Here is a 54,538-nt window from a genome sequence, read left to right as displayed (position 1 = left end):
GTCTATGAAGCCGACCCGCTGCTCGTCCGTCGCGGCCGCGACGCCGTCGACGACTAATCCAGTCACCGTCCACCGTCACCGAGGCGGGGGATCGCTGGTCCGGTCGAGTGACTCCGGACAGAGATTCGGCCGGGTGGAAGGGGAAAGACCACCCGGCCGGAACCGTGGAGCGGGACTCGAACCCGCTGTGCAGTGACGCGCTGCTCTGCCGCCCGAACCGGAGCGTCGCCCGGAGCCGGACCGCCGGCGCGGAGTGAAGAAGAATCAGACTTCTGCTGCGGCGTCCTTCCGTGCCTTGCGCAGCGCCCGGCGCTTCCTGTGACCGGTGAAGCTGAGCAGGAAGAGGATGATTGCCAGGAGCACGAACAGCCCGCCGCCGGCGATGCCCGCATCGACCCAGAACTGGGGTGGGAAGAGGCGGATGAGCGAATCATCGGCGTAGAACTCCCACGTCCCATCGGCGAAGAACACCTTGTGGAACCCGCGGAAGAAGCTGTCCCAGCCGAGCACGGCGACGACGGCTACGGCGGCCATGAAGATGATGCTGAAGATCGACCCCAGACGCACTCCCGCGTGGATGCCCGATCCGTTCTTGCGGCACATGTAGATGCCGAAGAGCACGGATCCGATGATGCCGACAAGGGCCACGAGGTAGAGCAGCGAGATCAGACCCTTGACGTCAGCCATATGGCTGAGCTCGTCGGAGATGAAGATCGGCTCTCCGTTGGGCATGACGATATCGGCGAGGTAGCGCCGGGAATCGAAGTTGTGCAGGTAGTCGATAACGTAAGTCCCGTAGTGCTCACGGTCGGCGGCACTGAAGCCGAACTGGTCGGCCGGGAACCCGGGCCGGAAGTACTCAAATTTGAGAAAGATCCCGGAGGCGACGAAGCGCACCGCCAGAGCCAGCAGGACGAACGGGGTGGCGAGCATGATCCAGATCGTGCCGATGACATCGAGCACGGACCGGCGTCTTTCCGGCACCTCGGGATCACGGGCATCGGTCGACGTCGCAGCCTTCGACACCGCTGCCCAATCGGCTTCGCTCATCACTGCGGTGCGCGCATTCTGAGGCGCCTCACGGGTGGCCCCGGTATCGGCCGTCGATGCAGCGGCGGCCGAATCCGTGCCGGCGGACTTCTGCGCGGCGTTCTGTTCGGCGGTGCGCGTGCTCGCGGTCGCGGGCGGGGAGTGCGGACTCGTCGAATGGGCGGGAGCCACCCTCACCGGACCCGTCGAGGGCTTCGCATCCGCGGAATGCTCAGGGGCATCCTCGGCGATGGGATCCGTGATCGGATCGAACGCCTCGGTGTCGGTCGAGGGATCATTCGCCGCCTCCAGAGGGGCCTGCGACTGCTTCTCGGCAGCACTGGCAGACCCTGAACTCATCCGCCTGCTCAGGAGGTCTTCGGTCTCGTTCTTCTCGTCTCTGGACACATCCCCATTGTCAGTGACCACCGGGTCCAAGCGGGGGAGGACACGCCACGGCGGTCGATTTCGCGGAGTCAGCCGAGCAGGGCGGCGATGATGACGAGCGCTGGAACGGACAGGACCGTGGTTATGAAGACGGCATCGCGCATGAGGGCCTCGGACTGTCGGTACTGCATCGAGTAGATGTAGACGTTCTGTGCGGTCGGCAGGGCGGAGGTGACGACGATGGCGAAGAGGTCGATCCCGGTGTAGCCGAGCAGGGGGCCGCCGGTGGCCCAGGCGATGACCGGCTGGGCGATGAGTTTGGCACCGGTGATGTAGCTCAGCTGTGCGCGGCTGCCCTTGACGGGCACTCCCCATCCGTCCTTGAGCGAGATGCCGAACGCCAGCAGGGCGCCCGGCACGGCCGTGGCGCCGATCATGTCGATGGGTTCGAAAACGAATCGCGGCAGCTCGAAGCCCGTCGCCGAGGCGGCCACACCGGCTGCGGCTCCGAGGACGATGGGGTTCTTGAGCACTTGGAGGATCGCGGAGTACCAGTGCGAATCATGCTGTTTCTTGCCCGCTCCGTCGAGCACGGCCATGCCGATGGGGGCGAGGATGAGCAGCTGGAAGAGCAGAACCGGGGCGACGTAGCCGACGTCATGGAGGACATAGGCGGCGATCGGGATGCCGAGGTTGCCGATGTTGACGTAGCTGGTCGCCCACGCGGAGAACATCGCCTCACCGGTGCTGCGTTTTCTGATCCACTTAGTGAGGACGAAGAGGGCGGCGCCGACGATGAGTGCCGAGCCGCCGGTGGCGAAGAGGGCTGTGTTGAAGATCAGCCCGAGGTCGGTTTCGGCGACGGTGACATAGAGCAGGGTCGGGGTGCCGGCGTAGAAGACGAGCTTCGCGATGACCTGCTGGCCGTGGGGACCGAGAACGCCGGAGCGGCCGAGGACGAACCCGACCAGAATGACTCCGGCGATGACGGCGAAACCTTCGAATACGGCCAGCATGGGCGCCTCGGATCCTCGCTTCCTGCGTCTGGGGCGGTGGTGTCAGTCCGCCTCGGCGATATCGGAGACGACATAGGCCGCTGCGGCGCTGACCGCGCTGACGGCGAACACGGCCGGCCATGCGCCGACCTTCTTCGCCAGGGGATGGGAGGCGCCGAACCCGCCGAGGTAGGCCAAGGACAGTCCGGTGGCGGCCGGCCAGCCCTTCTTCACATACCAGGAGCGGGCGGCGTAGGCGCCCGCTGCGGCGAGGACGATTCCGCCGAGGGGGCGGATCCCGGTCTCGCGGGCGGTGAGGAAGCCGCCGATGAGGCCGACGGCAACGAGTGGGGCGGTGGAGACTTCGCGTGCATCCTTCATACGGACAAGTTTAAGCGTGCAGGTCAGCGGACCGGACGGTGGTCTCATAACGAGGAACTCCGATGCGGCGTCTTGGTGATCACATCAGCGAGATCTTGATGACCGAGGCGGTGCTGATGACCGCGATGAGGCACACCGAAGCGGTGAGGAAGGCCACGGCCCAGGGGGTCGGGCGACTGCGCTCGGCCTGGATCGAGTCCGAGCCGAGCCGGTAGCGCCTGACCTGCATGGACAGCGCCGCGATGGCCAGGCCGATGCACACGACGAAGAGCGCGACCGACCAGCCTCCGAAGACATGGATGAAGCGCATGAAGATGAGGCTGACGACGGTCATGGTCAGGCTCGTGCGCAGCCATGACTGCGTGGTGCGTTCGGGCTGCAGCCCTGGATCGGGGTGCGGCAGCGGCCGGGGCCGTCGCGGTCGCGGAGTGTGAGGACTCATCGCAGCAGGCCGGCAAACACCAGGACGAGCAGACCCGCACCCAACGCCGAGGCGAGGCTGACGATGGGAATGATGAGCGGCAGCGGCAGGGAGGTCTTGCGCCGCATCGCCGATTCGATGCGGTGCCAGCGGAACGCGGCACCGGCAGCGAGGATGAACCCGATGACCATGAGCACGATCGACAGGGTCGCCCGCAGACCGGTCGAGAAGATCTCCGAGGTGAAGGCCTCGACGGCGATGCCGCCGCCGATGAAGGCCAGGGCGGTGCGGATCCAGGACAGGAAGGTCCGTTCGTTGGCCAGGGTGAAGCGCGGATCGGGGTCGACGCCATCGGGGAAGACCCGACGGGCGATGCGGCTGCGGGAGTCCTGCGAAGAATTGTTCTCACTCACCCCTCGAGGATAGCGGTAGACGGTGTGGGACTGGTGACATGCAATCACCGTTGTCACCTATCATGACGGAGGAAATACGGAGACCGCTGCGTCGCCGATGTGCGGGAGATCCCGATGAGCGACCCCTGACCACATCGTGAGTCTGTGCGCGGCCGAAGACGAAAGCGAAAGACACCATGAGTGAGCAGTCGAACGGTTCCGGCCCCGGCGACGCGGGTGATGCGGAGACCGTATCGGGAATCGAAGAGGCATCGGGCCCGGCCAAATGGAAGGTCATCGGTCCCGGCCTCGTCGTCGCGGCCACGGGTGTCGGAGCCGCCGATATGGTGGCGACCCTGGTGGCTGGCAGCCAGTTCGGCTACGGACTGCTGTGGGCGGTGATCGTCGGCGTCATCCTCAAGATCGTCCTCGTCGAAGGCGCCGGCAGGTTCAGCCTCGCGACCGGTAAGACGATCTTCGAAGGCTGGCGATCGCTCGGCCGCTGGACCACGTGGTATTTCGGTCCGTACATCATCATCTGGGGTTTCGTCTACGGAGCCACCGCGATGAGCTCGGCGGCACTGCCGCTGGCCGCGCTCTTCCCCGGGATCAACCTGACAGTATGGTCGGTGCTCATGGGCCTGTCCGGCTTCGCCATGGTGTGGTTCGGCCGTTACGCCGTGTTCGAGAAGATCACCGCCGTCCTCGTCGGAATCATGTTCATCACCGTCGTGGGGCTGGCGATCATCGCCGCCCCGAACATTCCCGACATGCTCATCGGTCTGATCCCGGTCATCCCCGAGGGCGGCGTGATCTACACGCTTGCGCTCGCCGGAGGCGTCGGCGGCACCATCACGCTGGCCGCCTACGGCTACTGGCTGCGCGAGAAGGGCTGGCACACCCCCAAGTGGATGAAGGTGATGCGCATCGACAATTCGATGGCTTACGTGATGACCGGCATCTTCGTCATCGCCATGCTCGTCGTCGGTGCCGAGGTCGTCCGTGCCGCGGGAGTCTCGATCTCCGCCGAGGACAAGGGGCTGCTCGACCTCGCCGACGTCCTCAAGGCCCGCTACGGCGAGGTCGTGGGCATCGCATTCCTCGTCGGTTTCTGGGCCGCGTCCTTCTCCTCGATCATCGGCGTCTGGAACGGTGTGTCCCTGATGTTCGCCGATTTCTGGGGGCATATGCGCAAGAAGCCGGGCGGGCACCCCGACACCCTGACCGGCGGCAAGTACTTCAAGTTCTATGTGCTGTGGCTGACGTTCCCGCCGATGCTGCTGTTCATCCTCGGCAAGCCGATCGGGCTGATCCTCGCCTACGGCGTCCTCGGTTCGCTGTTCATGCCGTTCCTGGCCATCACCCTCCTCGGGTTGCTCAACGGCAAGAAGATCCCGAAGGAATGGGCGAACAAGTTGCACACGAACGTCGCCCTGGCGATCACAGCACTGCTGTTCATCATCCTCGGCATCCAACAGCTCTACTCGGCGCTGGCACCGCTGTGGGGCGGCGGAAGCTGACCTGGGCTCTGCCCGGTCGTCTGCCTCTGCAGCGGGGTTGCCGCTAAGCTGGGAGACGCAATGGCAGAAGAGAACCCGACCCCGTCGACCACTCCAGCGAACACGAATCCAGGACGGCTGCCTCGGCGCGGGAAGAACGGACGTGGGCGCGCGTCTCAGCGACGCAGAACCACGGCAGCGCACCATCAGCAGCGCCGGGCCCGGCTCAAGGACGCCCGCGCTGCCCATCCGGTCACCGTCACCTACCCCGAGGATCTGCCGGTCACCGCGGCGAAGGATGAGATCGCCGAGGCGATCCGGGACAACCAGGTCGTCATCATCGCCGGTGAGACGGGATCGGGAAAGACCACCCAGCTGCCGAAGATCTGCCTCGACCTCGGCCTCGGGATCGACGGACTCATCGGCCACACCCAGCCTAGGCGCATCGCCGCCCGGACCGTGGCCGAGCGCATCGCCGACGAACTCGACGAAGAACTCGGCAGCACCATCGGCTATCAGGTGCGGTTCACTGCGCAGGTCGCCGACTCCACCCGGGTGAAGGTGATGACCGACGGCATCCTGCTCTCCGAGCTCTCGCGGGACAAACTGCTGCGCGACTACGAAGTCATCATCATCGACGAAGCCCACGAACGCAGCCTCAACATCGACTTCCTCCTCGGCTGTCTCAAGGAAGTCCTCGACCGACGTCCCGATCTCAAGGTCATCATCACCTCGGCGACGATCGACCCGGAATCGTTCTCCGCTCACTTCGACGACGCTCCGATCATCTCCGTCGAAGGCCGCACCTATCCGGTCGAGGTCCGGTACCGGCCGCTCGGGGACGATCCTGCCGATGACGATGTCGACGGACCCGGCGAGTCCGGGAACTACGAGACAGGAGTCGAGGAGCAGACGGATGGAATCATCGCCGCCGTCGACGAACTCGCCGCCGAGGACCCCGGTGACATCCTCGTCTTCCTCTCCGGCGAACGCGAGATCCGGGACACCGCCGATGCCCTGACCGACCACCTGCGCAGACGCCCGCGGATGAGCAGCTGGGAGGTCGTGCCGCTTTTCGCCCGACTCTCCGCCGGCGAGCAGCAGAAGGTCTTCCAACCGCATTCGCGACCTCGCATCGTCCTGGCCACGAACGTCGCCGAGACCTCGCTGACGGTGCCCGGAATCAAATACGTCGTCGACGTCGGCACCGCCCGCATCTCCCGCTACTCCAACCGCACCCGAGTGCAGCGACTGCCGATCGAACGGATCTCCCAAGCCAGTGCGAACCAGCGCAAGGGCCGCTCGGGGCGCACCAGCGACGGCATCTGCATCCGGCTGTACTCACAGGATGACTTCGAGTCGCGTCCCGCATTCACCGATCCCGAGATCCTGCGCACGAACCTCGCCAGCGTCATCCTGCAGATGGCCTCATTGGGATTCGCCTCGAGTGATCAGGAGATCCTCGACTTCCCGTTCCTCACCCCGCCGGAGGCCAGAGCGGTCCGCGACGGACGCACGATGCTCACCGAACTCGGGGCGCTGACCAGCGACTCTGCCGGGAAGATCCACGTCACCGAGATCGGTCGGAAACTCACCGTGCTGCCGATCGACCCCCGCCTGGCCAGGATGGTCATCGCCGGCGCGGAAGCCGGCTGCGGGGGAGAGGTCACCGTCATCGTCGCCGCACTGTCGATCCAGGACCCCCGGGAACGACCGGCCGAATTCCGCGCCGCAGCCGATGAGAGGCACGCCCGGTTCACTCACCGGGGCAGTGATTTCCTGTCCTACCTCAACCTGTGGAACTACCTGCAGAGCCTGCAGGCGGACATGGGATCCTCGAAGTTCCGTCGGCGCTGCAAGGACGAGTTCCTCAACTTCGTACGCATCCGCGAATGGCAGGATCTCGTCGGCCAGCTGCGTTCCCTGCTCGGCTCCGCAGGGATCAGGATCGAGAAATCCGTCTGGCGGCCGGGCGACGACGCGACGTCCGAGGGGACAGACCTCGACGGTGACGGCGGCAAGGCGAATCCTGCTGAGTCCGCTGACGGTTCCGACCATGGTCGCGGCGGTCGTGGTCGCAGGGGCCAAATTGCTCGTGGCGGTCAGGGCGCTCGTGGCGGTCGGGGCGAAGGAAGCGCCCAGGGCGGACGAGGTGCGAACGGCAAGATCGGATTCGCCGAACTCAGCGCCGCCAAACGCAGTGCGAAGAAGCAGGGAGCGACCGGTCCGGCCGGGGACACAGGGAAGCAGGTGGCAGCCGCCAAACTCGACCCGCATGCCGCCGCCATCCACCGATCGCTGCTCACCGGTCTGCTGACGATGATCGGCTCACGGTCGGAGCGGCACAAGGACTATCAGGGAGCTCGCGGCACCCGGTTCGCGATCTTCCCGGGATCCGGACTCTTCAAGGTCAATCCGGACTTCGTCATGGCTGCCGAACTCGTCGAGACCTCCCGACTGTGGGCCCGCACCGTCGCCGCGATCGATCCGGACTGGGTCGTCGAAGCCGCCGGTGACCTGGTCACCCGCCAATATTCGGATCCGCACTGGTCGACGAAGGCCGGCGCGTCGATGGTCTACGAGAAGATCTCCCTCTACGGGGTCACACTTGTCAGCGACCGCCGCGTCGGCTACGGCACCATCGACGCCGAGGCCGCCCGGGACGCGTTCATCCGCAAAGGTCTCATCGAAGGCGACTGGCACGAACGCTTCGGCTTCCTCGAACACAACGCGGCCGTCATCGACGAGGCCGAGGAACTGGCGTCGCGGACACGGAACCGTCGCGTGCTCGACCAAGACGATGCCCTCTACGAATTCTTCGACGAACGGATTCCGGAGGGGATGACCTCGGCGGCGGATTTCCGGGGATGGTGGAAGAAGCAGAAACGGCGGGACGCGCACCTGCTCGACCTCACCACCTCGGTGCTGCTCAGCGACGACAGTGAGGAGCTGACCGCCTCGGTGGCCTCGGATTTCCCGATGGAATGGGAACTGGCCGATGGCACGCGGGCGAAGCTGCGCTACTCCTTCGACCCCGGCAGCACTGAGGACGGGGTGACCGTGGAGATCCCCGCCGAGGCGGTGCCCGCGGTCGACGCGGACGAATTCAGCTGGCAGGTGCCCGGGCTGCGCGAAGAACTCGTCGCCGCCTATATCCGGTCATTGCCGAAGAGCAAACGCCGCTACTTCGTCCCCGCTCCCGACGTCGCCCGCGAGATTCTGCCGGCGCTCACCCCGTACCAGGGAAGCCTGCCGGACGTGCTCGCCGCGCATCTGAGCGAACGCGCCGGCGGGGGAGGGCTGAACGATCTCGTGCCGATCACGGTCACCGCCGACGATTTCGACCGATCGCGGATTCCCGCCCATCTGCGGCTGACCTTCCGGGTCGTCGATGGGAAGAAGACCGTCGGTCTCGGCGAGGACCTGGCTGCTCTGAGGACGAAGGCCACGCCGCAGGTGCGCAAGGCCCGCCAGAAGCGGAGCGCGTTCACCCCGAAGACGGGCCTGACGGACTGGTCGTTCGGTGAACTGGCCGATCCCGATCAGGCCGCGGCCGGTGTCGTTCCGGGGCTCGCGGACCGTGCGACATCGGTCGACCTCGTGGCCTTCGACACAGCAGCGCAGGCACGCTTGGCCACGCGAGAAGCGATCATCACTCTGCTGGGCCAGCACACGTCTGATGCGCTGAAGTACCTGCAGGACGGGCTGACCACTCAGGAGAAGCTCATCCTCGCCGGTCATCAGAAGACCGCCGACGAGCTGCTAGGCGGGCTGATTCGTGTCGGGATCCGCGGTCTCGTCGTCGACCGGTTGGGGCCGGCCGAAACGTCATGGGTGGCCACCGCCGATGAGTTCGCGCGGCTGCGCAAGGACGTCGACGCCGAGTTGCCGCTGACCTGTTCATCGCTGCTGCCGCACCTGATGAAGGCGCTGAAGGCGGCGACCGAGCTCGACAAACTCGTGTCGAATGCATCCTCGTTGGCGATCCTGTCGAACCTCGCCGATGTGCAGGCGTGGAGAGCCTCCCGGACGAGCGCAGCCGCCATTGCGGCGTTGACTCCGCAGATGCTGCGAGAGCTTCCCCGCTGGGTGCAGGCTGAAGTGGTGCGCATCGGCGGAATGCAGGACTCGCCGATCCGTGACAAGCAGCTCATGGATCGAGTCACCGGCTGCAGCAGCGATGTGGTCAAGAAGATCGGCAATCGATTCCCGGCACTGGCGAAGGCCGAGTGGTCGCAGCTGATCGTGTCTCTGCCCACCGAATGGGTCGAGGTCGTCGTGATGCTCGAAGAGCTGCGCGTCTCGCTGTTCGCGAACTCGCTGGGCACGGCACATCCGGTGTCGGAGAAGCGCATCGCGAAGGCCCTCGCCCAGCTCTGACCCGAGCATCCCTCACCGGTAGCGGCACAACGCCCCGTTGCAGCGGGATGTTTTGGCGCGAAGAGTGACTGATGCGTGAGTACCTGTAGGACAAGTCGCGGGCGGGAGGTTCTGCCGCGACGGGTGGGGAATGCGAACTGTGGTCAGGGATGCAGGGTGGCAGCTGCCGCCGGGGCCCGCGAACGTCAGACGTCGGCGAAGAATCCGCTGAAGAGCCACCATAACGGCAGAGCTCCGGCGGCAAGAAGGGTGGCGACACTCCACCAGATGCGCCACTTCCACGTGCGACGGCGGGTGCCGATGAAGAGGAACGCGAGATAGAAGATGAGGCAGAAGGCCCCCGACAGGCTGAGCAGCACCATCCCGGCCGCCTCGCTGCCGGAGGTGCCGAGATCGAAGAGGTACTTCGTCGTCTGCGCTATCTGCCAGGAGAACCAGATCGCCGCGCACAGCAGCGGGGCACCCAGGACTCCCGCGACGATGAGCGGCAGGGCCTTGAGCCACCGTTCCTTCGGCTCCGAACGGCCGGCGTATTCGACGAATTCCTCAGACATCGCACCCCAGCATATGGGCCGATTCCGACAGGACGCTGGACGCAACGCGGACCGGCAGACCCGGCCTCGGCCACTGTGACTGAGCGGACACGCCGGATGAGCGCGAAGAACGATAGGATATTGCGGTGACTTCTGGCCAGTATTCCGACAAGGACATCCGACACGAGGCATCCCGCCGCCGCACGTTCGCTGTCATCTCGCACCCCGACGCGGGCAAATCGACGACCACCGAGGCGCTCGCCCTCCACGCCCGTGCCATCGGCCAGGCAGGCGCCACCCATGGCAAGGCCGGTCGCCGTGCCACCGTCTCCGACTGGATGCAGATGGAGCAGGACCGCGGAATCTCGATCTCCTCCGCTGCTCTGCAGTTCGAGTACCGCGACGCCGTGTTCAACCTCGTCGACACCCCGGGCCACGCCGACTTCTCCGAGGACACCTACCGTGTGCTCTCGGCCGTCGACTGCGCCGTCATGCTCATCGATGCCGCCAAGGGCCTGGAAGCACAGACGATGAAGCTCTTCGAAGTCTGTGCTCACCGCAATATCCCGATCATCACCGTCGTCAACAAATGGGACCGCCCCGGACTCGAAGCGCTCGAGCTCATGGACGAGGTCCAGCAGCGCACCGGCCTCCTGCCCACCCCGATCACCTGGCCCGTCGGCCAGTCCGGAGACTTCCGCGGAGTCCTCGACCGCGCCAGCGGCGAGTACACGAAGTACACCCGCACCGACGGAGGCGCCACGATCGCCGGTGAGGACACGTACACCCATGAGGCGGCTGCCGACCTCGAAGGCGATGCCTGGACGACCGCTGTCGATGAGTCCGATCTGCTGGAGATGGAGGACCAGAACCACGACCAGGAGACCTTTCTGGCGGGCAAGTCGACCCCGGTGATGTTCGCCTCGGCCGTGCTCAACTTCGGCATCCACAAACTCCTCGACCTCCTCGTCGACCTCGCCCCACCGGCAGAGGCACGCCTGGACACGAACGACGAACCGCGTCCCGTCGACGAACCGTTCTCCGGTTTCGTCTTCAAGGTCCAAGCCGGAATGGACTCGAACCACCGCGACCGGCTCGCCTACATTCGCGTCTGCTCGGGAGTCTTCGAACGCGGAACCGTGCTCACCCACGCCAGCACCGGCAAACCCTTCGCCACGAAGTACGCTCAGCAGGTCTTCGGCCGCGACCGCGACGTCGTCGACGAAGCGTTCCCCGGCGATGTCGTCGGATTGGTCAACGCCTCCGCACTGCGCGTCGGTGATTCCCTCTACCTCGACAAGAAGGTCGAGTTCCCCGGAATCCCGACGTTCTCTCCCGAACACTTCATGGTCATCCGCGCCAAGGACTCCTCGAAGTACAAGCAGTTCCGCCGCGGCATCGAACAGCTCGACCACGAAGGTGTCATCCAGGTGCTGCGTTCCGATCTGCGCGGTGACCAGGCCCCCGTGCTCGGGGCGGTCGGCCCCATGCAGTTCGAAGTGGCCGAAGACCGGATGACCAACGAATTCAACGCTCCCTGCACCCTGGAGCGTCTGAACTTCTCCCTCGCCCGACGCACCACAGCCGAATGCGTGCCGACCCTGGCCCGGGAGCGCTCGGTCGAGGTCCTCCACCGTTCCGACGGAGAGCTGCTGGCGCTGTTCTCCGACCGGTGGCGGCTGCAGGGCGTGCAGAAGAACCACCCCGACCTGGTCCTCGAACCTCTGGTCGTCAGCTGAGACGAACGCTGCCGTGTTCGGATGCCGGTGTTCGGCATTTTGACGCGGACATTATTATGGTGAGTCGGGGCCGAAGCGAAGCCTCGCAGGGCCAACCGCCCGTGTGGGGCCCTCCCGCCGCTCGGTGAAACCCGTACAGACAAAGGAGAATTGTGGGAACGAAATCGATTCGAGTCGCGATTGCCGGACTGGGCAACTGCGCCTCGTCCCTGATCCAAGGCGTGGAGTACTACCGGAACGCGTCGCCCGGGACGAAGGTTCCCGGCCTCATGCACGTGGAATTCGGGGATTATCACGTCGGTGACATCGATTTCGTTGCCGCCTTCGACGTCGACGGCAAGAAGGTCGGCGTCGACATCGCCGAGGCCATCACCGCCAGCGAGAACAACACCATCAAACTCGCCGACGTGGAGCCGACCGGCATCGAGGTCCTGCGCGGACCCACCCTCGACGGTCTCGGTGAGTACTACCGCGACACGATCGTCGAATCCGACCGGGAGGCCGTCGACGTGGTCAAGGCTCTCAAGGACGCGGAGGCGGATGTCCTCGTGTGCTATCTGCCCGTCGGTTCCCAGCAGGCCGTCGAGTTCTACGCTCAGGCCGCCATCGACGCGAAGGTCGCCTTCGTCAACGCCCTGCCCGTGTTCATCGCCGGCACCAAGGAATGGGACGAGAAGTTCCGTGCCGCCGGTGTCCCGATCGTCGGTGACGACATCAAGTCCCAGATCGGTGCGACCATCACCCACCGTGTGATGGCGAAGCTGTTCGAAGACCGCGGCGTCGTGCTCGACCGGACCTACCAGCTCAACGTCGGCGGCAACATGGACTTCAAGAACATGCTCGAGCGTCAGCGTCTTGAGTCGAAGAAGATCTCGAAGACCCAGGCCGTGACCTCGAACACGTCGGCTCAGCTGTCCGACCGCGACGTCCACATCGGACCCAGCGACTACGTCGAATGGCTCGACGACCGCAAGTGGGCGTTCGTCCGCCTCGAGGGCCGCAACTTCGGCGATGCACCCGTGTCCCTGGAATACAAGCTCGAGGTGTGGGATTCGCCGAACTCTGCCGGCGTCATCATCGACGCCGTGCGTGCGGCGAAGATCGGCCTCGACCGCGGAATCGGCGGAGCCCTCATCTCCGCCTCGTCATACTTCATGAAGTCCCCGCCTGAGCAGAAGGACGACGACGCCGCCCACGAGGCCGTCGAAGCCTTCATCCGCGGCGACATCGAACGCTGACCTCGCCGAGGCGGCCCACCCTCAGCCCGAGTGCTCAGCCGCCGTCCGGCTGACAGAGCGCCGACCGCAGACATCTGCGGTCGGCGCCCTGTCATATTCATCAACGTCGGTGAGTAGGAGGCCAAACAGCCGCCTCGGCGGGGACGGGTGCGTCAGTCAGCCTCCGACCATCCGGAATATGAGATTCCCGCGACACAATGCTGATTGTCCAGGAGACTTGCACCTTGAGGTGATCGCACTCACATGAGCGACACCGGGCTCAACGCATTCGCCAGCGCCGCACCGACCGAGGAGAACTGATGTCGAGCACCACACCTGCGACCGCAGAGAAGAGGGATGACGGTTCCGAGCTGAGCTGGCTCATGCGCGTTCTCGTCATCATCGAGAAGGCCGGCAACAAACTGCCGCACCCGTTCTGGCTGTTCCTGTCGCTGGCGGTCATCGTCATGATCCTCTCGGCGATCTTCTCGTCCACCGGTCTCACCGCCGTCAACCCGGCCACGGACGAGAAGGTGACGGTGACGAACCTCTTCGCCACCGAATCGCTGCGAGAGATCGTCGCGGGAGCAACGAACAACTTCGTCACCTTCCCACCGCTGGGACTCGTGCTCATCGTGCTCATCGGCGTGGCCGTGGCCGAACAGTCCGGACTCATCCCGGCGATGCTGCGCGGCACCATCGCCGGAGCCTCGCCGCGGTGGATCACGTTCATCGTCGCCCTGGCCGGAACCGCCGCGTCGATCGCCTCCGATGCTTCCTACATGATCATGATTCCCCTCGGCGGTCTCGCATTCAAAGCTGTCGGCCGCAATCCGCTGCTCGGCTGCCTCGTCGCCTATGCCGCGACCTCGGGAGGCTATTCGGCAGCGCCGATGGTCAATTCGCTCGACACGATCCTCGGCGGTCTCTCGACTTCGGCCGCGCAGATCATCGACGCGGACTACACCGTCAGCCCGGTCGCGAACTTCTACTTCAACTTCGTCTCCATGTTCGTCGTCGCCATCGCCGTGACCCTGGTGACCGAGCTGGTCCTGTCCAAACGCGCCGACCAGATCGAACTCGACGAGGAGACCGATGACGATCCGGACAGCTTCGACGTCAAGATGGCGCTCGACGCCACGGAGAAGCGCGGAATCGTCATCGCCGTCATCTCCATCGTCGTCTGCGCCGCAGTGCTGTTCGGCCTCGCCTGGCCCGCCGGATCGTTCCTCCGCGATGAAGCCGGAGGCTTCGGCCCGGAATCGGGCCTGATGGCCGGAATCGCCGCGATCATCGGCTTCGGCTTCTTCATCGTCGGCATCGTCTACGGCTACGCCACCGGGTCGATCAAGCGCACCGCCGACATCCCCGAGATGATGGGAAAGGGTCTGCTGCCCTTCGTTCCGGTCATCGTCCTGTTCTTCGCGGCCAGCCAGTTCCTGGCCCTGTTCAAGATGTCCAACCTCGGTGAGATCCTCGCGATCAAAGGGGCGGAGGTCTTCGGGGCGCTCAACACCGGATCGTTCGTCATCCTGCTCGGCGGTTGGCTGCTCGTGGCGCTGGGTGCCCTGTTCCTCACCTCCGGATCGGGACTGTGGACGCTCATGGCTCCGGTGCTCGTACCGATGTTCATGCTCCTGTCCATCGCCCCGGAGACCACTCAGGCGCTCTACCGCATCGGCGACTCGACGACGAACATCATCTCCCCGATGAGCCCGTACTTCGTCGTCGTCCTCGGCTTCGTCCAGCGGTACAAGAAGGATGCGGGCATCGGCACGGTGCTCTCCTTCACGATCCCGCTGTCGTTTTCCATGTTCGTCCTCTGGGGACTGCTGTTCTTCATCTGGTGGGCCACCGGCATCCCCTGGGGCCCGGGTTCGGCCACCCACTACCAGATGGGCTGAACCGGGAATTCTCCAGCCGATGCGGGCGTTGTCCACGACATGATCACGTTCATGCAACGTCGGGTGCCGCAGGCCGGAATCCTCAGTTCCCGTCCAGACCGTCCGGTTAGACTGTGATCGTGAACGACCGATGTGCAGCTTCTCGGCTGTGCACATTCTGCTCAGATCGAAAGGATCTCGACCGTGAGTAACCCTATGATGAAACGGGCGATCAACCAAGGCGCCCAGGCCGGCCGCAATCAGCCGGTCATGTCCGATCAGGAACTCAACAACCTGTTCAATCAGCCGGCCGCGCAGAACCGCAACGCCGGACCCCAGGTCGCCGACCGAGCGATGACCTACGACGATGTGATGATGAAGACCGGAGTGCTCTTCGCCATCCTTCTCGCCGGAGCCGCCGTCGGCTGGTTCGTGCCGATGCTCGCCTTCCCGGCGATGCTCATCGCGCTCGTGCTCGGCCTCGTCAACGCCTTCAAGAAGGAGCCGAGCAAGGCCCTCATCATCGGCTATGCCGCATTCGAAGGCGTATTCCTCGGCGGCATCTCCGCGATCTTCGAGTCCATGTACTCCGGAATCGTCATGCAGGCCGTGCTCGCCACGCTCTGCGTCTTCGGCGTGATGCTCGCCCTGTTCAAGTTCAAGGGTGTGCGCTACGGCTCGAAGATGATGAAGTTCATGATGATCGCCGTCGGTGGTTACGCGGTCTTCTCGCTCATCAACTTCGGCATCGCCATGTTCACCGGCACCGGCGGCGCCCGCAGCGTCGAGATCTTCGGAATGCCGCTCGGAATCGTCATCGGCATCGTCGCCACCGTGCTCGCCGCGATGACCCTGATCATGGACTTCCAGATGATCGAAGAGGGCGTCAAGCACAAGATCCCGGAGAAGTACTCCTGGATGTGCGCCTTCTCGCTCATGGTCACCCTCGTGTGGCTCTACATCGAGATTCTGCGCCTCATCTCCTACTTCAGAGACTGAGAGCAGCGCTGACCGCAGCTGCCAGGTCAGCTGCCGTCGATGGTTGCACGAAGGGCGGATCCCCGAATCGGGGTCCGCCCTTTGTCATCCCCGCCGAGACGGACCTTCCCGCCGAGGCGGCCCTTCCCCGACGCACGGCCGCGAGACGGTTCGTGTCGAGCCCCCGTTGCCTGGGATCACTTTTCTGCCTATCGTCTGAGATATCGCCGACAAGCGTCGGCGGATCGGCTTCATCGTTGAAGTGCCGACCAGAGATCTCATGGCAGAGAGGACGATTCGATGACGAATCCGATGCGCGGCGTCTTCGCCGTTCCGACGACTCCCTACACCGAAGACGGAGATCAGAACCTCGACGCCCTGGGCGGACGCATCGAGGAGGTGCTCGTCGCAGGCGTGAGCGGACTCCTCGGCCTCGGCGCCACAGGGGAGGCGCTGGCGCTGAGTGCCGCCGAGCGCCAAGCACAGATCAAGTCCATCGTCTCCGCCGTCGACGGGCGGGCGCATGTGGCCATCGGGTGTATGGCCTACTCTCCGGCGGAGATGTCGGCCCAGATCTCCGATGCCGTCGGCTGGGGCGCCGACGCCGTCATGGTCACCCCTCCCTTCTACGGCGGACTCGAACCTGACGCCGTCATCGCCGCCCTGCGACCCGTCCTCACCACGTCGGAACTGCCGGTCATGGTCTACAACAATCCCCACTCCACCGGAACCGACCTGCTCCCGAACCACCTCGCCGCGCTCCAGGACACCGGCCGGCTCTGGAGCGTCAAGGAGACCTCCGGCGAGGCCACTCGGATCCGGGAGCTGCGCAGCCGCCTCGGCGAGGACACCGAGATCTTCGTCGGCGCCGACGGCATCGCACTCGAGGGCTTCGCACAGGGCGCCAGCGGCTGGGTGGCGGCCTCGGCCTGGCTGCTGCCCGAACACTGCCAGAGACTGTGGGAGCTGGCCGACAGGGGTGAATGGGCCGGCGCCGTCGAGCTGTGGAGGAGCCTCGGGCACGCCCTCGGACTCATCGAAGGCGACTCCGCCTTCATCTCACTCATCAAACAGGCGCTGGGTCGAAGAGGCCGCGAACAGGGACCGGTGCGTCCGCCGCTGCCGACCGCCGACCCCGAAGCACTGGCGGCGCTGCTCGATGCGATCGCCGGACTGGAGAGGACGCACACAACATGAGCACATCATCAGCGCAGAACACCCTCATCGACCGCGGTCGCACCGCACTGCGGGCCATCATCGACGGCGACCTCGGACAGTGGATCGGCGGCCGCGCCGTCACCGGTGCCGGAGACGAGATCGGTCTCATCTCACCGAGTCAGGGAACGGTCATCGGCAACCTCTCCGCGGCCAGCGTTGAGCAGCTCGATGACACCGTCGTCGCAGCACGCGCCGCCTTCGACGAGGCCGACTGGGCCGAGGACGCGACGCTGCGGGCCCGAGTGCTGCGCCGCCTCGCCGAACTCGTCGAGGCCGACGTCGAAGAGATCGCCTATCTCGACGGCATCGAAGCCGGAAAGGTCGCCCTCGGCAGCCTCGAGGAAGACGTTCCCGACGTCGCCGCGAACCTCCGCCTGAGCGCCGACCTCATCTCCCGCGATGACGGTCGCTACCTGCGCAGTCCCGACGGCTGGGGGTGGGTGACGAAGGTGCCCAGCGGCGTGGTCGGAGCGATCCTGCCGTGGAACTATCCGGTGGCGATGCTCGGGTGGAAGATCGCCCCGGCCCTGGCCGCCGGCAATGCGATGGTCGTCAAGACTTCCGAGGACTCGACGCTCAGCGCCCTCCACCTTGCCAGGCTCGCCGCCGAGGCAGGTGTGCCCGACGGCATCCTCAATGTGCTCACGGGCACCGGCCCAGGGATAGGCGCCGCCATGGGCCTGCACCCGGACATCGACGTGCTCACCTTCACCGGTTCGGGTCCCGTCGGCAGGTCCTTCCTCGAGTCCTCGGCCCGGTCGAACCTCAAGAAGGTCTCCCTCGAACTCGGCGGTCGAGCCGGCTACATCGTCGACTCCGCGCACGCCACGGACTTCGAGGCGATCGCCGCCGACATCGCCGGCGCCGCCTTCGGCACCAGCGGCCAGAACTGCACCGCCGCATCTCGGGTGATCTACGTCGGCGACGATGACGAGAGGTTCGCCGAATTCCGAACCGCGCTCATCACCGCGACCGAGGCTCTCACCGTCGGCGACCCGTTCGACGCCGACACGGACATCGGACCGGTGATCAACGTTCGCGCCCACGACCGCATCACCTCCTGGGTCGACGAAGCCGTGCAGAAGGGAGCTCGGATCCTCAACGCTCGTGCCGATGTCCCGGCCCCCGGCACCTGGTACCCGCCGACCGTCATCGCAGACGTGCCTGATGACAGCGAACTCGGTCGGGGAGAGATCTTCGGCCCCGTCACCCAGCTGCTGAGACGCACCAGCCGCGACGACGCCGTCGACCTCATCAACGGCGAACCCTATGGGCTGGCCTCGAGCGTGTGGTGCGAGGACATCGCCCAAGTGCGGTGGTGGGCCAGCCGAATCCGCGTGGGCACACTCGCCGTCAACGGCTACAGCGAAGGCACCGAAGCCACCCCGTTCGGCGGAATGCGGCAGTCCGGATTCTGGGGCCGAGACAACGGCCCGGAAGCTCTGGAGACCTATCAGGAGACCATGACCGTCTGGGTGGGAGACGCCTGAGCATCGCCTGAAGCTCAGCCGCTGCACCGCTCGATGAGGACTATCATGAGTCCATGACCACAGCAGCGGCGGAACTCGAGACGGAGGTGCGTCGTCTGCGCATCCGGATCATCTCCCTGACCACTGCCCAACTCGACGAGGCGGCCCCGCCGGCACCGACCAGGCGTGCCGCCATCCGTGAGGCCCTGACCGAATTCTCGCAGGTCGGCTCCGAGGCCCGAGCGGTCCCGGAGCTCGCCGATCAGAACCTCGCCGACCAGGTCGTCGTGCTCGTCGAACACGGTCTGCGTTCGGCTCAGACACTGCCCGAACCCGACCGTGAGAACCGCCTCGTTGCCCTCACCGAGGCGGCCGTGCGACTGCGTCGCGCCCTGGCCTGAGAATGCGGACGTGGAGGGCATGATGGCGGGCACTCGGCGCACGTGGCTGTCCGTGGTCACCGGGGTCGTCGCGACCCTCATCTACTTCGGCACCGCCGAACTCATCGCCCGCAGCCTGGATGTCGCGTCAGCCCCGGCGCTGCTCATCGGCCAATCTCTCATCCCGCTGGTGCCCACCGTGCTCGTCAAGTCCGCGATCGCGGTCTTCGGCACCCACGACAAGCTCGCCCTCGTCATCACCATCGTCGCAGGAGGTGCCGGGTGCGGTGCGCTCATCGGGTGGATCGGTGCCCGTCGTCGAGGTCTCGCGCTCGTGCTGCTCATCGGCTTCGGACTGCTGTCCGCCGTCGTCGGCTTCAGCTCCGGTGCCGGTCTTGCGGCCACTCTGCCGAGTCTCGGCGGAGTCGCCGCCGGGGCCGCAGCCTTCCTCGTCCTCCTCCACCTCGCGGGCACGGCGGATCACTCCTCGGCAGATACGGCGGCGGGAGACGACCAGCAGAATCGATCTCCTGCCCGACCCGGGCGGCGGGCGTTCTTCGGGCTGGCCGCGGGACTGAGCGCGGTCGGCATCGCCGCCGTCGCAGCCGGACAGTCCGCGGCCACATTGGCACGCAGTGCGGCAGGCACTGTGACGAAACTCGTCCTGCCGCGGCCGGCCACCTCGGCGCCGGAGATCCCCGCGGGCGCGGAACTCGACGTGTCCGGACTGACTCCGCTGGTCACGGAGACCTCGGACTTCTACCGCATCGACACAGCGCTCTTCTCGCCGTCGATCGACGCGGGAACGTGGATGCTGCGCGTCCACGGCATGGTCGAGAACGAGTTCACGATCACCATGGCCGAAATCCTCGACCTCCCTCTGCAGGAGCACTATGTGACCCTGACCTGCGTCTCGAATGAAGTCGGCGGCGACCTGGTGGGGAATGCGAAATGGCTGGGCTATCCGATTCGTGACCTTCTGGCCCGGGCGAAACCGCACTCCGGCGCAGACATGGTGCTCTCAGGCTCCGATGACGGATTCACCGCCTCCACACCGCTCGAAGTGCTCACCGACGACCGCGCGGCCCTGCTGGCCGTGGCGATGAACGGCCATGCCCTGCCCCGCGATCACGGATACCCCGCCCGGCTGGTCGTCCCGGGGCTCTACGGGTACGTCTCGGCCACGAAGTGGGTGACCGATCTCGAGGTCACCCGGTTCGCGGACAAGGAAGCGTATTGGACGACTCGCGGCTGGTCCACGCACGGACCCGTCTTGGTGGCCTCGCGTATCGATGTGCCTCGCCCCGGCGCCACCGTGGCACCCAAGAGCGGCGACCGGATCGTCACCGCAGGAATGGCCTGGGCGCAGCACACGGGCATCGCGAAGGTGCAGGTGCGCATCGACAACGGGGACTGGGCGGAAGCGGAACTCAGCGAGGAGCTCACCGCAGATACGTGGCGACAATGGCGATGCGAGCACACGGGACTGAGCTCCGGCACGCACACGGTCGCCGTGCGCGCGATCGACCAGGCAGGCAACGTGCAGACCTCGGAGCGCCGACCGCCTATTCCGGGTGCGGCGACGGGGCTTCACGAGCGCCAGTTCACCGTCGAGTGAGGCGGCACTGCGGAACGGACAGGCAGTACGGACCGACAGCCCGGTCATGCGGTTCGGGCGGTTCCCACCATGCGAACCCGGCGCGGCAGTCTCAGGCTTCTCGCGATAAGTTGTAAGCTCACTCACAGCATCAGTATCCCCGCATCACAACGAGGTGGTCTACGTGTTCGGTCTCCCGACGGCGACGGTCGTCATCATTGCCGGCATTCCTGCGATCTGGGTGATCTACACCCTCGTATTCGTCTTCCTCTCCCGCGGCTGGAGGGCCGAAGACGTGGCCGAGGACCAGAGCCTGGCGTCAAGCGCGAGCGGAGCGGGCGGACGAGATGGTGGGGCCGCCTCGGCGAAGGGGAACGGGGGAGCGGCATGAATATCGAAACCTGGTTCCTGCTCATCTACTTCGCCGCCATGGCCGGGATCGGTGTGTGGACGCTCAAGGTCGGCTCGAAGGGCAGCGAGGGCTATCTGCTCGGCGGACGCAGCCTGGGTGCTGCGGTCACTGCTCTGCGTCTGCAGTCATCGTCGATGTCCGGGTACATGTTCCTCGGTGCGGGTTCGTTGGCCTATACGAAGGGCTACTTCTCACTCTGGTACGCGATGGGCGACATCGGCGGCGGTGTCCTCAATCTCTCGATCCTCGGCCGGCGGATGCGCAAGCTCTCTCAGATCCTCGGGTCGCTGACGTCGATCGAATACCTCGAACATCGGTATCCGTCGAAGTGGATCCGCGCGATCGCCGCACCGGTCGCCGTGTTCTGCATCTTCTTCTATGTGATGAGTCAGTTCATCGCCGGCGGACGCGGGCTCGAGATGGTCACCGGCATCCCGTACACGTGGGCGCTGCTCATCGCTGTCGGCGTCATCGTCTTCTACACCTTCCTCGGCGGCTACCTCGCCGTGGCCTACACCGACTTCGTGCAGGCGATCATCATGCTCATCGGCATGGTGTGGATCCTCATCGCCTGCCTGCAGGCGGTGGGCGGATGGACGGCCGGCAACGAGGCGGTCGGGCAGATCAACCCGAACCTGCTGACCATGTGGGGACCGGACGGCATCGAATCCGTCCAATGGGGAGTCATCGTCGGTGCTGTCCTCGTCTTCTCCATCGGCTATATGGGCTGGCCGCACGTCAACGTCAGCCATATGGCGATGAAGCGGCCGTCGGTGGCCAGGCGTGCCAGCCTCTACGCGACAGGCTTCAACCTGCTGTTCATCCCTGCTCCCTACATCGTCGGCATCATGGCGCTCATCCTGCTGCCGACCCTGGACAACCCGGAACTTGCGGTCTTCGAAGTCGCCGACACGGTGCTGCCGGACTTCGCCGTGGGCATCGTCATGGCCGGAATCATGGCTGCGATCATGTCCACCGCCGACGCTCTGCTGCTGCAGTCGGGCACGATCGCCAGCCAGGATCTGTTCCAACGCTTCGTCAAGAAGGACATGTCCGACCAGCAGTCCGTGTGGGTGTCGCGGTTCACCGTCCTCGTGCTCGCGGTCATCGGCTACCTCGTCGCAGTGAACGATCCTCCCGCGGTCGCCGAGGTGGTCATCTTCTCCACCACGGTGCTCGGTGCCGCGTTCGTTCCCGTCTACATCGCCGCGGCCTGGTGGAAGAAGGCGAACGTGCCCGGTGCGATCGCCTCGATGATCTTGGGCACCGTATCCTCCGTCGTATGGCAGCTGACCGGACTCGTCGACGCCACCAGAGTCGACCCGATGGGAATCGGCATCGTCTGCTCGACATTGGCTCTCATCCTCGTCTCCCTGGCCACCCAGCGGTCGCATCCGGTGCCTGGCCACGTTCTCGAGGCAATGCAAGAGACCGACAAGATCGGTGCGATTCCCGCCCACATGCTCACCGGACAGAACGATTCCCTGGCCGGTCAGGTTCCGAAGGACGCTTGAGATGAGTGCCGAGATCGGAACCGGGCACTCGCTTCGCCCGGACCTGCAGGTCGAGGACCCGATGCGGATGGAACCGCTTGTCACCGCCGCCGAGGCGCTCGCCGTCTTCCAGCGCAAGCTCCCGGGCGCGCTCGCCGAGGTCAGGCAGACGCATCATCCTTTCTGGTGGGCCGCGCTCGATGTGCGCATTCGCGGGCTCTTCCGCCGGGATGCGTCCGGACCGGGGCAGCGGATGGATGTGCTCGTCAATGCTGTGTCCGGACGGGGCATGATCGCCGACTTCACCCCACGCGGGGCCACTGCGGGATCATCGGAGTGGTTGAGTCGGTTCGGCGAGCAGTCGGGACCGCTGCCGGCTCGGAGAGAGGCGGAGCGGACCGCACGATCATTGGCGCGTGCGAAGGTCGTCAAGACGGTCAAGCTCGGAATGGGCATCGAGGTCACTCCCGCAGGCGGTCTGCGCGGAGTGCTCAAACCCAACTGGATCGTCACCGGTGGGAACGCGAAACATTCGGCGACGATTCTCGTCGACGGTCTCGACGGGTCTCACTACATCGTGCGGGTGGACAAGGCCGGACAGAGCTGAGGGCTCAGCTGAGGTCGTGCGGGTGTGGTGGGGTGCCGGGGTGCTCAGCCCCAGTTCTTCGCGTCCGAGATGCAGAACGGGTGACCGGCGGGATCGAGGAGAACGACCCAGGTCTCGCCCGGCTGCGGTTCGGCTCGGGTGGCACCGAGTTCGACGCAGCGATCGGCCGCCGCCTGGATGTCGTCGGCGGCGAGGTCGAGGTGGAACTGCTTGTGTCCGTCGTCGGGCCAGCTCGGCCGCTGATAGTCCGGGATCGTGCCGATGCCCAGGGCATGGCTGGGGCCGGTGAGCATCGCATAGTTCTCGTCCGAATAGGCGATGGGCCAGCCGAGGACGGAGGAGTAGAACTCTCCGAGCGTCTGCGTCCGTTCGTCAAACGCTATTGGGCTGTCGAATGGGACCTGCCGGACGGTGAGAGCTGTCAGACGGCGACCCTGTCCGAACCGACCATCCATCTGAGTTTCGAGTTCGGCAGCAGCCGACGTGCCCATGTCGATGGCCCCGGAGCGTGGGTGACCGGCCCGGTCACCAAACGACGTTTCGACGTGGGAATCTTCGGACGCGGCGCAGTCTTCGGGGTGAACTTCCAGCCGGGTGCGACACTGGCCTTCTCCGACCAGAAGCCTGCGAGCATCCGTGATTCGACGGTCCCCGCCGCGCTGTGGTTTCCGCGGTTGGAGGCCGACCTCGGCCTGGCCGAGTTGTTTTCGCAGTCGCAGCAGCCGTCACAGAACGCCGGGATGCCGGAGCTGGGCGAATTGGCTGCGTCGGTGGAGAGTTGGCTGCTGTCCTGGAGACCGCAGATGACCTCGTCGTTCGAGCGATTGAAGCGGGTTCTCGACATCCTTGACGACCCCGAGGTCGTGAGTCTGAAGATCCTCGCGGAGAGAACCGATATCGGTGAGCGCACTCTGCAGCGCATGTTCGCCAACTTCTGCGGGGTCGGAGTGAAGAAGGTTCTGGCTCGAGCACGTGTCATCGATGCGGTCGGTGCGATCGATCGCGGTTGGGACGGGACTCTGGCCGACCTCGGTGCGCAATTCGGATGGTTCGATCAATCGCACTTCAGCACGGACTTTGTGCGCGTCACCGGCTTCAGCCCCGCCGAGTACGCACAGCGGAAATCCGCGCGGGTCACTCGAAACTGAAGTCGGACGTGAGCATAGTACGGCCCAAGTGCAGTCAGCGCTGGCAGCGGTGAGATTCGGTTCAGCGCGGTGACTGGTCGAAGGTGCTTCTGATCAGCTGTTCGCCGTTGCTGATGGTCTGACGGCCCAGCGCAAACCCGTGCTGGATAGCGTGTCCCTCGTCGACGAACAGCAGATCGGCATCGCAGCCTGCACGGATGCGTCCCTTGCGCGGAAGCTTCAGGGCATCGGCGGTGTTGGCGGTGACGAACGAGAGGACCTGTGACAGAGACAGGCCGCTGTCATCAGCACATGCCCACACCTGCTCGAACAGAGTCGACTGGTCGGCCACCTGCAGTTCCGTCAGGCGTCCCTGTGCATCGAATTTCGGCAGGCTTCCGTTGGCGTCCGATGACAGGGTAAGCCGATCGAGACTGCCGCCGGATTCGACGTACTTCTGCATTGCCTGGGCAGTGGATGCTCCGGCCGTCATGTCGACATAGGCTCCTTTGGCTGCGAGGCCGACCGCCTCGGCGATGAGTTCGACATCTCGGGTGATGTGGGTGGCATACACGGCGGGCGGAGCGATCGGATAGTCGTCGAGGAGGCGGTGAAGCGGCGCGAGGCGGGTCGAATGCGATCCGACATGGAAGTGAGTGACGCCGGCTTTTCCGCTGAGCAGTCCGCCGACATGGCATTGGCTGACGATGTCGGCGAGTTGCTCGATCGTCGGTTGGAACGACCGCCGTTCGGAGATGGCGATCTCTCCGGCTCCGATCACTTTGTCGAAGAGGACGATGTCGTCGGCGACGGAACCGGTGATGGTTCGTGCGGGAAGCTGGTAGCTGCCGGTGTAGACGAACGTCGTGATCCCCTCTTCTTCGAGGCCGCGAGCCTTGGCGATGAGGCCGCTGTGCGATCGGGTGATGGAATCGGTGCCGAGGCATCCGACGACGGTGGTCACGCCTGCGCTGATGATGTCGGCGACGTCGATCTCGGGTGTGCGAGTCGCATACCCGCCTTCGCCGCCGCCTCCGGTGATGTGCACATGGGGGTCGATGAAGCCGGGCACGGCGGTCAGCCCGGTGGCGTCAATGACTGCCGAACCCGGCAGCTGCGCGACGGTCCGGCTGTCCACCTCGCCGAGATGGGCGATGAGTGAGCCCTCCACGAGGATGTCGCAGACCCCGAGCGGTTCGGGTGCGAAGATCTCCGCCCCGCGGATCAGAATGACCATGGCTTATCCGTCCTTTCGACGCCGTTTCGCGTCCGGTCTCGGCCCAGTCTCGGATCGGCCAGGTCGGTCAGTTGCCGCCGGGGATGATTCCCTTACCATCGACCTTGGGGATGGCGGCCAGCAGCTTCTTCGTGTACGGGTGCTGCGGTTCATTCCAGATCTGGTCGGTCGGAGCGACTTCGACGATGCGGCCGGCTTCCATTACTGCGACCCTGTCAGCGATGTCGCGGACAACCGAGAGATCGTGGCTGATGAAGATCATCGAGGCACCGGAGTTGATGGCGAGGTCGCGCATCATGCGAGCGATCCGTGCCTGGAGGAACGCATCGAGTGACGCAATGGGTTCATCCCCGACGAGCACTTTCGGACCTGCGGCCAGAGCACGAGCGATTGCGATGCGCTGCCTCTGTCCGCCGGAGAACGAATGCGAGTAGCGCTGTGCTGAGTCGGACGGCAAGTCGACGGCTTCCAGCAGCGATTCGACGCTCCACGTGCCGTGAGGATTGAGCGCCAGCGCATCGTCGAGCTGGTCACGGATACGCCTGCGCGGATTGAGAGACGCGTAAGGATTCTGGAAGACCATCTGAATGCCGAGCAGTTCCTTCGCTCTCTTCTTCAGACCTAGTGCTCTGACCGGTGTGCCGTCGAAGGTGATGGAGCCGCTCGCAGGTTTTTCCAATCCGCAGATGAGTTTGGCCAGTGTCGACTTTCCGCAGCCGGATTCGCCGACGAGTCCGAGCACGTCCGATCGACCCAGTTCCAAAGACACTCCGTTTACTGCCCGGAAGCGACCTCCGCCGTCGAGTTTGTATTCGCACGCAACGGAATCGAGTGACAACAGAGGTGCATCTGCTGCGGAGGAGCGACCGGCGGTGGCGGTTGGAGCTTGGTCGATCGATGTCACGGGGAGACCTCCGCACCTGGCAGGGATTCGATGAGAGAGCGCGTGTACTCGTGTCTGGGTGCGGTGATGATGGCCTCCCGTTCGCCGGTTTCGACGACGACGCCGTTCTTCATTACGACGATGGTGTCCGCGACCGAGGACAGCACCCCGAAATCGTGGGTGACCAGGAGCACAGCGAGGTCGAGGTCGTCGCAGAGTTCGCGCAGTAGTCGGAGGATGCCTGCCTGAACGGTGACATCGAGTGCTGTAGTCGGTTCGTCGGCGATGAGGACCTTCGGGTCGCAGATGATCGCTGAGGCGAAAGCAATACGCTGCAGCTGTCCGCCAGAGAACTGGTGGGGGTATTTCTTCACCGCTTCTTCCGGGTGCGGAACTCTGGTTCGGCCGAGGATCGCGATGGCTTTGGCCAGGGCAGCTCTCTTCGATGCCTTCTGGTGATGTCGAAGGTGATCGGTGATCTGGTCGCCGACGGTGAGCATGGGATGGAATGCTGAGGCCGGATCCTGGAAGACCATCGACAGCTGCACTCCGCGCAGGCGATTGTGCTGTTTGGCAGGCATTCCCACCAGTTCGACTCCATCAAAGTCGATGCTTCCGCTCAGCTCCGCGCCTGTGGGGGAGAGCCCCATGATCGCCAAGCCGGTCTGGGTCTTGCCGGACCCAGATGCACCCGCGACTCCGGTGATGCGACCTGCTTCGAGGTCGAAGGAGACATCATCGAGAATATGAGTGGTCTTCTTCCCCGAGGTGACCAAGAGATTGAGGTCTTTGATGCTGATCATGCTCATGAGGTAGTCTCACCGACTTCCTGGGAGGTATGCGGGTCGAGAGTATCGCGCAGACTGTCGCCGATGAAGTTGAATGCCATGACAATGGTGAGGATGCAGAGTCCGGGGAAGAACGCGATCCACCAGGCCGCGAACTGAGAGACTCCTTCGCTGATCATCGCGCCCCAGTCCGGCGTCGGCGGAACGGCGCCGAGAGACAGGAACGACAGACCGGCCATCGTGAGGATCGCCGAACCGACATCGAGGGTGGCGAGCACAACGACCGGGGAGATGACGTTCGGTGCGATTTCGCGGGCCAGTGATCGGCCCGCACTGAATCCGAGCAGGCGTCCGGCGATGACGTACTCGCTGCCGCGCGCCGTCATCACCAGCGACCTGGTGACACGGGCGTAGGACGGCCATGAGACGAGCAGGATCGCAATGATCGCGTTTTTCAGCCCCGGTCCGAGGGCGGCTGCGATGACCATGGCGAGGATGATGGTGGGGAAAGCGAACACGAGGTCGGCGATGCGCATGATGATCTCGTCGACGGCCCGACCGAAGTATCCGGCGATAGCGCCGAGCACCGAGCCCAGCAGTGCAGAACAGATGACGACGAACACCGCGGCGGGCAAGGTGGTGCGGGCGGCGACGAGGATGCGGGAGAGCACGTCTCGGCCCAGGGTGTCGGTGCCGAGCAGATTCTCACCGTTGGGAGCCGACAACCGGGAGAAGTTCTGCGCCAGAGGATCGAACGGTGCCAGCAGCGGTGCGAAGATCGCCACGATCAGCCAGATCACGAGGATCCCGGCCCCGACGAACCCCAGCGGAGTGCGCAGCGCCTTCGGGAAGCGGATCTGCCACCTCTTCAGTCCGGGGACGACGGGATCGTGGTGGGCCGCCTCGGCGATGGGGGCATTGGTGGGCTGTTTCGGGGTGCCGATGTTCATCTCACCCTCACTCTCGGATCCACGAAGCCGTAGATCAGGTCGACGATGAAGTTCACGAGGATGTAGACGATGCCGATGACAAGGCCCACACCCATGATGACGGGCAGGTCCAGTGTGGTTGCCCCACGGTAGGCATACTGGCCGAGTCCGTTCCAGGCGAAGACGGTCTCGGTCAGCACCGCACCGGAGAGCAGGGAGCCGAAGGCCAGGCCGACGACGGTGATGATCGGGACCAAGGCGCCTCGGAAGATGTATTTGAAGACCACTGTCCTTGCCGGCAGGCCCTTCGCTTTGGCCGCGGTGACGTAGTCGAGTCTGATGATGTCGAGGACGCTCGAGCGGCTGAATCGAGTGAGCAGACCGACGGTGAAGAGAGCGAGAACGCATGATGGCAGAACGAGGTGGCCGAGGGCGTTGGAGAATGTCGCCATCTGACCGGCCAGCAGAGAATCGACAGTGTAGAGGCCTGTCACTTTAGGTGGCGGAGTGATCCACGGGTCGAGCCGTCCGGCGCCGGGAACGACTCGAAGCTTGAAGAAGAACACGAAGTAGGCGACGGTGGCGATCCAGAACGTCGGCGCCGAGATGCCGATGAGGCTGAGGGTGCGGATCGCGTGGTCGACGAGGCTGTTCTGTTTGAGGGCGCTGAGCAGTCCGAGGAGAAGTCCGAGGATGACGGAGATGAGAATCGCTCCGATGCCGAGCTCGATCGAGGCGGGGAAGACCTGACCGATCGAGGCGAGCACGGGCGTGCGCGTCTGGTTGGAGACTCCCAGATCTCCTTGGAGCAGATTGCCAAGGTAGGTGAAGTACTGGACGAGGAGCGGCTGGTCGAGGCCGAGCTTTTCCCGCGTCTGCGCGACGATCTCCGGATCAGCTGCCGCCCGGTCGCCGAGGATGGCGGCGACCGGGTCAGTGGGCACGAGGTTGGTGAGCAGGAACGTCACCACGGTCACGCCCCAGACCAGAATGACCGAGATACCGATCCGGATGAGGATGAATCGGAGGAGCGGGTGGAGCTTCGGCGGTTTGATCCGCTGCGCCGCGTCCGCTTCACCAGAGGCGGACGCGGCAGGAGCATCGTGCGGCGCTGTGGTGGCTTCCGCCATCCTCACTCTGCCTTTGCGAAGTCGAAGGAGACGTCGGCGTTGGATACGAAATTCGTAATGCTCGAACCGACGGCGACGGTGCTGACCGGCTGGACGAGCGGGATCCACACCGCGGTGTCGGTAGTCGCATTGAACAGCTTCGCGTAGGCGGCATCTCGCGCATCACCCTTCGCTTTGGCCGCTTCGTCCGCAAGTTTCTCCAGCTTCGGGTCGTCATTCCAGTTCACGCGTTCGGCAACGCTGCCGCCGGGAATGAAGACGTTGTAGTTCGTCGGATCAGGGAAGTCCGCACCCCAGGTCCCGATGCCCATCGGCTGCTTGGCCGAGCGGAAGCCGTCGAGCTGAGTTGAGCTCGGCGCCGGTTTGAGATCGAGGTTGATATCGGCTTCCTTCAGCTGCGCCTGCAGTGTCTCGGCGAGCTGCGCGAGATCGACACCGTTGACGGCTTGATCACTCGAGTAGTGGAAGGGGACCTTCTCTCCGTCGTAGCCGGCCTTCTTCAGCAGCTTCTTCGCCTTTGCGAGGTCGCGTTTCGGGGCTTCGTCCTTTGCGACGGCGCCGACGAACTCGTTGGGTACGAGGCTGGCCATTCGCTGCGATCCCTTCCCAGCGAGGTCGATGAGTTTGTCGTAGTCGATCGCCGCCATGACAGCCTTGCGGAAATTCGGGTCTGCTGCAGGTCCGCCGATCTTCTCATCCGTGTTGTTGAAGATGTAGAGGCTGCGAGTCGAGGGCAGACTGGAGATCTTGCCCATCGATTCATCGATCTGCTTCGCCTGATCAGAGTTGAGGTCGAAAGCGACCTGCGCCTGACCTGACTGGATATCGGTCAGCTGGGTCTCGGCAGAGACATTGCGCAACACCACGCGCTTGTACTTCGGTTCGGGACCGTTGTAGTGCTCATTCGCTGTCAGCACGACCTGGCTGTCTGCGTCGTACTTCTCCACTTTGTACGGTCCGGAGCCCTGCGAGTTCTCATTGAGGAACTGTTCGGCGCCGTCATTCTCATCAGTAGTTCCCTCGTTCTTCTTGACGACCTTCGAGTTGACGATGCCGATCGAGGAGTTGGGGAGGATGTAGGGCAGTGCCGGGTTGGGTTCTGAGCTGGTGAGCGAGACCGTCTTGTCGTCGACCTTCTTGACCTTGACTCCGTCGAGGAAGAATGAGGGATTGCCTTTGATGCCCTGAAGACGCTTGAAGGAGAAGACGATGTCATCGGCTGTGACGGGATCGCCGTTGGAGAATTTCGCGTCCTCGTCCTTGAGGGTCAGCGTCATCTCCTTGTTGTCCTCGGACATCTCGTACGAGCAGAGGCCGTCGGTCGGCTTGGTGAGGTCGCCGTCCTCGAACTCGAGGGCCGTCTGGTAGATGGCGTTGTCGATCGTCGACCCGGTGAACTCGAATTGTCGATGGGGGTCGATCGTCTTGAGGTTGAAGGCCGTCTCGGCCACGATCGTGTCGCCGGCACCGCCGGCTTCGTCGGAGCCGCTGCCGCAGGCAGCGAGTCCGGCAGTCAGTGCGAGGGTGGAGCAGATTGCGACGAGATTGCGGGACAGGCGCCTCATGTGTGATCTCCCTAACAGTAAGTGTTGTGAGTCACATTAGAGTTGAAATGCCCACCATGCAATTCAACCTGCCACAAAGATGGCTGAATTCCATTGTGCATTTCCGCCAACGTCCCGGGCCGCGAAATAAGGTCTCAGATCTGCGGCTTCCGAAGGTGGCTGATCTCCGCGCCCGACGCGGGCCATGTGCGCAACGGAAGTCCGCGCGGGTCACGCGAGGCTGACCGGGGATAGGCCGAGCGCCTCATCGGTCGTGGCGTGGGAACGAGCGACCGTTTCGGCGGTCCAGTCGGTGCGATCGAGGTCGGGGACCGCCTCGGCGATCTGGGACTTCCAGGTGCCGTGCCATTGGGCAGGGAAAGCCTGCTTGAGCAGATCGACCATGATCGGCACCGCCGTCGATGCTCCGGGGGAGGCTCCGAGCAGACCCGCGATCGAGCCGTCAGCGGAGACGACGAGTTCGGTGCCCTGCTGCAGGACGCCGATCTTCTTCCGATCCGGTTTGACCAGCTGGGCCCTCTGCCCGGCCGGCAGCAGGGTCCACTCGTTGCGTCGGGCCAGCGGCAGATAGCGTCGTAGCTGCGCGAACTTCCGCGATGGGCTGGCCGCAAGCTCCTTGACGAGGAACGACACGAGGCTGAGGTTCTGCAGACCGGCCGCCGCAATGACGTGCAGGTTGCCCGGCCGGACGGTCGTGAAGAAATCCGAGAGGCGACCGTGCTTGAGCAGCTTCCGCCGCCGCCCTCGGCATACCCCAGTCCACGATGAGCCGACGCATCCACGCCCTCGAAAGCCACCTCGGCGTGCCGTTGACCGTCCCGCGCGGACGCGCCATCGGTCTGACGACGGCGGCACTGGATCTCGTGGCCGCGGTGCGTGCCCCGCTGACGGAGATCGATGCGGCGCTGGTCGATCTCGCCGAGGCGGCCGACCCCGAGCACGGAACGATCCGGTTCGGATTTCCGCTGACGATGGGTGCCGGTGAGGTACCCGATCTGCTCGCGGCGTTCAATCGTGCTCATCCCGGCATCCGACTCGATCTCAAACAGGCCCACGGTGCCGAGCTCGTCGCTGATCTGCAGAGAGGCACCCTTGATCTGGCGATCATCATTCCGCCTCCGGCCGAGGTCAACCACGAGGTGCTCGCGCGGCAGACGATCATCGCGGCCCTGCCCGGTGTGCACCCGTTGGCAGGCGTTCGCAGCATCACCCTGGAGCGGCTGGCCGACGAGGAATTCATTGCCTCTCCTGCGAGCTACAATCTGCGGGCGCTGACCGACCGGTGGTGTCGGGCGAGCGGATTCGATCCGGAGGTGAAGATCGAGGTCACCGAGTTCTCGACGATCCGCGAATTCGTCGGCCGCGGAATGGGTGTGGCGCTGATTCCGCCCGCGGTGCGTCCGGTCGACGGAATCACCGAGGTGGCCCTGGACGGGGCCGAATACGTGCGTGAGATCGCGCTGTGTTCGGCTGTGCGTCGGCCCGGCCGCGTCGTCGAGCGCCTGCGCGATTTCATCCGCGAGCACGCGGCCGCGTGGGCAATTGAGGGCTGATGCTCAGGCGCGGGTGCGTGCAAGCAGGTAGACGAAGTACGGGGCGCCGATGAGGGCGACGATGAGACCGGCCGGGATCTGCGCCGGAGCGGTGACCGTGCGCCCCACGGCGTCGGCGACGACGAGGCCCACGGATCCGAGCAGCATCGCCGTGGGCACGACCCGGATATGACGGGCGCCGACCAGAGCGCGGGCAGCGTGCGGGGCGACGAGACCGATGAATCCGACGACGCCGACAGCCGATACGCTCACCGCTGCGAGCACGGCAGCGGTGATGAGCACCGCCAGGCGCACCGGTTCACGCGGAACTCCGACCAGCCGTGGGGTGTCATCATCAAGGGCGAGCAGGTCGAGCTCGCGCGTCCACACGAACGCCAACGGTACGGCGACGAGCAGGGTGAGGGCGACCGGTCCGATGTCGGCCCACGTCCGTCCGTACGTCGATCCGGACAGCCACGTGAAGAGGGCAGGCGTGTCCCAGGGATTCGCACGGACGAGGAACAGTGTGGTCAGCGCGGTGAAACCGAACCACAGGCCGATGCCGATGAGGACGAGACGATCCGTATTCATCCCGCCCCGCCACGACAGCCCGTAGACGACGGCGAAGGCGGCCAGGGCGCCGACGATGCCGACTGCGGAGACGAGACCGACCCCGGCGCCGGGGATGAGGGTGACGACGATGACGGCTCCCAGTCCGGCTCCACCGGTGATGCCGAGCAGGCCGGGCTCTGCCAGAGGGTTGCGTGCACTGGCTTGGACGAGGGTGCCGGAGAGTCCGAGCGCAGCACCGGCCGCCAGGGCAGCCGCGACCCGTGGCGCCCGGGAATCGAAGGCAAAGTCGATGACGGGTGCCGCCCGGTCCTGGAACCACAGCAGCATATCGCCGAGGAGGTAGAACCGTTCCCCGGTGAGCAGACCAATCACGGCGACGGCGACGAGAACGACGGCGCCGGTGACGATGACGAGGCCGGCCCGTCGAGGACCGACCACCGTCGAATTCGCCGCCGAGGTGGTCGCCGCCTTTGATGCCGTGCGCATCGACCGCGCCAGCAGGACGAGGACGAGCGCCCCGAGCACGGTCGTCGTCACACCCGACGGCAGGGTGATCGCCTCGGTGGCGCCGACGATGGCGCGCAGCAGGGCGTCGGCGACGATGACGATGATCGCGCCGATGAGACCGGCGGCCGGAAAGAGCACGGCATGACGGCCGAGGCCCGGTATCACGCGGGCCAACAGCCGCGCGATGACCGGAGCGCAGAGACCGACGAAGCCGATCGGCCCGGCCAGGGTCACCGCAGTGGCGGTGAGCATGACGGCCAGCAGGATCCCGATGGCCCGGGTCGACCTGACCGGAACTCCGAGCACCGAGGCGGCATCATCACCGAGACCGAGCAGATCCAGCCGCCTCGACAGCAGAATCGCGGCGCCGGCGATGACGGCGATGACCGGAATGCTGCGCAGGGCCGCAGTGCCGTCGAGCTGGTTGAGAGTGCCCGAGCCCCAGGAGAAGAGACTCGTCGTCTCTTCGGCGAAGAGGATGAGCAGAGTCGAAGTCCCCGCCTGCAGCGCCATCGCCGTGGCCGTGCCCGCCAGCACGAGCCGAGTCGTCGAGGCACCTGCGCCTCCAGCCAGGCCGAGGACCAGGGCTGCGGCGAGCAGACCGCCGAGGAAGGCGACCCCGCCCGAGGCCCAGAGCGGAATCGCAATGCCGAAGGCGGTGACCACGGTGACGGCGAAGTACGCACCGCCGGTGACCGCCAGCGTGTCCGGCGAGGCCAAAGGGTTGCGTGCCAGCGACTGGAACAGGGCGCCGGCAACGCCCAAGGCGATCCCGACGAGGATGCCCGCCCCCACGCGCGGCAGCCGCGATCCCAGCAGGATGTCACGGGCACTGGGACCATCTTCGGCGGGGGAGAGCGTACCGGTCGCGGCCGTGAACAGCTCTGGGACACCGATCTCCGAGGTCCCCTGCGTGACATGCCATGCGGAGACGATGAGGAGGACGGCGACGAGTCCGAGGAGAGCGGCGAACGTCGACAGGACGCCGACGAGACCTCGACCGCGGACGGCAACCTCGGTCGGTTCCGGTGCCGAGGTCGTCTGCTGGGAGGCGCTCGGGCGGGTCAGGGGAGAGGCCACGGTCTACTTGGTCAGTGCGTCGACGTATGCGTCGAGGGCCTGTTCGGACGACTTCGGTCCGCCGAAGGTCCAGATCCCTGCGGGGAAGGCCGTGGTTCGGTCGTCCTTGACGGCGGGGATGTTCGCCCAGATGTCGTTCTTCTTCAGCAGCTCCACATAGTCCTCGGACTCGGGGTCCTCGGTCCCGGTGTAGAAGAAGTTCGCGTCACCGACCTTCGAGATGCCTTCGATATCGGTCTGGCCGAGCCCGTACGCGGGGTCGACCTCACCGGTCCACGCGTTCTTCAAGCCCGACTCCTCACCGAGTTCGCCGATAAGCGATCCCTGACCGAAGGGGCGCAGCGCCACATTCGAACCATTGACCCAGCCGTCGAAGTAGACGAATTCGGTGGTCGCCGGGTCCGCCTCGGCGATGGCCTTCTTCGAGTCGTCGAGCTTCGCATCGAAGTCGCCCAAGACGGTTTCGGCGCGTTCGGTGCGACCGGTCGCCTCGGCGACGGTGGTGAACGTGTCCTTCATGTACTTGACGGGATCCTTGCCGTCGGCGCCGGCCATCGCCATCACGGGGATTCCCTGGTCCTCGAGCTGACCGACGATCTTGTCCTTGCGGTTCGTCGTTTCGATGATGACGAGATCCGGATCGGCCGACAGGATCGACTCGACATTGGGTTCCTGGCGCGTGCCGACGTCGGTGGTGGAGTCGGGCAGCTTCTCTGCTGTGTCCCAGGTGGTGAAGCCCTTCGCGTCCGCGACGGCGGCGGGGTCGACGCAGAGGGAGAGGAGATCCTCGGTGTACTGCCATTCGAGCGAGACGACCTTCGCCGCCGGCTTGTCCAGTTCGATCTCGTGACCGGTGTCGTCGGTGACCGTGACCGGATCCGCCGAGGTGGTGCTCGAGTCGTCCGCGCATGAGGCCGAGGTCTGTGACTTCGCATCGGCGGGAGCGTCGGTGTCGGTCGTCCCGCACCCAGTCAGGGCGAGTGCGCAGACCGCCGTCGCCGCTGCGAAGGCGGCGAACGAGGTGCGCGACAGAGGAGTTGTGGTCATGGTCTTCTTTCTGTGGGCCGATCAGCGATCGGGTCTGGGGTGGTGCGATATCGGAGTGTGTACGTCAGAAAGTGCGGTGGGGGCGCTCAGAGGGCTGCGGCCGGGCGGCGGGTCCGTCGGTGGAGAGCCTCGACCCGGACCAATCCGGTGTCGGCATCGATGCGTGTTGCGATGGGCAGTCCGTAGACTTCGCTGAGCGTCTCGGCGGTGAAGACGTCCTCGCAGGTGCCGACCGAGCGGATGCGGCCCTGCTCGAGCAGGACCACGTGGTCAGCGACGGTGGCGGCATGGTCGAGGTCATGGAGGACGACGCCGACGGCGATGTCGTGGTCGTCGGCGAGTTCGCGCATGAGGTCGAGGATCTCTGCCTGGTAGCGCAGGTCAAGATGGTTCGTCGGTTCGTCGAGCAGGAGCACACCGGTGTCCTGAGCCAAGCAGGTCGCCAACCAGACGCGTTGGAGTTCGCCGCCGGAGAGCTGGTCGACCGGGCGGTCGGCCATCGTCATGGTGCCGGTGAGCAAGAGAGCGCGATCGATGGCAGCGCGATCGGCGTCGGTGAGCCCGGCGAAGCGCTTGCGGTGCGGGTGGCGGCCGAAGGTGACGATCTCACGGACGCTCAGTCCCGACGGGTGCGGGCGCGACTGGGACAGCAGGGTGACGAACCGGGCGAATTCTCTGGCCGTGAGAGTGCCTGCCGGAGTGTCGGCATCAGCCTCGGTGATGACGACATTCCCCGAGGCGATCGGGTGCAGCCGGGCCAGCGTCCGCAGGACGGTTGACTTGCCCGACCCATTTGGTCCGAGCAGGGCGGTCACCCGTCCCGGGACGATCGTCAGGCTCACGTCGTGGACGACCTCGGTGCGGTCGTAGCCCAGGCTGAGCCCGGTGGCAGTCAGTGCAATCGCGTTCACAAATGCTTAGCCTAACCTAAGTTTCAATCTCAGGGCAGATATGTGGTGTAGATCACTCGCGTCAGTGGCGGCCGATAGGGTGAACCCGCGACCGTAAGATGGGACCGATCGAGGAGGAGCAGATGAGATTCATCGCTACGGGGGACTGGCAGCTGGGTATGACCGCGCACTACCTCAGTGAAGAGGCGCGCCCGAGATTCCACCGTGCCCGCCTCGACGCCGTGGCCCGCATCGGTGCGCTCGCCGCCGAGACGGACGCGGAGTTCGTCCTCGTCTGCGGAGACGTATTCGAAACGAACCAGCTCGACCGAGCCATCATCGCCCGCACCTTCGAAGTCCTCAACGCGTTCACGGTCCCTGTCGTTTTGCTTCCCGGCAATCACGACCCCTTGGACGCCGCATCGATCTACGACTCTCAGGCCTTCTCCTCGCAAGTGCCCTCCCACGTGCACGTCCTGCGCAGCAGCGATCCGTTCACCGTCGTCCCCGGGGTCGACATCGTCGGAGCCCCCTGGTTCTCCAAACATCCCCAGGGGGATCTCGTCGCCGCAGCGACGAACGACCTCGCCGAGGTGGCCGACCGTGGCATCCGCATCATCGCCGGCCACGGAGCCGTGAGCGTCCTCGACCCCGACCGGGAATCGCTGGCCACCATCGACACCGACCATCTGCAGGCTCTGCTCCGTGAGGATCGCGCCCAGTTCGTCGCGCTCGGTGACCGGCATGCGACCTTCGAAGTCGCCGACCGCATCTGGTACCCGGGAGCACCAGAGGTGACCTCCCGACGTGAGACCGATCCGGGCAATGTGCTCGTCGTCGACATCGACGCCGACACCCACCGGGCCGAGGTCGACAAGGTCCACGTGGGCACATGGGCCTTCACTGTCATCGAAGCCGACCTCAACTCACCCGAGGATGTCGCCGAGTTAGAAGAGCGGATGAATGCCGTTCCCGACAAGGACCGCACGGCGGTGTGGTTGGTCCTGCGCGGCACTCTGCCGACGGCGGCGAAGGCCCGCCTCGATGAACAGCTCGACCACTTCGCCGACCTGTTCGCACTCGTCTCACTTTGGGAGCGTCACATGGACCTGGCTGTCGTCGCCGCCGACGACGACTTCGCCGATCTCGGACTGAGCGGATACCTGCAGGAGGCCCTCGACGAGCTCTCCGCACGAGCCACAGCAGACGACGACTCCGCAGTTGCGGCCCAAGACGCACTCGGTCTGCTCTACCGATTCGCCAGGAGCGGCTCATGAGACTCCATTCCATCCGCCTCATCGACTACCGCGCCATCACCGACGCCACCGTCGACTTCAGCTCCGGAGTGACGATCGTCGAAGGCCCGAACGAGGTCGGGAAGTCATCGATCCATCAGGCCATCACCCAGCTGCGCGAGGACAAGGACAGCTCTCGCAAGGCCAGTGTCAAAGACACCCAACCGGTCGGCTCCGACGTCGGCCCGCAGGTCGAACTTCACCTGAGCACCGGGGACTACGAACTCCGCTACAGCAAACGCTGGATCAAGCAGCCCTTCACCGAGCTGAGCATCCTCAAACCCGTGCCCGAACAGCTCAGCGGCACCGAAGCACATGAGAGGTTCTTGGCGATCCTCGACGAAACCGTCGACGTCGACCTGCTCGACGCCCTCGACGTCGCGCAGGGCCACAGCCTCGACCAGGCGTCCTTGGCCGAGATCAAGGCTCTGCACGGAGCTCTGGGCGCGGCCGGGGAAGAGCTGGCCGACCACGATGTCTTCCTCGAGCGGGTCGAAACCGAATACCTGAGGTATTTCACGGCCAAGGGGAAAGAGACAGGTGAGCTGCGCAGACTCACCGAGGAACTGCCCGGCGCCGAAGCACAGCATCGCGAGCTGAAGGCTCGCAGTGCCGACATGAACGCGCTGGTCGACCGGCATGCTCGAGCAACCGAACGGTTGACGACCGGGCGCTCCCAGCTGGAATCGGCCGTGACCGAACGCGAAGACGCCGAACAGGCGGTGCAGTCCGTATCCGGGCTCAAGACCGGACTCGACCGAGCTCTCGAACGCGCAGGCGTCGCACAGAGAGAACGCCAGCGTGCCGAGGAGGCGCGAGACCGTCGCCGGGCACTCATCACCGAGGTGACTGCTGCTGAACAGGCGGTCAAGACTGCCGACGACGCGCTCGAGAAGGTCACGACCGCACAGAATGAAGAGGACTCGTCCCTCGATGAAGCGCAGAAGAGCCTCGAAGCCAGACAGGCCGAACTCGCCACCGCTCAGGAGGAGGCGAAGACCGCGGCCGCCGATCTCAATCTGACCCGCGCTCGCAGTCAGGTCGACGCTCTGCGGAAGAGGCTGACCGACATCCGCGAGCAGGAGTGCAGAGCTGCCGAAGCGAGAGCGACGATCGGGTCGATCACTGTGACCGCGAAAGACGTGGAGAAACTCGCAGGACTGATCACCGAGCTGCGCATTGCGCAGAACGCGAAGACCTCAGCTGCCGCCCGGATCATCACCCGTCGCCTCGGCGACACCACAGTGAGCATCGACGGAACCGAAGTGCCGAAGGACGTGGCCGAGGAATTCGCGGTCGTCACGGACCTGCAGATCCATATCGACTCCGTTGTCGACATCACCGTTCGCCCCGGACAGTCTCCGGCCGAACTCGACCGGGCACTCGAATCCGCACAGTCCCGTCTCGATGCCGAACTCGGCCGCCTCGGCGTGACCACCCTCGACGAAGCACGCGAACGCAGCGAAGTGCGCACCGACGCCGAGGCGGTGTTGGCCGAGGCCACATCGACTCTGCGCGTGCTCATCGGAGACGACGACCGCGACGGACTCGATGCGGCCCTCACCCGAGCCGAACACGTGGCGGGAGACGCGGCTGACACGAGCGAGCCGGCAACGTCGATCGACGACCTCGAAACCAGGGTCGAATCGTCGACGGCAGCCGTCGACGTCGCGACTGCTCAAGTCGAGACGGCCAGGACTGCACTCGACCGCATCCGTGCCGACCGGGATGAGGCACGCGTGGCCGCAGTGCGTGCGCAGTCGACGCGTGAGCAGGCGGCGACGACGCTGCAGAACCTCAGCACCCGGCTCAGCACGGACAGGGAAGCGAATTCCGATGAGTCACTCGACGAGGCTGTGACTGCAGCTGCGAAGACGCTGACGCAGTTGGAGGACGAGGCCGCGGCCGCACGCTCGAAGTATGAGGCCGCTGACCCCGAGACCCTGGAGATGCGACTGCAGAACGCCCGCCAGCTCGTTGAGAGCAAGCAGAAGCAGCAGGAGAAGGACCGGCAAGAGGTCGATCAGCTCTCTGCCCTCATCGACGATCGTGCCGCCGAAGGCATCTACGACAAGCTCAAAGCTGCAGAGCAATCCTTGGAATCTCTGCGTTCGCGGCTCTCCCGTCTGCAGCGACAGGCGAACGCGATCCGACTGCTGCGCGAGACCGTGCTCACCCATAAGGAAGAGGCTCAGCGGAGGTACGTCGCCCCGTTCAAAGAGGCGATCGAGAAGCTGGGGCGAGTGATCTTCGGGCAGGGGCTGTCGGTGGAGATCTCCGAGAATCTCGAAATCGTCTCTCGCACGCTCGACGGGCGCACCGTCGCCTTCGAGGCGCTCTCGGGCGGGACGAAGGAACAGCTGGCGCTCATCGGCCGCCTCGCCGTGGCCACGCTCGTCGACAGGGACTCCGGTGCCCCGGTCATCCTCGACGATGCCTTCGGGTTCTCCGATGAGCAGCGTCTGGCTGCGCTCAACGTCATCCTCGGCAATGTCGGGCGCAAGTCCCAGGTCATCCTGCTCACCTGTCAGCCCGACCGCTTTGCCTCCATCGGCGGGGCCGAAACCGTCAGCCTCGCCTGAGCGGGCCAGTCGGCAAGCGCGAGACGGCAAGTTCCGGACGTCTTGTGCGGGTTTCGGCCACGAATTCCCGCACAGATCGTCCGGAACTCGACCGCACAGGCACCAGGCACTCGCACAGGCACCCGCACAGCGGAAGGCTTCGCCTCCTAGAGCAGTGCGCCGAATGCGGGAGTTCGTGCACCAAACGTGATGCGCTGAGTGGGCCCGGCTTCAGTCGCCGGGAGCGGCCGCCCGCTCAGCAGCCTGCTTAGCTGCTTGGGCGGCTTCGACGGCATCGGCGCGGATGGTCCGCCGCAGGATTTTACCGGAACTCGTCTTCGGCAGCTGATCGATGAACGTCACCTGGTGCGGAGCCTTGTAGGAGGCGAGCCTCTGCCGGCAGAAGGCGATGATCTCCTCTGCGGTCGCCTCGCCGCCGGGCTGCAGCGTGACGAAGGCCGCCACATCCTCTCCCCGGTAGTCATCGGGGATGCCCACGACAGCGGCTTCCTGCACCGCCGGGTGAGTGTAGAGCACATCCTCGACCTCACGCGGCCACACCTTGAAACCCGAGGCATTGATCATGTCCTTCTTCCGGTCGACGATGAACAGCCACCCGTCCTCATTCATGAACCCGACATCGCCGGTGTGCAGCTCGCCGTTCGGGATCTGCTCGGCCGTGGCCTGTGGGTTGTTGAGGTAGCTGGAGACCACCTGAGGTCCGGAGATCGCAACTTCCCCGACGTCCCCGGGACCCACCGGTCGACCGTCATCATCGAGGATGCGGATCATCACGTCCGCCTGCGGCAGACCGCAGGCGAGGTTCCCGCTGTCCGGGTCGACCGGGGCCTGGAATCCGTGCGGAACGGTGGCCACCTGAGCGCAGGTCTCCGACAGGCCGTAGCCCTGACCGACATAGATCTCGGCACGTTGTTCGAACTTATTCACCAGCCCCTCGGGCAGCGGTGCACCGCCGGACATGAGCGATTTGAAGGAAGCGAACTTCTCGGCGCTGAAATCAGGGTGGGCCATCATCGCTGTGTAGATCGTGGCCGGGCCGGCCATGTATGCAGGCTTCTCCCGTTCGCACAGAGCGATGAGCGAACCGGGCTCGAAACGGTAGTTGAGGATGAGACGGGCGCCGCCGGCGACAGCAGCAAGGAATTGGCAGATGAATCCGGTGATGTGGAACAGCGGCGCCAGTGAGACGTAGCCGTCACCGGGGCCCAGTATCGGGTTGCGCAGGCAGTAGCGCGAATTGCTCGAGATATTCGCATGTGTGGCTGCCGCTCCCTTCGACCGCCCCGAGGTGCCGGACGTGTAGGCGATGAGCCCGAGGTCCGAAGGGGCGGGGGAGTGCGGGGTGAAGTCGGTATCGAGATTGCTCTGCACCGCGTCTGCGAATGCAAAGCGTCCCTCGGCCGGCGGCAGCTCGTCGAACCGCGGAAGCGAGTCGAACATGGCGTAGATCGCTTCGGGGCCGTCCGTCTGGAAGCTTCGGTCGTCGCTGAGCACGACAAGTGGCACGTCTGCCGTATAGTCCTTGACCCGATCGAGGTAGGCGGCCTGTGAGACGATGAGTCCCTTGACTTCGGAGTCGGAGAAGATGTGCTCGAGCTCGCCGCGGTACATGGGGTTGAGAGGGACGACGGTGCCTCCGGCCTTCCAGATCCCGTAGGTGGAGATCACGAACGCGGGGGTGTTCTGGTCATAGATGCCGACTCTGTCGCCGGGCGTGATTCCGTGAGCCGAGAGGAAGGCAGCGAAAGCCGTCGACCAGCGGTCGAACTCCGCCCAGGTCAGGGTGAATCCGTAGTAGTTGATGCCTTCCTCGTCGCCACGGGCGTCGACTGTGGCGGCCAGGTCGGCCAAGGGCGTGGAATCCGGCAGCACATAGGGCTCCTGAGCGAGATCACCCAAGGTGGTGATCCATGGGCGATCCTCAAACCAATTGTTCGTCATTGAACATCCTTTCGCAGGCGGTACCGGGCCCGCGCACACTGGTCCGGGCCCGGTGGGTTGTCACTGTATCGCGGAAGAGCCGACCTCAGCCGCGGTATTTCCTGATCTCATTGCGGGCGATGGAGCGTTTGTGCACTTCGTCCGGTCCATCTGCCAGACGCAGGGTGCGCATATGCGCCCACATCCGGGCCAGGGGGAAGTCCTCGGTGACTCCGCCGCCGCCGTGGACCTGAACGGCCCTGTCGATGACCTTCAGTGCCATCGTCGGTGCGACGACCTTGATCTCCGCGATCTCGTTCTTCGCCACTTTGTTGCCATACTTGTCCATCTTGTCCGCGGCGTGCAGGGTCAGCAGCCGAGCCTGATCGATCTCGATCCGGGACTCGGCGATCCAGTCTTGGATGTTCGCCCGATTCGACAGCTTCTCACCGAAAGTCACGCGAGATTCTGCGCGCTTGACCATGAGTTCGAGCGCCCGCTCGGCGGCTCCGATGGCACGCATGCAGTGGTGGATCCGGCCCGGGCCCAGGCGTGCCTGACTGATGGCGAAGCCTTCGCCTTCACCCTTGAGAATGTCCTTGAACGGCACGAGAACGTTCTCGAAGATGATCTCGGCATGGCCTTCCCGGTCGGCGTAGCCGTACACGGGCAGGTTGCGCACAACTGTGACTCCGGCGGCATCGATCGGCACGACGAGCATCGACTGCTGACGGTGCACCTCGGCGGTGGGATCGGTCTTGCCCATGACGATGAGCACTCGGCAGTTCGGATGCATCGCGTTCGACGCAAACCACTTGCGGCCGTTGAGCACGAATCCGTCGTCGGTGCGTTCCATGCTCATCTCGACGTTCGTCGCGTCGGAGCTGGCCACAGCCGGCTCTGTCATCGCAAACGCCGAGGCGATCTCACCCTCGAGCAGGGGCCCCAGGTACTTCTCCTTGTGCTCATCGGTGCCGAAGACCGTGAAGACCTCCATGTTTCCGGTATCCGGTGCATTGCAGTTGATCGCTTCGGGGGCGATCTCCAGGCTGCGTCCGGTGATCTCGGCCAATGGAGCGTATTCGAGGTTCGTCAGGCCGGGTCCCCATTCCGGGTGCGGGTGGAAGAGGTTCCACAGGCCCTGCCTCTTCGCTTCGGCCTTGAGGTCTTCGAGGATCTGCGGTTGTGTGTGAGGGCTGGCCGCCGCGGCCATCTGCTCGGCATAGACCGGCTCGGCCGGGTAGACGAATTCGTCCATGAACGCGTTCAGGCGCTGCTGATACTCACGTCCGCGTTCGCTGATTTCCAACACGGGGGCTCCTTGCTTCTCGATGGTTGCTGTGAGGTCTGGTCTCAGGCGAGTCTCACCCGCTGGTGGGGCTCGGTGTCACTGTTCACTGAGTCGTGCTTGGTATCGGGACATTCCGCGCAGCCAGCGGTCGTAGTCGCTGCCTTTCATCCGGTACATCTCGAGCACTTCGGGGTGCGGCAGGATGAGGAACTGCTCGTTCTCAACGGCGTCGAGAACGATGGCGGCCACCTCGGCGGGTTCCAGGACGGTCCCGGCTGAGGTCACGGCCTTCTGGGCGGCGTCGCCGGCGGGTCCGGCGTCGTCGAGCAGATTCGTGTTCACTCCCATCGGGCAGACCACTGAGGCGCGGATTCCGTCGTCGCGATAGGTCATGGCCAGCCATTCCGCGAATGCGACCGACGCATGCTTCGTCACCGAATACGCGGCCGAGCCGATCTGCGTGAGCAGTCCTGCCGCCGAAGCGGTGGCGACGAAATACCCGGAACCGGCCTCCTGCCAACGGGGGACGAGTGCCTGCGCGGCGCGGATATGGGCGCGCATGTTGACGTCGATGATCGTGTCCCAGTCGGCGTCGGATTCTCCGAGCATCGATGGACCGATGATTCCGGCATTGGCAAAGTACAGGTCGATCCCGCCGAAGCGGTCGTCGGCAGAATCGATGAGCGCACCGATTCCTTCGACCGATGACACGTCCCCTGTCCAAGCGAAGGCCGAGGTGCCGAGTAAGGCGGCGGTGTCGCCGACAGTGGGGGAGAGGTCTGCGAGAACGACTGACGCACCGCGTTCGATGAGCTCGGCGGCCAAAGCTGCGCCGATTCCACCGGCGGCCCCGGTGACCACCGCACGCATGCCGACCAGGGGCGAGGTCATGATCTCTCCAACAGGTCGAGGGCTTGGCGAGCGAGGTCTTCGACCCCGGCTCCGGCCTCGTCCGGGTCGAGATCGAGGTCGCCCATCTTGCCTGTCGCCAGTCGTGTGTAGACGCCTTCACGGATGCAGGCCAGTTTCCACATCGCGAACGCCGAGTAGTAGCTGACATCGTGGACTTCGTGCCCGCTGACTTCCTGATAGCGGTCGATGAGTTCGTCTGTGGTGGGGAAACCGTCGTCGGCGCGGGGCACCCAGATGCTGGTGTACTTTTCGGGCACCGTGAGCATGGCGACGAAATAGCCGAGGTCGGTGAGCACCTCGCCGATGGCTGTCAGCTCCCAGTCGACGACGGCGTTGATCGACCCCGACGGCGCGAAGATCATATTGTTCGGTTTGAAGTCCCCGTGTGCGATTCCCACCGGCGAGCCCGCAGGGTCGGGCATGGCCTCGCGGAGGACGTCGTGGACCTCATGGATGATCGGGGTCTCGCGCATCGCGATCTTCTCGACCTGCCCGATCCAGCGACGCAGCTGTCGGTCGATGAGTCCGCCCGGCCGGCGCAGGTCGGACAAACCGACAGCGTCGACGTCGACGGAATGGATCGCCGCCAGGGCGTCGATCATGCCGAAGGCGCAGTCGCGGCGATTCTCAGCAGGGATGGACTCCCACTCGGAGGGAGTGTTGATCGGGAACCCGGGGCAGTGATCCATGAACACGAAGGGCACGTCCAGAACCTCCGGGTCATCGACGATGTCGAGGACGGTCGGCACCGGAACGCTGCTGTCGTTGAGAGCGGCCATGATCCGGCCTTCGCGGGCGACGTTGTGAGCACTGCCGCCTTCGTGGCCGAGGGGCGGGCGGCGCAGCACCCAACGCGGACTGCTGTCGACGAGGATGGTGAACGTGAGGTTCGAGCGACCGACCGACATCACTTCGACCTCGAAGTCGCTGACCCCGAATCTCTGCTCGATCCATCTGCCGATGCTGTCCTCATCGAACCCTGCCGGTGATTGTGTCATCCTTGACCTTCCCGAGTGAACAATCGTTCAGTAGAGTTCACAGTATTCACCCCGGGCGGGAGAGTCAAGCCGTGAAAGTGATCACGGTCATAGCCGCGCGGTGTGATAGACGTGAGAAGACCGCCGCCACCGGAGCTCTAGCGCTCCGCGTGGGCCACAACGTTAGCGAGGAAACTATGAAAGCCATTCGCGTCACCGCTCTGACCGGACCCGATGATGTGGAGCATCTCGATGTGGAGCGCCCTTCGCCGGGGCCCGGGCAGGTGCTCATCAAGGTCGCATATGCCGGAGTGACGTTCCCCGAGGTGCTGCAGACCCGAGGAATGTACCAGGTCAAGCACGACCTGCCCTTCACTCTGGGTTCCGAAGCGTCTGGAACTGTCGCCGAGGCGGGGCCGGGCTCCCGCTACTCCGTCGGGGACCGCGTTGCTGCGATCACTGGGAAGGGAACCTTCGCGGAATACCTCGTCGCCGGCGACGAGGCCACCGTGGCGGTCCCGGATTCGGTTTCCCTGGCCGATGCCGCAGGCATGCCGATGAACGTGCTCACCGCTGACTTCGCACTGCGAGTGCGCGCGAATGCCCAGCCTGGCCAGAGCCTCCTCGTCCACGGAGCCGCAGGCGGTCTCGGTTCGGCCGCAGTGCAGCTGGGCCTGGCGATGGGCCTCGAGGTCATCGCCGTCGTCTCGACCGAGGCGAAGGCCGACGCGGTTCGTGAGGTCGGCGCGAAGCATGTCGTATTCGCCGACGGCTTCAAACACGCGACGAAGGAGATCTGTCCGAGCGGCGTCGACTTCGTTTTCGACCCCGTCGGCGGCGACCGATTCACCGATTCGACGCGAGTGCTCGCTCCGTTCGGTCGGCTTCTTGTTCTCGGCTTCACTGCCGGTGAGATCCCCTCGATCAAGGTCAATCGCCTGCTGCTGAAGAACATCTCCATCGACGGTGTCGCGTGGGGCGCGGCGACTGTCGGCCATCCGTCGCTCATCGACGAACAGTGGCAGGCCGTGGCCGAGTATGTGTCCGCCGGGCGTCTCAATCCGCGCATCCATGCGAGTTATCCGCTGGCGCAGGCGGCAGCAGCGATCAAGGAGCTCGAATCACGCTCCGTGATCGGCAAGGTGCTGCTCGAGATCGCCGGGGAGTGAGCCCGCCGACGAACGCACTCAACCGGGTACGGCGCGGAGGTTCCGGGGCAGGCCACCGAGGCGGGTGAGTCGTCGCACATTCGAGCGGAAATCCTTCTGCTGGCGGACCGTTGCGGTGCTCCGCCCCCTAGACTGGACCGTTGCGATTCCAGACGGAACGAGCATCGACACCCAACAGCCCCGCACCCGACGGCAGAGTCAGCGGGGCACGGAAGGCAGCGCCACCCATGAGCAAGACGAGCACCCGTACGGCAACCGCCGATCAGGCGGCTGAGCCGCCTCCTGCGACAGACGACCCCAGCCATATCGGCCCCCGCCGCCTCGACCGGCCCGTGGCCGGGGCGAGCGTGGGGATCCTCGCGAGCTTCGTCGCCCTCGCTCTCATCGTCCCTGATCGGATGTCGGGCTGGGTGGGGGCCGGGTTCGCCGCCTGCGCCGAGATCTTCGGCATGTACTGGCAGATCCTGCTGCTGGCCACATTCCTCATCGCACTCGTCCTCGTCTTCACCCCCTGGGCGAAGGCCAGATTGGGCAATCAGGCACGGCCGGACTTCAACCGCTTCTCCTGGATCGCGATGATCATGATGACCCTGCTCGCGGCAGGGGGAGTGTTCTGGGCGGCCGCCGAACCGATGTACCACTACACCTCGAGGCCGCCGTATTTCTCCGACAGCGGCGGAATCGACGCAGTGGCCGCGGCATTGGCGACAAGCTTCATCGACTGGGGCTTCCTCGCCTGGGCGATTCTCGGCTCGCTGGGTGCCATCGTCATGATGCGCGCTGCCGAAAAGGGCATGCCGCTTCGCCCCCGCAGCCTTCTGTATCCGATCATGGGCAGGCGTGCGGCCACCGGACCGATCGCTGCGATCGTCGACGTCGTGTGCGTGATCTCAGTCGCGGCGGGCACCATCGGCCCGGTCGGCTTCCTCGGCCTCCAGGTCTCCTACGGTCTCAATTCGCTGTTCGGGATCCCCGACATCTATCCCGTCCAGCTCATCGTCATCGCGACGCTCACCGCGGTCGCCGGAGTCAGTGTCTTCTCCGGAGTCAACCGCGGCATCCGATTCCTCAGCTCCGCGAATGTGTGGTTGGCGCTCGGGCTCATGGCCGCGGTGCTCGTGCTCGGATCGGCGTGGTTCGTCGTCAAGAGCTTCTTCGACGGATTCGCCCTCTACGTCACCGACTTCTTCAGCATGACCCTCTACCGCGGGGACACCGAGTGGCTGTCCGGGTGGACTGTCTTCTTCTTCGGCTGGTTCCTCGGCTATGCGCCGCTGATGGCGATCTTCGTCGCCCGGATCTCCAAGGGCCGTACGGTCCGCGATCTGCTCATCAGCACGACGGTGCTGCCTCCCGTGGCCACGACCTTCTGGTTCACAGTGCTCGGCGGCACAGGCATCTTCCTTGAGCAGAAGTCGGACGGGGCGATCTCGGAGCCGCTCATGGAGGGCGGACTGCCCGCAGCTGTCATGGCGATCAGCGGCCACCTGCCGCTGTCGCTGGTCGTCAGCCTCGGCTTCCTCGTCCTGACGATGACCTTCGTCGCCACGACCACGGACTCGATGTCGTTTGCGATGTCTCAGTCGTGCATGACCTCCGGGGAACCCTCTCCGAGGCTGCGCGCCACCTGGGCTCTGCTCATCGGCATCACAGCGGCCGTGCTCATCAGCCTCGGCGACGGGGGAGTGGAGGCTCTGCAGTCGGCGATCGTCATCACCGCTGTGCCAGTGGGCTTCGTGATGCTGCCGGCGCTGGTCGCCGCTCCTGTCTACGTCCGTCAGATGGCGCGCGAACAGAAGGTGTGAGAACGGTCGGATCGGCGGCTGCGGGCCGTCAGCCCTGCGTGTGCTCACCGCGTTCGTCGATCCACGTCCAGCCGGGCGGCAACGGTGCCCAGGCGGCGACCTCGCGGCCTGCCTTCGAGCTGTCGGCGAGGACGATGACGGCGCCTGCCCGCTCGGCGATGAGCTCCTTCGTCCGGGCTTCGTCGAGGCTCGGTTCGCCGAGCCCCTGAGCGGTGTCGACGGCATCGGCGCCGAGGAACGCGAGGTCGACATGGATGCGGGCCAGTGCATGGTCCGACAGCGCCCCGGTCGTTCCGTGGGACAGGGTCGAAACCTCACCGCCGATCATGATGACAGTGGGTCCGGCAGGATGGGCAAGGGTCAGTGCGATCTCGAGGCCGCGGGTGACCACGGTGAGCTCGCTGCGGTCCCTGATCCTCTCGGCCAGACGCACAGCCGTCGATCCGGCATCGAGGAAGACGGTGCGCACTCGGGCATCGTCGAGGTGTGCAAGGGCGCGGGCGGCGATGGCGTCCTTCGCTTCGGCCTGCTGTTCCATCCGTTCGCCCAGCGGCGGTTCGACGTACCCTGCGGCAGCGGCTCCGCCGATGGTGCGGATGATCTCACCGTCTGCGGCCATATCGCGCAGGTCGCGGCGGATCGTCGATTCCGAGGTCTCGAGGGCCCCGGCCAGGCGGGGGATGCTCCACGATCCGGTCTTGAGCAGGCCGAGAATGGCTTCGCGGCGCCGCTGGGTCCCTGATCGGATCGCCATCTGTCTTCCTCTCCTCGGTCACGGAGCCGATCGCAGCTGAGTCGCCGCGGTCGGTCATATGACTCAGCCTACTTCGGCAGGTACTCCGCGCGGATGCCGTCGACGAACGGCGCGTAGCCGATGGCCGCCCGGTAGGCCGAGCGCATGGTGCCCGCATCGGCGATGCCCTGACCGGCGATGTCGAAGGCAGTGCCGTGATCGACGGAGGTGCGCAGGATGGGCAGGCCCACAGTGACCGAGATCGTCCCATCGAAGTCGAAGGTCTTCGACGCGATGTGTCCCTGGTCGTGGTACTGCGAGAGGATGCCGTCGAAGCGGCCGGTCAGCCCCTGATGGAAGACGGAATCGGCAGGGATCGGTCCGGCGACTTCGAAGGCGCCACTGGCATTGACCTTCTCGACGGCCGGACGGAGGATCTCGATCTCCTCGTCGCCGAAGGCGCCGTTCTCACCACCGTGCGGGTTGAGCGCGGCGACGGCCAGCCTCGGCGAGGAGACGCCGTAGAGCTGCAGGGCACGATGGGCGCGTTCGATCGAGTCGATTTGGGTCTCGACGGTGAGGGCGTCGATGGCCTTGCGCAGGGACATGTGGCGGGTGGCGAAGAAGATCTGGAGTTTGTGGTCGGGGACCTTCGTGTTCTCGACGACGAACATCGTGTCCTGCTTCGTCACTCCGGTCAGCTCACCGAGCATCTCGGTGTGCCCGAGGTGCTGCGATCCGGACTTCCACACGGCTTCCTTGTTGATGGGGCCGGTGACGATGCCGGCGACCTGCTGAGCCATGGCCGCCTCGGTGGCGATCTCGATCGCGGCCACCGAAGCCCTGCCGGCGCGCGCGTCGGCGACGCCCCACTCGGGAAGGTCATCGTCGAGCACGCCGATGTCGAAGACGTCGATGACGCCTTCGCCGGCCGACGGGGTCGACCAGTCGGAGATGGCGCGCAGCTCGACATCGAGTCCGAGGACGTCGACGGCACGTCTCATCACGGCCAGATCCGCGACGGCGATCCCGTGCTGATCGTCTCTGCCCGCGAACTCCGCGAGCACGGTGGAGGTGATCTCCGGTCCGATTCCGACGGGATCGCCCACGGTCACGGCGAGTGCTGGTGCTGTCATTGCTGTCTCCTCGAATGGTTCGGATCTTGTCGGTCGATGGGGGTGCAAGGTTCGTCGTGCACGATTCAGTTTCGTCTGACGCGGGCGGTGGTCGACAGGAATTCGAGACATTCGACGGCAGTGCCGGCGTTGCCGATGAGACCGCCCTTGGTGACGATCGGCAGTCCGTCGGCGCGCCCGCCGACGAGGCGGCCGCCGACGGCCAGGGGCACGATCTCCTTGTCGATCTCCATCCCCATCGCGCCGAGCTCGCGCACCACCATGGCGGTGACGTCTCCGCCGGTCGTGTAGAGGCCGGAGATCGGGATGGTGGAGATGACCGTTGAGGCGATCAGTGCCAATCGCCGTGTCGTCTGCTCGGATTCGGCATCGGTGAGTTCGCGCAGATCGCTGGACTCGAGGACGGTGGCGATGACGATCGCCCGCGCCGAGGCGGCCCGATCGATGAGGCCCAGTGTGGCCTGGACATCGGGCAGGCCCGCGTCGTCCACGGGTGCACGGAGGACCGTGACCGTGGGGTCCTCGGCTACGGCCGCGAGCTGAGAGCGGGTGACCTCGGTGGCCGAGCCCGAGATGCCGAGCACGATGCCATCGGCACGAGCAGGCAGCCGTGACTGGGCCAGGGCGAGGCTGCCGGGTCCGGGATCGATGGTCACCCAGTCCAGCCGCTCATCGTCGGCCAGACCTGCGCGGCTGCGGATCTGTGGGGTGGCCGCCTCGGCGAGGTCGTGGCTGATCTCAGCGATGACGGAACCGACGAGCTCGATATGCTCGGTGGTCAGGGCATCGGCGATGAGCACGTCGGCCCCTTCTCCGATGGCGTCGAGCACGGCGGTGGCCACGGCCTCACGGCCGGCCAGGACGGTGGCGATAGCGATGACGTGACAGTCGAGATCCGTCCCGTCGGCGAGGATCTCCTCGATGACGGAGGTGCGGATGGGGGAGCGGACGTCGTAGGCGAGCTCGGTGTGTTCGAGCAGTCGACCGCCCAGCAGCTGCCGCCCCTGCACGGTGGTTCTGCCGGCGGCAGGGAAGGCCGGAACGCACAGTCCCAGGACGCGGTGCTGCAGACCGCCGTGCGCGGTCAGTGCACGGCTGCGCGCCGAGATGGCGGCGGCCGCGGCCGGCCCGACGTTGCCGCGCAGAGTGGTGTCGATGCGGCAGGCCACGAGGTCGACGGCACCGGCGGACTCGATGAGTTCTGAGTAGACCATGCCGGCCTGCTGCGGCGGCAGGTGGCGGGAGTCGGTGTTGACGACGACCGCATCGAAGTCATCGAGCAGACCTCCGAGGTCGACGCTGCCGGCCGGGCTGGTGTCGGTGACGGTGATCGTTCGCAGTCCCGCCTCGGCGAACAGGGCCCCGCAGGCGTTGCCGCCGGTGAGGTCGTCGGCGACGATGAGGATGCGCGGGCTCTCCTGCGCCGAGGGGGAAGCTGCCGTCGTGCCGGGATCCGGCAGGTGGAAGGTGCTCATACGATCAAGTCGAGCACGAACAGCAGCGGAAGGGAACAGATCCACACGGCAGTGGTGATTCCCGACCAGCCCTTGATGGCGTTGATGCCGTCCAGACCGGCGAATCGGGTCACGACCCAGAAGTAGGAGTCGTTGAAGTAGGAGAAGACCATCGAACCGGCGGTGCAGGCCATCACGGCCACGAGCGGATCGAGTCCCAGCGGGGCGATGAGCGGAGCCGTCACCGAGGCGGCGGTGATCATCGCGACCGTACCCGATCCCTGAGCCAGCCGAACGAAGGAGGCGATGAGGAACGGGACGAGAAGCGCAGGCAGGCTGATCGAGGCGATCGCCTCGGCGAGGGCGTCACCGACACCCGATTCGCGTAGGACCAGTCCGAAGCTGCCACCGGCGCCGGTGATGAGGAGGATGAGACCGGCCGAGGCGGCACCGTCGGCCAGCCAGCTCTGCACCTGATTGCGTGGGGTCACGCGGGGCAGCAGCGTGTAGACGGCGAGGATGAGGCCGATGATCAGGGCGACGACCGGGTTGCCGAAGAATGCCAGCGGAGCGACCCAGGCGGAGGGTTCGTACGCCTCGCCGGCGAGCTCTCCCTGTGCGCTCTTGTCGATTGCGGTGCCGACCGTGTTGGCCACGATGAGCAGCAGCGGGACGATGAGCGGCAGGAAGCCGAGGAAGGCGCCCGGCTTCTTGCCGGTGCCCGGGGCGGGGCCGGCCGCGTCCTGCGACGTCGCGGAGTCGGTGGAGCTGTCGCCGGAGTGCTCATGGTCGCCCGTGAGGGTGGATACCCTGGATGATCCTTCTTTGGTGCCCTCCGCCGAGGCGGCCGAGACCTCGGTGTAGACGTCATGCTTGACCTGGGCGTTGAGCACGGGCTCGAGCTTCGGCCCGATCCAGCGCGCGTAGACGACGACCACGGGCAGGAGGATGACGGTGAAGACGACGCCGGCGAGGATGACCGATCCGATGTCGGCACCGAGGATGCCGGTGGCAGCCAAAGGACCCGGCGTCGGCGGCACCATGTGATGAGTCAGGGTCATACCGCAGCCCAGAGCCAGCGCGAGGGTGACGTAGCCGCCCTTCTTCACGCGGGCGATCGAACGAGCCAGCGGATTCATGATCACGTAGCCGGAGTCGCAGAAGACGGGGATGGACACGAGCGAGCCGACGGTTCCCATCGCCCACGGCTCACGGCCCTTGCCGAAGGCACGGAGGAAGGCGCGGGCGAGGGAGTCGGCGGCTCCGGAGACTTCGAGGATCTTGCCTATGCCGACGCCGAGGCCGATGACGATGCCGATGCTGGCCAGGGTGTCGCCGAAGCCGGTGGTGATCGAGTCGATGATCGAGAGCAGATCCTGACCGGCGACGATGCCGGTGACGACGGCCGCCAGAAGCAGGGCGATGAAGGCGTCGAGTCGGGTCGCGAGCACGATGACGACGATCGTCGCGATGCCGGCGGCCAACGCCAGTATGAGTTGCAGGTCCATGGGGTCCTCCGCGGTGAGGCCGGCTCGCAGGCGAGCCAGGGTGTGTGGTTCTCATTGACTTCGACACGACCTGCGATGCCCGAGGGCAGTCGACGATCAGAAGCGAAGTTGAACAGCATGAGCAAGTATGAGTCATAACTGCACGTTGATGCAATGTCGAGCGCGGGTGCGTTCCTCCCGCGGAGAGGGTGCGTGAATGCGGAGTCAAGCGTGCGAGTGCGGAGGCGCGTGCGTGAATGCAGAAATTCGAGGGAGCGGAATGTTGATTTCAGCGGACTGAATCTACAATCTGCTCCCTCGAATCTGCGTAGTGCTCGTTTAGAGGGTATCGAGGAGGTTCCTGGTGGCTCAGGCGCGTGGGTCGACGATGATCTTCACGTGGTGCTCGTTGTTGCTGATGAGTTCGTCGAAGCCGCCCGTGATGAGCTCGTCCAGGCCGATGCGTGCGGTGATGAAAGCTGAGAGATCGATGGTGCCGCCGGCGGCCAGTCTGATCGTCTCCGGGTGGTCGCCGGAGTAGCCGATGGTTCCACGCAGGTCGATCTCCTTGAGGACCAGCTTCGGCATATCGACCTCGGGCTTGTGCCCCCAGATGGACACGTTGACGATGACTCCGCCGGGACGGACGGCGTCGAGGAGCATGTCGAGAACCGCGGGGACGGACGAGCATTCGAATCCCACGTCGGCTCCACGTCCGCCCGTGCACTCGCGGACGGTTTCGGCGACGTCGGACTCACGCGGGTCGAAGACCTCGTCGGCGACGCCTGTTGAGAGTGCCATCTGCTTGCGCGCCTCGGAGAGCTCGGAGATGTAGACGGTCAGTCCTTTGGCTTTGAGGACGGCGGCAGTGAGGAGGCCGATGGGTCCTGCGCCGCCGACGATGGCGGTCTGGCCGGATGCGGCGTCCGAGCGAACGACTGCGTGGTGGGCGACTGACAATGGTTCGATCAACGCAGCCTGATCGAGCGGAATATCGCCGATCGGGTGCACCCAGCGACGCTGCACGACGATCTTCTCCGCCAGTCCGCCGCCATGGCCGCCGAGGCCGATGAAGTTCATGTCCTTCGACAGCTGATAGCTCTGGCCGGGGCCGGTGTCGACGTCTTCGGCAATGATGTAGGGCTCCACGACGACGTTCTGGCCGACGTTCAGGTCGGTGACGCCTTCGCCGAGGTGGGTGATCGTGCCGGAGAACTCGTGCCCCATGGTCACTGGGGCTGATTCGCCGGAGATCGGATGCGGGTGGCCCGCCGGTGGGACGAAGATCGGCCCCTCCAGATATTCGTGGAGATCGGTTCCGCAGATCCCGCACCAGGCGACGTCGATGGCGACTGTGCCTGGCCGCAGTTCGGGTTCTGGGATGTCTTCGATTCGGATGTCTTTGCGAGCGTGGAATCGTGAGGGGCATCACCATTGATTTATACCCCCGAGGGGTATAGATTGTGGGTATGGACAAGC

Annotated in this window: 45 protein-coding genes; 19 read left to right on the top strand and 26 right to left on the bottom strand. The window is 65.3% G+C overall.

All coding sequences use genetic code 11. The features are described 5' to 3' along the window. Positions 1-264: 264 nt before the first annotated feature. The 5 genes from ACTIIH_RS05730 to ACTIIH_RS05710 form a co-directional block, all read right to left on the bottom strand. Positions 265-1,437 (bottom strand): TIGR01906 family membrane protein, encoded by a 1,173-nt coding sequence (locus tag ACTIIH_RS05730; RefSeq protein ID WP_441451046.1) that lies wholly within the window; start codon positions 1,435-1,437, stop codon positions 265-267. Positions 1,438-1,505: 68 nt separating this feature from the next. Beyond that, positions 1,506-2,432: an AEC family transporter gene (locus ACTIIH_RS05725; protein ID WP_441451044.1), complete on the bottom strand. Its 927-nt coding sequence runs from the start codon at positions 2,430-2,432 to the stop codon at positions 1,506-1,508. Between the two features lie 42 nt (positions 2,433-2,474). After that, a complete protein-coding gene (locus tag ACTIIH_RS05720) occupies positions 2,475-2,792 on the bottom strand; it encodes a hypothetical protein (RefSeq protein ID WP_441451042.1) in 318 nt (105 codons plus the stop codon). Positions 2,793-2,871: 79 nt separating this feature from the next. Next, the gene (locus tag ACTIIH_RS05715; protein ID WP_441451040.1) at positions 2,872-3,234 is read right to left on the bottom strand and encodes a DUF202 domain-containing protein; all 363 of its coding nucleotides are present in this window, start codon (positions 3,232-3,234) and stop codon (positions 2,872-2,874) included. After that, the gene (locus tag ACTIIH_RS05710) at positions 3,231-3,626 is read right to left on the bottom strand and encodes a DUF202 domain-containing protein (RefSeq protein ID WP_035320085.1); all 396 of its coding nucleotides are present in this window, start codon (positions 3,624-3,626) and stop codon (positions 3,231-3,233) included. The genes ACTIIH_RS05715 and ACTIIH_RS05710 overlap by 4 nt, the downstream gene beginning before the upstream one ends. Positions 3,627-3,802: 176 nt before the next feature. Here ACTIIH_RS05710 and ACTIIH_RS05705 point away from each other — a divergent pair, with 176 nt between their 5' ends. Together ACTIIH_RS05705 and hrpA are read left to right on the top strand one after the other, a co-directional pair. Next, positions 3,803-5,125, top strand: coding sequence for an Nramp family divalent metal transporter (locus ACTIIH_RS05705; protein ID WP_441451038.1), 1,323 nt, complete (start codon positions 3,803-3,805; stop codon positions 5,123-5,125). Positions 5,126-5,185: 60 nt separating this feature from the next. Continuing rightward, positions 5,186-9,484, top strand: a complete 4,299-nt coding sequence (gene hrpA / locus ACTIIH_RS05700) for an ATP-dependent RNA helicase HrpA (RefSeq protein WP_441451036.1) — start codon at positions 5,186-5,188, stop codon at positions 9,482-9,484. Between the two features lie 185 nt (positions 9,485-9,669). Here hrpA and ACTIIH_RS05695 read toward each other — a convergent pair whose 3' ends face one another. Further along, a complete protein-coding gene (locus ACTIIH_RS05695) occupies positions 9,670-10,038 on the bottom strand; it encodes a hypothetical protein (protein WP_101545125.1) in 369 nt (122 codons plus the stop codon). Between the two features lie 125 nt (positions 10,039-10,163). Here ACTIIH_RS05695 and ACTIIH_RS05690 point away from each other — a divergent pair, with 125 nt between their 5' ends. The 11 genes from ACTIIH_RS05690 to ACTIIH_RS05640 all read left to right on the top strand — a co-directional run bounded on the left by ACTIIH_RS05690 (position 10,164) and on the right by ACTIIH_RS05640 (position 23,010). Next, entirely contained in the window at positions 10,164-11,756 is a 1,593-nt protein-coding gene (locus ACTIIH_RS05690; RefSeq protein WP_441451035.1) for a peptide chain release factor 3, read from the top strand. A gap of 152 nt (positions 11,757-11,908) precedes the next feature. Then, positions 11,909-12,994 carry an inositol-3-phosphate synthase gene (locus ACTIIH_RS05685; RefSeq protein WP_169251814.1) on the top strand — a complete coding sequence of 362 codons (1,086 nt, stop codon included), beginning with the start codon at positions 11,909-11,911 and terminating at the stop codon, positions 12,992-12,994. Positions 12,995-13,293: 299 nt separating this feature from the next. Beyond that, on the top strand, positions 13,294-14,877 hold the full coding sequence (locus ACTIIH_RS05680) for an AbgT family transporter (protein ID WP_441090981.1): 1,584 nt from the start codon (positions 13,294-13,296) through the stop codon (positions 14,875-14,877). Between the two features lie 195 nt (positions 14,878-15,072). Beyond that, positions 15,073-15,855 (top strand): Bax inhibitor-1/YccA family protein, encoded by a 783-nt coding sequence (locus ACTIIH_RS05675; protein WP_441091014.1) that lies wholly within the window; start codon positions 15,073-15,075, stop codon positions 15,853-15,855. Between the two features lie 279 nt (positions 15,856-16,134). Continuing rightward, positions 16,135-17,031 carry a dihydrodipicolinate synthase family protein gene (locus tag ACTIIH_RS05670; RefSeq protein ID WP_441090980.1) on the top strand — a complete coding sequence of 299 codons (897 nt, stop codon included), beginning with the start codon at positions 16,135-16,137 and terminating at the stop codon, positions 17,029-17,031. Further along, entirely contained in the window at positions 17,028-18,542 is a 1,515-nt protein-coding gene (locus tag ACTIIH_RS05665; protein ID WP_441451032.1) for an aldehyde dehydrogenase family protein, read from the top strand. Before ACTIIH_RS05670 ends, ACTIIH_RS05665 begins: the two co-directional genes overlap by 4 nt. A gap of 53 nt (positions 18,543-18,595) precedes the next feature. Further along, positions 18,596-18,922 carry a hypothetical protein gene (locus ACTIIH_RS05660; protein WP_441451030.1) on the top strand — a complete coding sequence of 109 codons (327 nt, stop codon included), beginning with the start codon at positions 18,596-18,598 and terminating at the stop codon, positions 18,920-18,922. A 19-nt stretch (positions 18,923-18,941) separates the two neighbouring features. Next, positions 18,942-20,519 (top strand): molybdopterin-dependent oxidoreductase, encoded by a 1,578-nt coding sequence (locus ACTIIH_RS05655; protein ID WP_441451058.1) that lies wholly within the window; start codon positions 18,942-18,944, stop codon positions 20,517-20,519. Between the two features lie 163 nt (positions 20,520-20,682). After that, a complete protein-coding gene (locus ACTIIH_RS05650) occupies positions 20,683-20,889 on the top strand; it encodes a hypothetical protein (RefSeq protein ID WP_441451028.1) in 207 nt (68 codons plus the stop codon). Then, entirely contained in the window at positions 20,886-22,424 is a 1,539-nt protein-coding gene (locus tag ACTIIH_RS05645) for a sodium/proline symporter (RefSeq protein ID WP_441451026.1), read from the top strand. The genes ACTIIH_RS05650 and ACTIIH_RS05645 overlap by 4 nt, the downstream gene beginning before the upstream one ends. 1 nt (position 22,425) lies before the next feature. Continuing rightward, positions 22,426-23,010 (top strand): hypothetical protein, encoded by a 585-nt coding sequence (locus ACTIIH_RS05640; RefSeq protein ID WP_441451024.1) that lies wholly within the window; start codon positions 22,426-22,428, stop codon positions 23,008-23,010. A gap of 44 nt (positions 23,011-23,054) precedes the next feature. On the opposite strand, the gene ACTIIH_RS05635 is transcribed toward ACTIIH_RS05640, so the two are convergent. Beyond that, on the bottom strand, positions 23,055-23,501 hold the full coding sequence (locus ACTIIH_RS05635; protein WP_441451022.1) for a VOC family protein: 447 nt from the start codon (positions 23,499-23,501) through the stop codon (positions 23,055-23,057). Between ACTIIH_RS05635 and ACTIIH_RS05630 the strand changes: the two genes are divergently transcribed. After that, a complete protein-coding gene (locus tag ACTIIH_RS05630) occupies positions 23,412-24,158 on the top strand; it encodes a helix-turn-helix domain-containing protein (RefSeq protein WP_441451056.1) in 747 nt (248 codons plus the stop codon). The two genes, ACTIIH_RS05635 and ACTIIH_RS05630, sit on opposite strands and share 90 nt — an antisense overlap. A gap of 61 nt (positions 24,159-24,219) precedes the next feature. On the opposite strand, the gene iadA is transcribed toward ACTIIH_RS05630, so the two are convergent. The 7 genes from iadA to ACTIIH_RS05595 all read right to left on the bottom strand — a co-directional run bounded on the left by iadA (position 24,220) and on the right by ACTIIH_RS05595 (position 31,524). Further along, on the bottom strand, positions 24,220-25,374 hold the full coding sequence (iadA, locus tag ACTIIH_RS05625) for a beta-aspartyl-peptidase (protein WP_441090973.1): 1,155 nt from the start codon (positions 25,372-25,374) through the stop codon (positions 24,220-24,222). Positions 25,375-25,441: 67 nt separating this feature from the next. Next, the gene (locus tag ACTIIH_RS05620) at positions 25,442-26,143 is read right to left on the bottom strand and encodes an ABC transporter ATP-binding protein (protein ID WP_441091010.1); all 702 of its coding nucleotides are present in this window, start codon (positions 26,141-26,143) and stop codon (positions 25,442-25,444) included. A 131-nt stretch (positions 26,144-26,274) separates the two neighbouring features. Next, entirely contained in the window at positions 26,275-27,066 is a 792-nt protein-coding gene (locus ACTIIH_RS05615; protein ID WP_441451020.1) for an ABC transporter ATP-binding protein, read from the bottom strand. Continuing rightward, positions 27,063-27,995, bottom strand: coding sequence for an ABC transporter permease (locus ACTIIH_RS05610; protein WP_441451018.1), 933 nt, complete (start codon positions 27,993-27,995; stop codon positions 27,063-27,065). The genes ACTIIH_RS05615 and ACTIIH_RS05610 overlap by 4 nt, the downstream gene beginning before the upstream one ends. After that, a complete protein-coding gene (locus tag ACTIIH_RS05605) occupies positions 27,992-29,104 on the bottom strand; it encodes an ABC transporter permease (protein WP_441451016.1) in 1,113 nt (370 codons plus the stop codon). The genes ACTIIH_RS05610 and ACTIIH_RS05605 overlap by 4 nt, the downstream gene beginning before the upstream one ends. Before the next feature lie 2 nt (positions 29,105-29,106). Further along, positions 29,107-30,669, bottom strand: a complete 1,563-nt coding sequence (locus ACTIIH_RS05600; protein ID WP_441451014.1) for an ABC transporter substrate-binding protein — start codon at positions 30,667-30,669, stop codon at positions 29,107-29,109. 210 nt (positions 30,670-30,879) lie between these two features. Beyond that, positions 30,880-31,524 (bottom strand): malate:quinone oxidoreductase, encoded by a 645-nt coding sequence (locus ACTIIH_RS05595; RefSeq protein ID WP_441451012.1) that lies wholly within the window; start codon positions 31,522-31,524, stop codon positions 30,880-30,882. Between ACTIIH_RS05595 and ACTIIH_RS05590 the strand changes: the two genes are divergently transcribed. Beyond that, complete coding sequence (locus tag ACTIIH_RS05590) at positions 31,434-32,222, top strand: LysR substrate-binding domain-containing protein (RefSeq protein WP_441451010.1); 789 nt, start codon at positions 31,434-31,436, stop codon at positions 32,220-32,222. The two genes, ACTIIH_RS05595 and ACTIIH_RS05590, sit on opposite strands and share 91 nt — an antisense overlap. Positions 32,223-32,225: 3 nt before the next feature. Here the strand turns inward: ACTIIH_RS05590 and ACTIIH_RS05585 are convergent, their stop codons facing one another. The 3 genes from ACTIIH_RS05585 to ACTIIH_RS05575 all read right to left on the bottom strand — a co-directional run bounded on the left by ACTIIH_RS05585 (position 32,226) and on the right by ACTIIH_RS05575 (position 36,319). Then, a complete protein-coding gene (locus ACTIIH_RS05585; protein WP_441451008.1) occupies positions 32,226-34,361 on the bottom strand; it encodes an iron ABC transporter permease in 2,136 nt (711 codons plus the stop codon). A gap of 3 nt (positions 34,362-34,364) precedes the next feature. Further along, the gene (locus tag ACTIIH_RS05580; RefSeq protein ID WP_441451006.1) at positions 34,365-35,408 is read right to left on the bottom strand and encodes an ABC transporter substrate-binding protein; all 1,044 of its coding nucleotides are present in this window, start codon (positions 35,406-35,408) and stop codon (positions 34,365-34,367) included. An 86-nt stretch (positions 35,409-35,494) separates the two neighbouring features. Further along, entirely contained in the window at positions 35,495-36,319 is an 825-nt protein-coding gene (locus tag ACTIIH_RS05575; protein WP_441451004.1) for an ABC transporter ATP-binding protein, read from the bottom strand. Between the two features lie 122 nt (positions 36,320-36,441). On the opposite strand from ACTIIH_RS05575, the gene ACTIIH_RS05570 reads away from it, so the two are divergent. Beyond that, complete coding sequence (locus ACTIIH_RS05570) at positions 36,442-37,575, top strand: metallophosphoesterase family protein (protein WP_441090964.1); 1,134 nt, start codon at positions 36,442-36,444, stop codon at positions 37,573-37,575. Beyond that, complete coding sequence (locus ACTIIH_RS05565; RefSeq protein ID WP_441451002.1) at positions 37,572-40,175, top strand: AAA family ATPase; 2,604 nt, start codon at positions 37,572-37,574, stop codon at positions 40,173-40,175. The genes ACTIIH_RS05570 and ACTIIH_RS05565 overlap by 4 nt, the downstream gene beginning before the upstream one ends. Positions 40,176-40,385: 210 nt before the next feature. Here ACTIIH_RS05565 and ACTIIH_RS05560 read toward each other — a convergent pair whose 3' ends face one another. The 4 genes from ACTIIH_RS05560 to ACTIIH_RS05545 all read right to left on the bottom strand — a co-directional run bounded on the left by ACTIIH_RS05560 (position 40,386) and on the right by ACTIIH_RS05545 (position 45,296). After that, positions 40,386-42,116, bottom strand: coding sequence for a class I adenylate-forming enzyme family protein (locus ACTIIH_RS05560; RefSeq protein WP_441090962.1), 1,731 nt, complete (start codon positions 42,114-42,116; stop codon positions 40,386-40,388). Between the two features lie 85 nt (positions 42,117-42,201). Then, entirely contained in the window at positions 42,202-43,407 is a 1,206-nt protein-coding gene (locus ACTIIH_RS05555) for an acyl-CoA dehydrogenase family protein (protein WP_173156524.1), read from the bottom strand. A gap of 75 nt (positions 43,408-43,482) precedes the next feature. Beyond that, a complete protein-coding gene (locus ACTIIH_RS05550) occupies positions 43,483-44,277 on the bottom strand; it encodes an SDR family oxidoreductase (protein WP_441450999.1) in 795 nt (264 codons plus the stop codon). Next, positions 44,274-45,296 (bottom strand): phosphotransferase family protein, encoded by a 1,023-nt coding sequence (locus ACTIIH_RS05545; RefSeq protein ID WP_441090960.1) that lies wholly within the window; start codon positions 45,294-45,296, stop codon positions 44,274-44,276. Before ACTIIH_RS05545 ends, ACTIIH_RS05550 begins: the two co-directional genes overlap by 4 nt. 176 nt (positions 45,297-45,472) lie before the next feature. Here ACTIIH_RS05545 and ACTIIH_RS05540 point away from each other — a divergent pair, with 176 nt between their 5' ends. Further along, positions 45,473-46,444 (top strand): NADPH:quinone oxidoreductase family protein, encoded by a 972-nt coding sequence (locus ACTIIH_RS05540; RefSeq protein ID WP_441450997.1) that lies wholly within the window; start codon positions 45,473-45,475, stop codon positions 46,442-46,444. Between the two features lie 227 nt (positions 46,445-46,671). Then, complete coding sequence (locus tag ACTIIH_RS05535; protein WP_441450995.1) at positions 46,672-48,249, top strand: BCCT family transporter; 1,578 nt, start codon at positions 46,672-46,674, stop codon at positions 48,247-48,249. A 28-nt stretch (positions 48,250-48,277) separates the two neighbouring features. Here ACTIIH_RS05535 and ACTIIH_RS05530 read toward each other — a convergent pair whose 3' ends face one another. From ACTIIH_RS05530 to ACTIIH_RS05510, 5 genes are all read right to left on the bottom strand, one after another. Continuing rightward, a complete protein-coding gene (locus tag ACTIIH_RS05530; RefSeq protein ID WP_173156514.1) occupies positions 48,278-49,003 on the bottom strand; it encodes a DeoR/GlpR family DNA-binding transcription regulator in 726 nt (241 codons plus the stop codon). A gap of 68 nt (positions 49,004-49,071) precedes the next feature. Then, positions 49,072-50,118, bottom strand: coding sequence for a 4-hydroxythreonine-4-phosphate dehydrogenase PdxA (pdxA, locus tag ACTIIH_RS05525; protein WP_441450993.1), 1,047 nt, complete (start codon positions 50,116-50,118; stop codon positions 49,072-49,074). A gap of 65 nt (positions 50,119-50,183) precedes the next feature. Beyond that, a complete protein-coding gene (locus ACTIIH_RS05520) occupies positions 50,184-51,593 on the bottom strand; it encodes a four-carbon acid sugar kinase family protein (RefSeq protein WP_441450991.1) in 1,410 nt (469 codons plus the stop codon). After that, positions 51,590-53,080 (bottom strand): GntP family permease, encoded by a 1,491-nt coding sequence (locus tag ACTIIH_RS05515; RefSeq protein WP_441450989.1) that lies wholly within the window; start codon positions 53,078-53,080, stop codon positions 51,590-51,592. The genes ACTIIH_RS05520 and ACTIIH_RS05515 overlap by 4 nt, the downstream gene beginning before the upstream one ends. Before the next feature lie 348 nt (positions 53,081-53,428). Then, positions 53,429-54,457, bottom strand: coding sequence for a 2,3-butanediol dehydrogenase (locus ACTIIH_RS05510; protein ID WP_441451055.1), 1,029 nt, complete (start codon positions 54,455-54,457; stop codon positions 53,429-53,431). Positions 54,458-54,538: the final 81 nt, after the last annotated feature.

The organism is Brevibacterium sp. (assembly GCF_052105255.1).
GTDB lineage: Bacteria > Actinomycetota > Actinomycetes > Actinomycetales > Brevibacteriaceae > Brevibacterium > Brevibacterium linens_B.
This window is presented reverse-complemented; position numbering and strand designations above follow the sequence as displayed.

Coding starts and splice junctions, on each gene's coding strand:
- ACTIIH_RS05670 (WP_441090980.1), top strand. CDS start 16,135: ATGACGAATCCGATGCGCGGCGTCTTCGCCGTTCCGACGACTCCCTAC.
- ACTIIH_RS05520 (WP_441450991.1), bottom strand. CDS start 51,593: ATGAGCACCTTCCACCTGCCGGATCCCGGCACGACGGCAGCTTCCCCC.
- ACTIIH_RS05545 (WP_441090960.1), bottom strand. CDS start 45,296: ATGACACAATCACCGGCAGGGTTCGATGAGGACAGCATCGGCAGATGG.
- ACTIIH_RS05715 (WP_441451040.1), bottom strand. CDS start 3,234: ATGAGTCCTCACACTCCGCGACCGCGACGGCCCCGGCCGCTGCCGCAC.
- ACTIIH_RS05590 (WP_441451010.1), top strand. CDS start 31,434: ATGAGCCGACGCATCCACGCCCTCGAAAGCCACCTCGGCGTGCCGTTG.
- ACTIIH_RS05530 (WP_173156514.1), bottom strand. CDS start 49,003: ATGGCGATCCGATCAGGGACCCAGCGGCGCCGCGAAGCCATTCTCGGC.
- ACTIIH_RS05515 (WP_441450989.1), bottom strand. CDS start 53,080: ATGGACCTGCAACTCATACTGGCGTTGGCCGCCGGCATCGCGACGATC.
- ACTIIH_RS05720 (WP_441451042.1), bottom strand. CDS start 2,792: ATGAAGGATGCACGCGAAGTCTCCACCGCCCCACTCGTTGCCGTCGGC.
- ACTIIH_RS05695 (WP_101545125.1), bottom strand. CDS start 10,038: ATGTCTGAGGAATTCGTCGAATACGCCGGCCGTTCGGAGCCGAAGGAA.
- ACTIIH_RS05570 (WP_441090964.1), top strand. CDS start 36,442: ATGAGATTCATCGCTACGGGGGACTGGCAGCTGGGTATGACCGCGCAC.
- ACTIIH_RS05640 (WP_441451024.1), top strand. CDS start 22,426: ATGAGTGCCGAGATCGGAACCGGGCACTCGCTTCGCCCGGACCTGCAG.
- ACTIIH_RS05665 (WP_441451032.1), top strand. CDS start 17,028: ATGAGCACATCATCAGCGCAGAACACCCTCATCGACCGCGGTCGCACC.
- ACTIIH_RS05605 (WP_441451016.1), bottom strand. CDS start 29,104: ATGGCGGAAGCCACCACAGCGCCGCACGATGCTCCTGCCGCGTCCGCC.
- ACTIIH_RS05580 (WP_441451006.1), bottom strand. CDS start 35,408: ATGACCACAACTCCTCTGTCGCGCACCTCGTTCGCCGCCTTCGCAGCG.
- ACTIIH_RS05550 (WP_441450999.1), bottom strand. CDS start 44,277: ATGACCTCGCCCCTGGTCGGCATGCGTGCGGTGGTCACCGGGGCCGCC.
- ACTIIH_RS05610 (WP_441451018.1), bottom strand. CDS start 27,995: ATGAACATCGGCACCCCGAAACAGCCCACCAATGCCCCCATCGCCGAG.
- ACTIIH_RS05655 (WP_441451058.1), top strand. CDS start 18,942: ATGATGGCGGGCACTCGGCGCACGTGGCTGTCCGTGGTCACCGGGGTC.
- ACTIIH_RS05705 (WP_441451038.1), top strand. CDS start 3,803: ATGAGTGAGCAGTCGAACGGTTCCGGCCCCGGCGACGCGGGTGATGCG.
- ACTIIH_RS05615 (WP_441451020.1), bottom strand. CDS start 27,066: ATGAGCATGATCAGCATCAAAGACCTCAATCTCTTGGTCACCTCGGGG.
- ACTIIH_RS05680 (WP_441090981.1), top strand. CDS start 13,294: ATGTCGAGCACCACACCTGCGACCGCAGAGAAGAGGGATGACGGTTCC.
- ACTIIH_RS05560 (WP_441090962.1), bottom strand. CDS start 42,116: ATGACGAACAATTGGTTTGAGGATCGCCCATGGATCACCACCTTGGGT.
- ACTIIH_RS05535 (WP_441450995.1), top strand. CDS start 46,672: ATGAGCAAGACGAGCACCCGTACGGCAACCGCCGATCAGGCGGCTGAG.
- ACTIIH_RS05600 (WP_441451014.1), bottom strand. CDS start 30,669: ATGAGGCGCCTGTCCCGCAATCTCGTCGCAATCTGCTCCACCCTCGCA.
- iadA (WP_441090973.1), bottom strand. CDS start 25,374: ATGGTCATTCTGATCCGCGGGGCGGAGATCTTCGCACCCGAACCGCTC.
- ACTIIH_RS05675 (WP_441091014.1), top strand. CDS start 15,073: ATGATGAAACGGGCGATCAACCAAGGCGCCCAGGCCGGCCGCAATCAG.
- ACTIIH_RS05660 (WP_441451030.1), top strand. CDS start 18,596: ATGACCACAGCAGCGGCGGAACTCGAGACGGAGGTGCGTCGTCTGCGC.
- ACTIIH_RS05565 (WP_441451002.1), top strand. CDS start 37,572: ATGAGACTCCATTCCATCCGCCTCATCGACTACCGCGCCATCACCGAC.
- ACTIIH_RS05725 (WP_441451044.1), bottom strand. CDS start 2,432: ATGCTGGCCGTATTCGAAGGTTTCGCCGTCATCGCCGGAGTCATTCTG.
- ACTIIH_RS05645 (WP_441451026.1), top strand. CDS start 20,886: ATGAATATCGAAACCTGGTTCCTGCTCATCTACTTCGCCGCCATGGCC.
- ACTIIH_RS05540 (WP_441450997.1), top strand. CDS start 45,473: ATGAAAGCCATTCGCGTCACCGCTCTGACCGGACCCGATGATGTGGAG.
- hrpA (WP_441451036.1), top strand. CDS start 5,186: ATGGCAGAAGAGAACCCGACCCCGTCGACCACTCCAGCGAACACGAAT.
- ACTIIH_RS05635 (WP_441451022.1), bottom strand. CDS start 23,501: ATGGGCACGTCGGCTGCTGCCGAACTCGAAACTCAGATGGATGGTCGG.
- pdxA (WP_441450993.1), bottom strand. CDS start 50,118: ATGACAGCACCAGCACTCGCCGTGACCGTGGGCGATCCCGTCGGAATC.